This window comes from Kiloniella antarctica, from assembly GCF_042682825.1.
GTDB classification, from domain to species: domain Bacteria; phylum Pseudomonadota; class Alphaproteobacteria; order Kiloniellales; family Kiloniellaceae; genus Kiloniella; species Kiloniella antarctica.
The window spans coordinates 500,546-557,319 of the sequence record NZ_JBHUII010000001.1 but is presented as its reverse complement, the minus strand read 5'-3'; the positions used below and the strand labels follow the sequence as shown (position 1 = coordinate 557,319).

The 56,774-nt window shown below is 45.3% G+C and carries 56 protein-coding genes, 1 tRNA gene and 1 other RNA gene (2 of these 58 running past the window's edge); 29 read left to right on the top strand and 29 right to left on the bottom strand.

Translation table 11 applies throughout. The features are described from left to right. From ACFSKO_RS02680 to ACFSKO_RS02650, 7 genes are all read right to left on the bottom strand, one after another. Positions 1 to 833: the 5' portion of a 2-hydroxyacid dehydrogenase gene (locus tag ACFSKO_RS02680; protein ID WP_380248137.1), read on the bottom strand. Its footprint begins 97 nt before the window's first position; the window shows 833 of its 930 coding nt (coding positions 1–833); its start codon is at positions 831 to 833; its stop codon lies beyond the left edge, outside the window. 130 nt (positions 834 to 963) lie between these two features. Beyond that, complete coding sequence (locus ACFSKO_RS02675; RefSeq protein ID WP_380248135.1) at positions 964 to 2,625, bottom strand: ABC transporter ATP-binding protein; 1,662 nt, start codon at positions 2,623 to 2,625, stop codon at positions 964 to 966. Further along, the gene (locus tag ACFSKO_RS02670; protein WP_380248133.1) at positions 2,622 to 3,689 is read right to left on the bottom strand and encodes an ABC transporter permease; all 1,068 of its coding nucleotides are present in this window, start codon (positions 3,687 to 3,689) and stop codon (positions 2,622 to 2,624) included. The genes ACFSKO_RS02675 and ACFSKO_RS02670 overlap by 4 nt, the downstream gene beginning before the upstream one ends. 3 nt (positions 3,690 to 3,692) lie before the next feature. Next, complete coding sequence (locus ACFSKO_RS02665) at positions 3,693 to 4,790, bottom strand: microcin C ABC transporter permease YejB (RefSeq protein WP_380248131.1); 1,098 nt, start codon at positions 4,788 to 4,790, stop codon at positions 3,693 to 3,695. Continuing rightward, positions 4,790 to 6,907 carry an extracellular solute-binding protein gene (locus tag ACFSKO_RS02660; RefSeq protein WP_380248129.1) on the bottom strand — a complete coding sequence of 706 codons (2,118 nt, stop codon included), beginning with the start codon at positions 6,905 to 6,907 and terminating at the stop codon, positions 4,790 to 4,792. Before ACFSKO_RS02660 ends, ACFSKO_RS02665 begins: the two co-directional genes overlap by 1 nt. 187 nt (positions 6,908 to 7,094) lie before the next feature. After that, positions 7,095 to 7,892 carry a histidinol-phosphatase gene (hisN, locus tag ACFSKO_RS02655; RefSeq protein WP_380248127.1) on the bottom strand — a complete coding sequence of 266 codons (798 nt, stop codon included), beginning with the start codon at positions 7,890 to 7,892 and terminating at the stop codon, positions 7,095 to 7,097. Positions 7,893 to 7,988: 96 nt separating this feature from the next. After that, positions 7,989 to 8,531 carry a c-type cytochrome gene (locus tag ACFSKO_RS02650; protein WP_380248125.1) on the bottom strand — a complete coding sequence of 181 codons (543 nt, stop codon included), beginning with the start codon at positions 8,529 to 8,531 and terminating at the stop codon, positions 7,989 to 7,991. Positions 8,532 to 8,793: 262 nt separating this feature from the next. On the opposite strand from ACFSKO_RS02650, the gene ACFSKO_RS02645 reads away from it, so the two are divergent. Beyond that, positions 8,794 to 9,549, top strand: a complete 756-nt coding sequence (locus ACFSKO_RS02645) for a 3-deoxy-manno-octulosonate cytidylyltransferase (RefSeq protein ID WP_380248123.1) — start codon at positions 8,794 to 8,796, stop codon at positions 9,547 to 9,549. Between the two features lie 40 nt (positions 9,550 to 9,589). After that, on the top strand, positions 9,590 to 10,450 hold the full coding sequence (locus tag ACFSKO_RS02640; protein ID WP_380248121.1) for a prephenate dehydratase: 861 nt from the start codon (positions 9,590 to 9,592) through the stop codon (positions 10,448 to 10,450). Between the two features lie 92 nt (positions 10,451 to 10,542). Here the strand turns inward: ACFSKO_RS02640 and nudC are convergent, their stop codons facing one another. Beyond that, entirely contained in the window at positions 10,543 to 11,451 is a 909-nt protein-coding gene (nudC, locus tag ACFSKO_RS02635; protein ID WP_380248119.1) for an NAD(+) diphosphatase, read from the bottom strand. Positions 11,452 to 11,560: 109 nt separating this feature from the next. On the opposite strand from nudC, the gene ffs reads away from it, so the two are divergent. From ffs to ACFSKO_RS02605, 6 genes are all read left to right on the top strand, one after another. Further along, positions 11,561 to 11,658, top strand: an RNA gene (ffs, locus tag ACFSKO_RS02630) — signal recognition particle sRNA small type. A 153-nt stretch (positions 11,659 to 11,811) separates the two neighbouring features. Then, positions 11,812 to 13,728: a DNA polymerase III subunit gamma/tau gene (locus ACFSKO_RS02625; protein WP_380248117.1), complete on the top strand. Its 1,917-nt coding sequence runs from the start codon at positions 11,812 to 11,814 to the stop codon at positions 13,726 to 13,728. Further along, positions 13,728 to 14,051 (top strand): YbaB/EbfC family nucleoid-associated protein, encoded by a 324-nt coding sequence (locus ACFSKO_RS02620; protein ID WP_380248115.1) that lies wholly within the window; start codon positions 13,728 to 13,730, stop codon positions 14,049 to 14,051. Before ACFSKO_RS02625 ends, ACFSKO_RS02620 begins: the two co-directional genes overlap by 1 nt. A gap of 15 nt (positions 14,052 to 14,066) precedes the next feature. Further along, positions 14,067 to 14,663, top strand: a complete 597-nt coding sequence (recR, locus tag ACFSKO_RS02615) for a recombination mediator RecR (RefSeq protein WP_380248113.1) — start codon at positions 14,067 to 14,069, stop codon at positions 14,661 to 14,663. 116 nt (positions 14,664 to 14,779) lie between these two features. Continuing rightward, positions 14,780 to 15,343, top strand: coding sequence for a hypothetical protein (locus ACFSKO_RS02610; protein ID WP_380248111.1), 564 nt, complete (start codon positions 14,780 to 14,782; stop codon positions 15,341 to 15,343). Positions 15,344 to 15,429: 86 nt separating this feature from the next. Then, positions 15,430 to 16,869 carry a DUF4139 domain-containing protein gene (locus ACFSKO_RS02605; RefSeq protein ID WP_380248109.1) on the top strand — a complete coding sequence of 480 codons (1,440 nt, stop codon included), beginning with the start codon at positions 15,430 to 15,432 and terminating at the stop codon, positions 16,867 to 16,869. Between the two features lie 10 nt (positions 16,870 to 16,879). On the opposite strand, the gene ACFSKO_RS02600 is transcribed toward ACFSKO_RS02605, so the two are convergent. Further along, on the bottom strand, positions 16,880 to 18,379 hold the full coding sequence (locus ACFSKO_RS02600; RefSeq protein ID WP_380248107.1) for a DNA recombination protein RmuC: 1,500 nt from the start codon (positions 18,377 to 18,379) through the stop codon (positions 16,880 to 16,882). Between the two features lie 211 nt (positions 18,380 to 18,590). Between ACFSKO_RS02600 and def the strand changes: the two genes are divergently transcribed. The 3 genes from def to truA all read left to right on the top strand — a co-directional run bounded on the left by def (position 18,591) and on the right by truA (position 20,943). Continuing rightward, entirely contained in the window at positions 18,591 to 19,109 is a 519-nt protein-coding gene (gene def / locus ACFSKO_RS02595) for a peptide deformylase (protein ID WP_380248105.1), read from the top strand. Positions 19,110 to 19,189: 80 nt separating this feature from the next. Further along, complete coding sequence (fmt, locus tag ACFSKO_RS02590; protein ID WP_380248103.1) at positions 19,190 to 20,149, top strand: methionyl-tRNA formyltransferase; 960 nt, start codon at positions 19,190 to 19,192, stop codon at positions 20,147 to 20,149. Then, positions 20,146 to 20,943, top strand: coding sequence for a tRNA pseudouridine(38-40) synthase TruA (truA, locus tag ACFSKO_RS02585; protein ID WP_380248101.1), 798 nt, complete (start codon positions 20,146 to 20,148; stop codon positions 20,941 to 20,943). Before fmt ends, truA begins: the two co-directional genes overlap by 4 nt. A 21-nt stretch (positions 20,944 to 20,964) precedes the next feature. On the opposite strand, the gene ACFSKO_RS02580 is transcribed toward truA, so the two are convergent. Then, positions 20,965 to 21,108 carry a hypothetical protein gene (locus ACFSKO_RS02580; RefSeq protein ID WP_380248099.1) on the bottom strand — a complete coding sequence of 48 codons (144 nt, stop codon included), beginning with the start codon at positions 21,106 to 21,108 and terminating at the stop codon, positions 20,965 to 20,967. A gap of 84 nt (positions 21,109 to 21,192) precedes the next feature. Between ACFSKO_RS02580 and ACFSKO_RS02575 the strand changes: the two genes are divergently transcribed. After that, positions 21,193 to 21,507 carry a hypothetical protein gene (locus ACFSKO_RS02575; RefSeq protein ID WP_380248097.1) on the top strand — a complete coding sequence of 105 codons (315 nt, stop codon included), beginning with the start codon at positions 21,193 to 21,195 and terminating at the stop codon, positions 21,505 to 21,507. 29 nt (positions 21,508 to 21,536) lie between these two features. On the opposite strand, the gene dapE is transcribed toward ACFSKO_RS02575, so the two are convergent. The 3 genes from dapE to ACFSKO_RS02560 form a co-directional block, all read right to left on the bottom strand. Beyond that, complete coding sequence (dapE, locus tag ACFSKO_RS02570; protein WP_380248095.1) at positions 21,537 to 22,700, bottom strand: succinyl-diaminopimelate desuccinylase; 1,164 nt, start codon at positions 22,698 to 22,700, stop codon at positions 21,537 to 21,539. Positions 22,701 to 22,721: 21 nt separating this feature from the next. Continuing rightward, a complete protein-coding gene (gene dapD / locus ACFSKO_RS02565; protein WP_380248093.1) occupies positions 22,722 to 23,564 on the bottom strand; it encodes a 2,3,4,5-tetrahydropyridine-2,6-dicarboxylate N-succinyltransferase in 843 nt (280 codons plus the stop codon). Between the two features lie 139 nt (positions 23,565 to 23,703). Further along, a complete protein-coding gene (locus tag ACFSKO_RS02560) occupies positions 23,704 to 24,375 on the bottom strand; it encodes a pyrimidine 5'-nucleotidase (protein WP_380248091.1) in 672 nt (223 codons plus the stop codon). 181 nt (positions 24,376 to 24,556) lie between these two features. Between ACFSKO_RS02560 and ACFSKO_RS02555 the strand changes: the two genes are divergently transcribed. Then, positions 24,557 to 26,281, top strand: a complete 1,725-nt coding sequence (locus ACFSKO_RS02555; RefSeq protein ID WP_380248089.1) for a diguanylate cyclase — start codon at positions 24,557 to 24,559, stop codon at positions 26,279 to 26,281. Next, positions 26,281 to 27,618, top strand: a complete 1,338-nt coding sequence (locus ACFSKO_RS02550; RefSeq protein ID WP_380248087.1) for a DUF2336 domain-containing protein — start codon at positions 26,281 to 26,283, stop codon at positions 27,616 to 27,618. Before ACFSKO_RS02555 ends, ACFSKO_RS02550 begins: the two co-directional genes overlap by 1 nt. Before the next feature lie 51 nt (positions 27,619 to 27,669). On the opposite strand, the gene argB is transcribed toward ACFSKO_RS02550, so the two are convergent. From argB to rpmH, 6 genes are all read right to left on the bottom strand, one after another. Then, complete coding sequence (gene argB / locus ACFSKO_RS02545; protein WP_380248085.1) at positions 27,670 to 28,578, bottom strand: acetylglutamate kinase; 909 nt, start codon at positions 28,576 to 28,578, stop codon at positions 27,670 to 27,672. Positions 28,579 to 28,724: 146 nt separating this feature from the next. Then, the gene (gene yihA / locus ACFSKO_RS02540; RefSeq protein WP_380248082.1) at positions 28,725 to 29,420 is read right to left on the bottom strand and encodes a ribosome biogenesis GTP-binding protein YihA/YsxC; all 696 of its coding nucleotides are present in this window, start codon (positions 29,418 to 29,420) and stop codon (positions 28,725 to 28,727) included. 129 nt (positions 29,421 to 29,549) lie between these two features. Continuing rightward, positions 29,550 to 31,337 (bottom strand): membrane protein insertase YidC, encoded by a 1,788-nt coding sequence (gene yidC, locus ACFSKO_RS02535; protein ID WP_380248080.1) that lies wholly within the window; start codon positions 31,335 to 31,337, stop codon positions 29,550 to 29,552. Positions 31,338 to 31,348: 11 nt separating this feature from the next. Beyond that, positions 31,349 to 31,618 carry a membrane protein insertion efficiency factor YidD gene (yidD, locus tag ACFSKO_RS02530; RefSeq protein ID WP_380248078.1) on the bottom strand — a complete coding sequence of 90 codons (270 nt, stop codon included), beginning with the start codon at positions 31,616 to 31,618 and terminating at the stop codon, positions 31,349 to 31,351. Between the two features lie 26 nt (positions 31,619 to 31,644). After that, entirely contained in the window at positions 31,645 to 32,055 is a 411-nt protein-coding gene (rnpA, locus tag ACFSKO_RS02525) for a ribonuclease P protein component (protein WP_380248076.1), read from the bottom strand. A 4-nt stretch (positions 32,056 to 32,059) separates the two neighbouring features. Next, positions 32,060 to 32,194, bottom strand: coding sequence for a 50S ribosomal protein L34 (rpmH, locus tag ACFSKO_RS02520; protein ID WP_083921781.1), 135 nt, complete (start codon positions 32,192 to 32,194; stop codon positions 32,060 to 32,062). 368 nt (positions 32,195 to 32,562) lie between these two features. Here rpmH and ACFSKO_RS02515 point away from each other — a divergent pair, with 368 nt between their 5' ends. From ACFSKO_RS02515 to ACFSKO_RS02505, 3 genes are all read left to right on the top strand, one after another. Then, complete coding sequence (locus ACFSKO_RS02515) at positions 32,563 to 33,297, top strand: TVP38/TMEM64 family protein (RefSeq protein ID WP_380248073.1); 735 nt, start codon at positions 32,563 to 32,565, stop codon at positions 33,295 to 33,297. Between the two features lie 109 nt (positions 33,298 to 33,406). Next, entirely contained in the window at positions 33,407 to 34,822 is a 1,416-nt protein-coding gene (locus ACFSKO_RS02510) for a dihydrolipoyl dehydrogenase family protein (protein WP_380248071.1), read from the top strand. Between the two features lie 52 nt (positions 34,823 to 34,874). Then, positions 34,875 to 36,299, top strand: coding sequence for a sensor histidine kinase (locus ACFSKO_RS02505; protein ID WP_380248069.1), 1,425 nt, complete (start codon positions 34,875 to 34,877; stop codon positions 36,297 to 36,299). 2 nt (positions 36,300 to 36,301) lie between these two features. Here ACFSKO_RS02505 and ACFSKO_RS02500 read toward each other — a convergent pair whose 3' ends face one another. Continuing rightward, a complete protein-coding gene (locus ACFSKO_RS02500) occupies positions 36,302 to 36,769 on the bottom strand; it encodes a GNAT family N-acetyltransferase (RefSeq protein ID WP_380248067.1) in 468 nt (155 codons plus the stop codon). A gap of 5 nt (positions 36,770 to 36,774) precedes the next feature. Beyond that, positions 36,775 to 37,980, bottom strand: a complete 1,206-nt coding sequence (locus tag ACFSKO_RS02495; RefSeq protein WP_380248065.1) for a class I SAM-dependent rRNA methyltransferase — start codon at positions 37,978 to 37,980, stop codon at positions 36,775 to 36,777. 315 nt (positions 37,981 to 38,295) lie between these two features. On the opposite strand from ACFSKO_RS02495, the gene panC reads away from it, so the two are divergent. After that, entirely contained in the window at positions 38,296 to 39,153 is an 858-nt protein-coding gene (gene panC / locus ACFSKO_RS02490; RefSeq protein ID WP_380248063.1) for a pantoate--beta-alanine ligase, read from the top strand. A 22-nt stretch (positions 39,154 to 39,175) separates the two neighbouring features. Here the strand turns inward: panC and gpt are convergent, their stop codons facing one another. After that, complete coding sequence (gene gpt / locus ACFSKO_RS02485; protein WP_380248061.1) at positions 39,176 to 39,655, bottom strand: xanthine phosphoribosyltransferase; 480 nt, start codon at positions 39,653 to 39,655, stop codon at positions 39,176 to 39,178. A 108-nt stretch (positions 39,656 to 39,763) separates the two neighbouring features. Beyond that, complete coding sequence (locus ACFSKO_RS02480) at positions 39,764 to 40,519, bottom strand: TSUP family transporter (protein ID WP_380248059.1); 756 nt, start codon at positions 40,517 to 40,519, stop codon at positions 39,764 to 39,766. 218 nt (positions 40,520 to 40,737) lie between these two features. Here ACFSKO_RS02480 and ACFSKO_RS02475 point away from each other — a divergent pair, with 218 nt between their 5' ends. Further along, a complete protein-coding gene (locus ACFSKO_RS02475; protein ID WP_380248057.1) occupies positions 40,738 to 42,330 on the top strand; it encodes a gamma-glutamyltransferase family protein in 1,593 nt (530 codons plus the stop codon). A gap of 88 nt (positions 42,331 to 42,418) precedes the next feature. On the opposite strand, the gene ACFSKO_RS02470 is transcribed toward ACFSKO_RS02475, so the two are convergent. Next, entirely contained in the window at positions 42,419 to 43,579 is a 1,161-nt protein-coding gene (locus tag ACFSKO_RS02470; protein WP_380248055.1) for a hypothetical protein, read from the bottom strand. Between the two features lie 304 nt (positions 43,580 to 43,883). Between ACFSKO_RS02470 and ACFSKO_RS02465 the strand changes: the two genes are divergently transcribed. The 3 genes from ACFSKO_RS02465 to rfbB all read left to right on the top strand — a co-directional run bounded on the left by ACFSKO_RS02465 (position 43,884) and on the right by rfbB (position 45,912). Continuing rightward, a tRNA-Arg gene (locus ACFSKO_RS02465) sits at positions 43,884 to 43,960 on the top strand. Positions 43,961 to 44,315: 355 nt separating this feature from the next. Then, positions 44,316 to 44,765, top strand: coding sequence for a response regulator (locus ACFSKO_RS02460; RefSeq protein ID WP_380248053.1), 450 nt, complete (start codon positions 44,316 to 44,318; stop codon positions 44,763 to 44,765). 79 nt (positions 44,766 to 44,844) lie between these two features. Continuing rightward, positions 44,845 to 45,912 carry a dTDP-glucose 4,6-dehydratase gene (gene rfbB / locus ACFSKO_RS02455; protein ID WP_380248051.1) on the top strand — a complete coding sequence of 356 codons (1,068 nt, stop codon included), beginning with the start codon at positions 44,845 to 44,847 and terminating at the stop codon, positions 45,910 to 45,912. A gap of 64 nt (positions 45,913 to 45,976) precedes the next feature. Here the strand turns inward: rfbB and ACFSKO_RS02450 are convergent, their stop codons facing one another. After that, positions 45,977 to 46,363, bottom strand: a complete 387-nt coding sequence (locus tag ACFSKO_RS02450) for a helix-turn-helix domain-containing protein (RefSeq protein WP_380248049.1) — start codon at positions 46,361 to 46,363, stop codon at positions 45,977 to 45,979. Positions 46,364 to 46,847: 484 nt separating this feature from the next. On the opposite strand from ACFSKO_RS02450, the gene ACFSKO_RS02445 reads away from it, so the two are divergent. Beyond that, positions 46,848 to 48,596 (top strand): putative bifunctional diguanylate cyclase/phosphodiesterase, encoded by a 1,749-nt coding sequence (locus tag ACFSKO_RS02445; protein ID WP_380248047.1) that lies wholly within the window; start codon positions 46,848 to 46,850, stop codon positions 48,594 to 48,596. A gap of 80 nt (positions 48,597 to 48,676) precedes the next feature. Here ACFSKO_RS02445 and phaR read toward each other — a convergent pair whose 3' ends face one another. After that, positions 48,677 to 49,294, bottom strand: coding sequence for a polyhydroxyalkanoate synthesis repressor PhaR (phaR, locus tag ACFSKO_RS02440; protein ID WP_380248045.1), 618 nt, complete (start codon positions 49,292 to 49,294; stop codon positions 48,677 to 48,679). 213 nt (positions 49,295 to 49,507) lie between these two features. On the opposite strand from phaR, the gene ACFSKO_RS02435 reads away from it, so the two are divergent. From ACFSKO_RS02435 to ACFSKO_RS02415, 5 genes are all read left to right on the top strand, one after another. After that, positions 49,508 to 49,912: a hypothetical protein gene (locus ACFSKO_RS02435; protein WP_380248043.1), complete on the top strand. Its 405-nt coding sequence runs from the start codon at positions 49,508 to 49,510 to the stop codon at positions 49,910 to 49,912. After that, entirely contained in the window at positions 49,869 to 51,023 is a 1,155-nt protein-coding gene (locus tag ACFSKO_RS02430; protein WP_380248041.1) for an alpha/beta fold hydrolase, read from the top strand. Before ACFSKO_RS02435 ends, ACFSKO_RS02430 begins: the two co-directional genes overlap by 44 nt. 247 nt (positions 51,024 to 51,270) lie before the next feature. Then, positions 51,271 to 52,446 carry an acetyl-CoA C-acetyltransferase gene (locus ACFSKO_RS02425; RefSeq protein WP_380248039.1) on the top strand — a complete coding sequence of 392 codons (1,176 nt, stop codon included), beginning with the start codon at positions 51,271 to 51,273 and terminating at the stop codon, positions 52,444 to 52,446. A gap of 225 nt (positions 52,447 to 52,671) precedes the next feature. Next, the gene (gene phbB / locus ACFSKO_RS02420; protein WP_380248037.1) at positions 52,672 to 53,397 is read left to right on the top strand and encodes an acetoacetyl-CoA reductase; all 726 of its coding nucleotides are present in this window, start codon (positions 52,672 to 52,674) and stop codon (positions 53,395 to 53,397) included. Between the two features lie 150 nt (positions 53,398 to 53,547). Further along, positions 53,548 to 54,237, top strand: a complete 690-nt coding sequence (locus ACFSKO_RS02415) for an HAD family hydrolase (RefSeq protein WP_380248035.1) — start codon at positions 53,548 to 53,550, stop codon at positions 54,235 to 54,237. Here ACFSKO_RS02415 and ACFSKO_RS02410 read toward each other — a convergent pair. Genes ACFSKO_RS02410 through gloB form a run of 3 tightly spaced genes read right to left on the bottom strand, consistent with a single transcriptional unit; the run spans position 54,234 to position 56,148 of the window. Beyond that, positions 54,234 to 54,659, bottom strand: coding sequence for a cupin domain-containing protein (locus ACFSKO_RS02410; RefSeq protein ID WP_380248034.1), 426 nt, complete (start codon positions 54,657 to 54,659; stop codon positions 54,234 to 54,236). The genes ACFSKO_RS02415 and ACFSKO_RS02410 overlap by 4 nt on opposite strands. A gap of 45 nt (positions 54,660 to 54,704) precedes the next feature. Then, complete coding sequence (locus tag ACFSKO_RS02405; protein ID WP_380248032.1) at positions 54,705 to 55,328, bottom strand: glutathione S-transferase N-terminal domain-containing protein; 624 nt, start codon at positions 55,326 to 55,328, stop codon at positions 54,705 to 54,707. A 55-nt stretch (positions 55,329 to 55,383) separates the two neighbouring features. Continuing rightward, the gene (gene gloB / locus ACFSKO_RS02400) at positions 55,384 to 56,148 is read right to left on the bottom strand and encodes a hydroxyacylglutathione hydrolase (RefSeq protein ID WP_380248030.1); all 765 of its coding nucleotides are present in this window, start codon (positions 56,146 to 56,148) and stop codon (positions 55,384 to 55,386) included. Positions 56,149 to 56,317: 169 nt separating this feature from the next. Between gloB and ACFSKO_RS02395 the strand changes: the two genes are divergently transcribed. Next, positions 56,318 to 56,774, top strand: partial view of a class I SAM-dependent methyltransferase gene (locus tag ACFSKO_RS02395; RefSeq protein WP_380248028.1) — the 5' portion only. Its footprint extends 308 nt past the window's final position; 457 of the gene's 765 nt are visible here — the first part of the coding sequence; it begins with the start codon at positions 56,318 to 56,320; its stop codon lies beyond the right edge, outside the window.

Here is a 56,774-nt window from a genome sequence, read left to right as displayed (position 1 = left end):
TGCGTGAAACTTGCTGCATGCGGGGTGACTGTGATTTTGGGGTGGAGCCAAAAGGGATGGTTTTTATCCAAAGGCTCAGACTTAAAAACATCAAGAGTGGCTTCGGAAAGATGGCCGCTGTCCAGTGCCGTTAATAAATCTTCTTCTATAAGATGGCCGCCCCGGGCAGCATTAATGATACTGGCTCCTTTGGGGAGTTTGGCGAAGAGATCCGTGTTTAAAATATCGGTCGTTTCTTCGGTAAGAGGTAACAAGCAAACCAAAATTTCTGTTTGACTCAAGAAGTCATCAAGCTGTTCCGTTCCCGCGAAGGTTTTTATACCGGGACGCTCTCTATGGGTTCGGCTCCAACCCGCGACATCAAAGCCCAGATAACTTAGCTTTCCCGCAGCATCCGAGCCAAGGACACCCATACCCATAATGCCAACTCTGCGGTCCCAAGTGACAGGAGGGACGTGAGGCGCCCATTCTTTTTGGCTTTGCTGATCACGATAAAGGCGCATGCTTTTGTGGTGGTTAAGCACACTCATGACTACATACTCTGTCATGCCCGATGTCAGGGAGGGATCGACCATTCGGACGATTGGTACATCGTTGGGGAGTTCTGGATCAGAGGCCAGATGATCTATTCCAGCACCCAGGGAGAAGATAACCTTGAGGTTGGGCAGTGATCGCAAAAATCCCTTGGGTGGTTGCCAGACCAAGGCGTATTCGATGTCTTCTTTGTTTCCATAATCAGATAGCATGCGAAGATCAAGGTTGGGAATTTCATGCGCAAGTTGATCTCGCCATGCATCGACACGCGTTTGATCTGAAATGAAGAGTAGAGCCATCAAATTAACCTAAAGAAATAAAAGAGATAAGACAGTGTAAGTGATGCTGGAAAGATCTGGCAATCCAGCAACAAAAGTTTTTTATTTCAGGCGCTTCATCAGAGAAGCCTTCTCTCCCGAGAAGACTATCTTAAGCGCCTACGGTATCTTGGTTAATAACTTCGAGATCAAAGGCTGCCTTTATCAAAGCTTGTGTATATTCGCTTTGAGGATTTTCGAAAATTTGTTTCGCGGGGCCTGTTTCTACAGCTTTGCCATTGCGCATGACAATGACATCATCAGCGAGTGTTCTTACGACTTTGAGATCGTGACTGATAAAGAGATAAGTCAGGTTATGTTTGATTTGCAAGGCTCTTAAAAGATCGACAATTTGTGCTTGAACAGACATATCAAGCGCAGAGGTCGGTTCGTCCAGAATTAAGAACCTTGGTTTAAGGACCATGACGCGGGCAATGGCAATACGTTGGCGTTGCCCGCCTGAAAATTCGTGTGGATAGCGATGACGACTTTCGGGGTCGAGACCGACTTCCCTAAGGGCTTCAATAATCAAAATCTCGCGAGCCTTGGCGTTGCCACCTAACTCGTGAACTTTTAGACCTTCTTCGATGATCTCGTTAATTGAAAGCCTGGGACTCAGAGAGCCATAAGGATCCTGAAAGACAATTTGCATTTCCTGGCGCAAGGGTCTGAGTTTTCTCCCGCTGATGCCGTTGAGCAGCTTATTGTCATACTTAATATCTCCTGTGCTTGAAATAAGCCGTAACAAAGCCAAGCCGAGAGTGGTTTTTCCGGATCCTGATTCACCAACAATTCCAAGAGTATGGCCCTGCTTTATAGAAAGAGATACTCCATCAACAGCCTTAATGTGGTCCACGGTTCTACGCAAAACACCCCGCTTTACGGGAAAGTGAACTTTGATGTTATCGCCAGCCATAATTTCCGGAACATCCGGATTGGTCTCAACCGGGTTCCCTTTGGGCTCGGCTGCGAGAAGGGCTTGAGTATAGGGATGTTGAGGGTTTTCATAAACTTCTTTTGTTGGCCCCTTTTCGACGATCTGTCCCTTGCTCATCACACAGACACGATCGGCCATTTTTCGAACGATACCAAGATCATGAGTGATGAGAAGGATCGACATACCAAGTTTTTTTTGAAGCTCTTTCAATAACTCAAGAATCTGTGCCTGTATTGTGACATCTAAAGCGGTTGTCGGTTCATCGGCAATAAGCAGATCGGGTTCGTTTGCTAAAGCCATTGCGATCATAACTCGTTGGCGTTGCCCACCAGAGAGTTCGTGAGGATAAAACTTTAATCGGCTGGTGGGGTCTTTTAGGCCAACAAGTTTTAACAACTCGAGGGTCCGTTTGCGAGCATCAATCTTGTTGAGGCCTTTGTGCACGAGCAGAACTTCGTTGATTTGTTTTTCTATTGTATGCAGAGGATTCAATGACGTCATGGGTTCTTGAAAGATAATCGAAATCTTGTTGCCGCGAATTTTTCGCATGGTTGCTTCATCAGCACCGATAATTTCCTGCCCTCTATATTTAACGGAGCTCCCTTGTGGGTGTTGGGCTTGTGGGTAGGGTAGGAGCTGTAAGATGGAAAGAGCACTGACAGATTTACCTGATCCTGATTCTCCTACCAGAGCGACAGTTTGCCCTTCCATGATTTGATAGGTAATGCCGCCAACCGCATCAACCGTTTTATTCTCACTGTGGAATTGTACAGAAAGGCTGGTGATGTCGAGCAAAGGTTGTTCTTCTTCAACAGAGTGATCAACGAGCACATTCATGAGCGGTCTCCGTTAAAGAGTTTTCGCGGATCAAAGGCATCACGAACGGCTTCACCGATAAAGACCAGCATGCTGAGCATAATTGCCAGGGAGACAAAGGCCGTTGCGCTTAACCAAGGCGCTTGAAGGTTGGCTTTCCCTTGAGCCAGTAATTCTCCTAAAGATGCAGACCCTGGTGGAAGGCCAAGTCCCAAAAAATCCAGAGAAGTTAACTGTGTAATGGAGGCCGTCAAGGTAAAGGGTAGAAAGGTAAGGGTGGCAACCATGGCATTGGGCAGGATGTGTCGATACATAATGACAAAATCACTGACGCCGAGTGCCTTGGCAGACCTGATATAATCAAAATTTCGAACTTTGAGGAATTCAGCACGAACCACACCGACGAAACCGACCCAGCTAAAGAGCATTAAAATTCCGAGGATGGTCCAAAAGCTTGGCACCAGGACAGAGCTAATGATGATTAAAATGTAAAGACTTGGCAGTCCGCTCCAAATTTCAATAAATCGTTGAGCTATAAGATCTAACAGACCGCCAAAGTATCCCTGGATGGCTCCCGCTGCGACCCCTATCACAGCGCTTATCGCGGTTAAGATTAGCCCGAATATAATTGAAATTCTCATGCCGTAAATCAAACGCGCCATAACATCTCTGGCTTGATCATCTGTCCCTAACCAATGCTCGAAATCTGGAGGTGTAGGTGCAGGAGAAGGAAGATCAAAATCCACAGTTCTGTAATGATATTGAATCGGCGGCCATACCATCCAACCCTTTTCCGATATCAGATTTTGGACAAAAGGATCGTGGTAATCTGCTTCGGTTTTAAATTCACCACCAAAAGCTGTTTCTGGTAAGGCCTGAACAATTGGAAAATAGGACTGTTCATCGAAGATAATCAAAATGGGTTTATCATTGGCGATTACTTCAGCAAAGAGGCTGAGACCAAATAACAAAACAAAAATTCGAAGAGACCAGTATCCTCGACGATTTTTTTTGAAATTTTGCAAGCGGCGTTGGTTCATCGGGCCAAGCTTTATGCCAAAAAGGGTGCCTGTTTCTAGTGCCATGAGCTATCCCTCTCTGCTTTCAAAATCAATACGTGGATCAACGAGCATGTAGGTAATATCCCCGACGATGTTCATAAGAAGGCCAACGAGAGTAAAGAAATAGAGGGTTCCAAATATGATGGGATAGTCGCGATTAAATACAGCTTCGAAACCAAGGCGCCCTAGTCCATCGAGTGAAAAAATGACTTCAATCAAAACTGATCCTGTGAAGAGGACCCCGATAAAGCTTGCGGGAAAGGCGGCAATAACAATGAGCATGGCATTACGAAAGACGTGACCATAGAGAACCCTTTTCTCTGTTAACCCTTTTGCTTTGGCCGTGACGACATACTGTTGTCCGATTTGTTCGAGGAATGAATTTTTTGTCAGCATGGTAAGGCTGGCAAAGCCACCAATAACCATTGCCGTAACCGGAAGAATGATATGTTTTAGGTAATCTAGGGCTTTATCAATATCGGATAACTTGTCCCAGTTCTCTGAGGTTAAACCGCTCAATGGAAGAATTGTTAGATAACTTCCCCCTGCAAAAACAACGAGAAGGATGACGGCAAAGATAAAACTGGGAATCGCATAGCCCACGATAACAAGGCCGCTTGTCCAAACGTCAAAGGTTGATCCATCCTGGACGGCTTTTTTTATGCCCAGCGGAATGGAAATCAGATATACGAGAAGGGTTGTCCATAAACCGAGAGAAATAGACACAGGCATTTTGTCCAAAATTAGATCAACCACCTTTCGATCCCGAAAAAAACTCTCTCCGAAATCAAACGTTAGATAGTTTTTCATCATAATAAAAAACTGTTCATGCAGTGGCTTATCTAATCCAAACTGAACTTCAAGTTCTTTGATGAACTCTGGGTCTAGCCCTTGAGCACCTCTGTACTGGGCGTTGTTAGGGATAGAACTGTTTATGGATGGCGCGAGGTCATCTTTATTTTGGGTAATACGTTCTGTAATTTCAGTATCTTGACCGGATATTTTGGCGAGAACTTGTTCAATAGGGCCGCCTGGTGCTAGCTGAATAATTGCAAAGTTTAAAAGCATAACCCCGAGGAGGGTAGGTATCATAAGCAAGAGCCGACGTATGATATAAGCAAGCATTAGGCTTGATCTCCCTTTTTGCGTCGTCTCCGCAATATGAGCAAGACCAAGACAACTAAGGTGCTTCCCAAAGCATAGGGCCGCCAGTTATTTTTTTGGAAAAAAGCATGGGGGTCGGTAAAGAGTTGGAAAGTGAAAAAGTTTTTTATTTTTTGTGGTTGGATACCGAGTTTTTCAAAATTTTCCAAAAAGGTATCAATGATGGCCGGATCGTAAAATGGCTCACCATCGTCGTTGCTTAATGGTTCCGCGCTTGGTTCTGTCTCTGAAGTGACGGATAGAGATCTTTCATTCTTCGCCATTGAAGCAATAAGTTTTGCTTCTTTTTTCTTATCAAACCACCAGTAGGACGTACTTGAGCCTCGCCAAGGTGTAATTTCAGGGCGAGAGAATTTGTCCCAGTAGAGCGCACGATCATCTTTGGTATGAAATTGTGGGATAACGTAATAACCCCAAAGTAAAACTCGATCCAAAGCTCGAACAGTTGCAACGAGCTCTTCTCTGTTGTCCACTTTGATAAGGGATTCCACCAGTTCATCGACGACAGGATCACTGATTCCTGAAAAATTACCGCTACCTGTGAGGTTCGCCGTTTTGCTTGTCCATAATCCGCGTTGTTCGGTTCCGGGCGTGATGCTGGCTGAAAGCTTGATAATGGTTACATCAAAATCAAAATTTTGAACTCGATTGGAGTATTGCGCGGAATCAACCAGGCGGATTTTCGCGTCAATTCCGAGTTTATTGAGAGTGGAGGTGTAGGGTAAGACTGTTCTCTCCATGCCTTTCGATCGGATTAACACCTCAAATGACATTTGCTTACCGGTTTTTTCATTTACCAATTTGAGATCACGAACAACCCAGCCGGCTTCAGAAAATAACTCAAATGCTTTGCGATAATTATCTCTGGGCCATCCATTACCATCCGTTTTAGGGACGAGGAAAGGCTCTGTGAAAAGGCGATCAGGAACTTTACCCCGATATGGCTCTAATATTTCAAGCTCTCTGCCTGTTGGGACCCCAGTGGAGGAAAGTTCTGAATTACCAAAGTAATTTGTCGTACGAGTGAGAAGACCATAGGAGAGATTTTTATTTGTCCATTCAAAGTCATAGAGATAGCCGAGAGCTTCTCTTACCTTTGGATTTTTAAACAGATCGCGGCGGGTATTTAAAAAATATCCCTGTATTCCCTGGGGACGTTTGTGCGGAATAGACTCTTTTTTGAGCCAGCCTTTTTTGACAGCTGGAACGTTATAATCTTGTGCCCAGCCACTGGAAGATCTTTCCTCATTATAGTCAATATCTCCGGACTTAATCGCCAGCTTTATAATGTCGCCGTCTTGATAATAAGTGGTCCGAAGCACATCGAAATTGTCTTGTCCTTTATTGACGGGAAGATCTTTGCCCCAATAGTCCTTTACGCGCTCTTGAACGATGTAACGCCCGGCTTCAAAATCGGTGACTTTGTAAGGACCGCTGCCAAGTGGCGGTTCGAGGGTGCTTTTTGAGAAATCTCTCGTTTCCCAATAGTGCTTGGCAAAAATAGGGAGCGAGCCAGCACGGATTGGAAATTCCTTGTTTCCCGGTTCGGCAGAATAAAATTTCACCCTTCTCTCGTCGATTTTCTCGATCCGCTCAATAATGCCGTAAAAATTTTTGACATAAGGATCAGCGTCGCTACGGATGATATCCAGAGAGAACATAACGTCATCAACGGTGATTGCTTTGCCATCATGCCAACGCGCTTCGGGTCTTAATGTAAAAATTACCCAAGATCTGTCGTCCGGCCACTCAAGAGTCTCGGCAATAAGGCCATACTCACTGGAAGCTTCATCGGCACTTGAAACCAAAAGGCTTTCCGGAGAGAAGCCGGGGCCGGGTACGCCTTTGATAATGTAGGGATTGAAGCTATCGAAGGTACCTTCGCTGGCAACGCGAAGTTCGCCCCCTTTTGGCGCGTCTGGGTTTACATAATTAAAATGAGTGAAGTTTGCGGGGTATCCAGGTTCGCCATGGATGGCGATACCGTGGGACTTCGTTGTTGCGGCAGAAGCTGCCGTTACCGTTAATGGCGGTAAGAGGACGCCTAGGACAAAGCTGGCCAGAGTGAGTGCGCGCATCTTCTTGGCAATTCCCCCGTCATGTCGTTTTGGTTTTGAGGGGGAGTCCCCTCGTGATGACAGTTTGAGGGGTTTTAAAAATAGTATCAAGGCCTTGATACCCTCAAACACGTGGAAGAGAGAGTTTCGCAGCCTTTGGATGAAAAATGGTTAACGTCACAAAATTAATCTAAAAATAACCATAAAATTATTCATTAAAGAGGATTTGGACTTCCTGATGAACGCGTTTATCCCCCGCCGTAATAACTTTACCATCAGAATGCATGCCTAAGGTATTACCTTCCCAATCGGTCATAATGCCTCCCGCGCCCGTAACAATGGGTACCTGCGCGAGAAAATCATAAACCCCCATGCCGGCTTCTATGGTCAGGTCGATAAGGCCACTGCTAACCAGGCCATAATTATAACAGTCGCCGCCAAATAACGGCATATTGGCGGATTTTCTAACCCGGTCAAATTTGGGCAACTCGTCGTCCTTGAATAGAAGGGGAGAGGTTGTTGCTATAGTAGCTTGGGCAAGGCTGGCGCACTCACGGACTCTGGCTTCGTTTGTGCCGCGATAATCCTTAAATAGAGTTGAATGCCCCGTTGCACCAATCCAGCGCTCATTGATCACAGGCATGGCAAGAATCCCCATGATCGGTTCATTGTTCCTCAACAAAGCGACAAGGGTACCAAATATGGCGTGACCAGAGATAAAGCTGCGCGTTCCGTCGATGGGGTCGAGTGCCCATACAAATTCGGCATCGGTATTTTCTGCGCCATGTTCTTCACCGACAATACCGTGATCTGGGTAGTGTTTGTTGATCAGTTCCCGCATGGCGCTTTCAGCATTGCGATCCGCGATGGTTACGGGAGAGTCATCACTTTTGCCTTCGACCTCTAGCGGTTGACGAAAATGCTTAAGGATTATTGCCTGTGCAGCATCACACAGTTTTTCACCGAGTTGAATAAATTCGTTTGGGCATTGAAAATGAGTTTTCATACGGCGAGTCCTTAAGGGTATTGTACTGACTTTGTAGATAGTGTGCATAAAAAAGGCGACCTGAAAGGCCGCCTTTTTTTGTTCGTTTTGATCCAGTTACTCTGGAAGAGCTGCTGGACTGTCACTCTGTTGACGTAGATAAGCGATTAGGTCAGCACGCTGGTCAACTTTTTTGAGGCCCGCAAAACCCATCTTGGTTCCAGGCGCGTAGGCTTTTGGCTTGGCAAGAAATTCATTGAGAGCTTCATAATCCCAAGTCTCGCTGTTCATGCCATTTAGGACATCAGAATAAGAAAAGCCATCAACGGATGCGCGTGTGCGATCAACGACGCCCCAAAGAGCAGGGCCAATCTTATTCGCGCCACCACTTTCAATGCTGTGGCATGCAGAGCATTTTTTGAACCCTTTTTCACCAGCAGCAATGTCTGCACTTGCAAGTAGCGCGCTGATTGGCTCTATCACGGGACCAGCAGGTGCTGCCGCATCAACCTCTGCGCCACTGTCCGCGACTTCAATCTTAAATGCGTTCTCTTCCAGATCCTGTGGATGATAAAGCATTGTGGCAGCAAAACCGGATGCCAATAAGATGATGCCAGCAGTTAAGACTGAGGCAAAGGCCTTGTTGTTCTCTAGAGACATTCTTCCTGACCCTTTGGGCTTATTTTTAAAAATTCCGGCCGACAATAACTCTCTCGGGCCAAGCATTCAATAGTTTCTAACGGTTTTTGGTGGGTTCGGATAGTTTTTTTGACACTTTCTTTCGAAATAAGCCTTAATGGACTTTGTTTGATGCGATTACTTTAATTATGCTATGGCCGACCTGTGTTATTTCGCGATGTATTTTAATTGTTGGTAAACTGACCGTTTTGTCACTTTTCCAAATGAGTATTTTGAGGCTTGAATGTTCCTTCCAACAAACCCTGTTGTCCTGATTCCCGCTCGTATGGCTTCGTCGCGACTCCCGAATAAGCCCTTGGCGGATATTTGCGGGATACCAATGATCGCACAGTGTTATAATCGAGCAATAGAAGCTGGGCTTGGTCCTGTCGTTATTGCCTGTGCTGAGCCTGAAATTGCAGAAGCTGTGGAGAGAATTGGGGGTATAGCGGTTTTGACAGACCCTAATCACCCATCGGGATCAGATCGAATTCATGAAGCCCTGCAAATCTTTGATCCAACAGGTAAACACGATGCGATTATTAATGTTCAAGGGGATCTACCAACTGTCGAACCTCGTTTGATACGACGTACGTTTGAAGTATTGGCTGACCCTGATGTCGATATTGCAACCCTTGCTGTTGAAATTAGCGACCTTGAAGAACGCAGTAACCCAAATGTTGTTAAGGCTATCGCTGGTTTTGAAGAGGGGCAGTATATTGCGCGGGCGCTCTATTTTAGCCGCAGTACTGCACCTTGGGATGATGGGGATAATACAAAGCCGCTTTATCATCATATCGGCATGTATGCCTATCGTCGTTCTGCGTTGGAACGCTTTGTTTCTCTGCCTGCGTCTCCTCTGGAAAAACGTGAACGTCTGGAACAGCTTAGAGCTTTGGAAGCGGGTATGCGTATAGATGTCGCTCTCGTTGACACTATTCCTCTGGGGGTCGATACTCCCGCAGACCTTGAGAAAGCCAGAAAAATTCTTGAGGGCTAAAATACGTTATTAACTTATATTTTAACATAGGGCCTACCCAATGACTGATGTCGAAAACACTATCGCCTTTCAAGGTGTCAAAGGAGCAAACTCTGACATAGCCTGTCATGCTGTTTTTCCAGATATGGAAACGTTGGCTTGTTACTCTTTTGAAGACACCTTTGCGGCGGTACGTGAGGGGAAGGCCCGTTTAGCTATGATTCCAATTGAGAACTCCAGTGCGGGACGTGTGGCGGACAATCATCATTTGATGCCAGAATCAGGATTGCATATTATTGGAGAGCATTACCAAAAAATCGAACATCAACTATTGGCACCGAAAGGGGCTACTCTTGCCGGGTTACGACAAGTTCATTCACATGTTCAAGCTCTTGCGCAATGTCGGGAGTTCCTACGTGAACACAATATAGAGCCGATCGTTGCCGCGGACACTGCGGGGGCCGCAGAACAAGTCGCTTTGTGGGGCAATAAAGATGTGGGCGCAATTGCAACCTCTCTCGCAGGAGAGATCTATGGGTTGGATACGTTGGGTGTTGATGTTAACGATAACGCAGACAATACGACCAGATTTCTTGTGATGGCACGCGATCCTATCGATCCTGATCCAGTTGAATCTAAGGTAATGACAACGTTTGTTTTTAAAGTTCGTTCTGTACCTGCAGCGCTTTACAAAGCGCTGGGCGGTTTTGCGACCAACGGGGTTAACCTGACCAAACTTGAGAGTTATATTACAGATGGTAGTTTCTCTGTTGCCCAGTTCTATGCGGATGTTGAAGGTCACCCTTCTGAACGCCTTGTTCGCTTGGCGCTTGAAGAGTTAAGCTTCTTTTCTAAAGAAGTTCGGATTATGGGGGTTTACCCCGCAAACTCATTCCGTGAACGAGGTGTTGCTGCGGAGTAGAACACTCTTAACACCGTCGCATAACCCAAATAAAAAACCGGACTAATTTCAGTTCGGTTTTTTATTTGGGTCTTTTTATGTGCTTAAGCCATTTATTTTTCTTTAAGCCAATCATCGACGAGTACACGAGAGATTGAATCTTTACGGGGAAGGTTGAAAGTCTCGTCTTCAGGGGAGATTAGAAGCTCATCTCGATGGAACCATTGCGCAGATTCTATTTCTTGTTTGTCTAGGACGAGAGGATCATGGCGAGATCCTTCCGCGGTGAACCCAACCATAAGAGACGCCGGAAAAGGCCAAGGTTGTGAAGAGTGATATTTTACATTCTTCACAGTTATGCCGACTTCTTCTTTGACTTCTCTTATGACGGTTTGTTCCAAACTCTCACCAATCTCAAGGAAGCCAGCAAGTACGGAATGTCCCCCTGGTCTCCAGCCAGGATTTCTGGCAAGCAGGCACCAGTCTCCATCTGTAATCCGCATAATGACCGCGGGATCAGTTCTGGGGTAATGCAGGCGGCCACAGGTGTCTCCGGTACATTGAAGAACATGGCCGCCTTCGGTAGATCTCGTCGGATTCCCGCAGTTGCCGCAAAACCTGTGTTGTTTGTGCCAATGTACCAAGCCACGGGCATATGCCATTATTGCGGCGTCATCAACGTTGAGCAGACTCCAGTGATCTCTTAAGTCCAAAAATGTACCAACCGAGAGTTCTGGAGGTTCTTCCGAATGGGGTAACATCGCTGCTAAAACGGGACGATCGTCACGCATGCCAAGGAAAATAATTTCTTCGGCGTATTCAAAAATTTCTGTGGCTTCGCTGCCGGGTAAGAAAACCGGACATAAATCTTGTTCTGAGTTAAAAAGACCTTTGTGGCGCCAAACCGTCGTAACAAGGGTATCTGGCGAATGTTGATATCCTTGTAGCGTGTCAGGTAAGATTCGCAGATGTGCCGCGCGGTCTAGTTTGGATGTTGTGTAAATGTGTCGTCTGTCAGTCATGGCTTGAGGGTGTACCAGAGAAAGGGTTCTGTAAATATCAAGAGTAGGCAAATTTTAAAAGGTTTCAAAAAGACTTGCGTTAAGGGAAGAGAAGTCCGATATAGGGGGCGAGAGGTTGGCTACGGGCGTAGCGCTCGCCAACCCGGTCAGATCCGGAAGGAAGCAGCCGTAACGAGTTTGCCGCGGGTCGTGGTTCAGCCTCTCACCTTATTCATTGAATTATAAGTTATTATAAACACGAGCTTTTAGCTCGTTTTTTTATGCTCAAATTTCCCTTTTTAAAGAACTTTTTCGACTGTGATTGCCTTGCTGCTGCAATGGGGTAAAGTAGGTCAAAGTAGGAAATAGCTAGTAGTTGGCATGAGCGATAAATCAACAGAACAACAGGACTCCGATACCGAATCCGGGGCTGCCTATCAGGTGCTGGCCCGTAAGTATCGGCCGACTTCTTTTCGCGATCTTTATGGGCAAGATGCGCTGGTAAGAACTATTACCAACGCGATTGAGAGTGATCGCCTGGCACATGCCTTTATTTTAACGGGGGTACGCGGTGTTGGTAAAACTACATCAGCCAGGATCATCGCAAAAGCACTGAACTGTATCGGAACCGATGGAACAGGTGGCCCGACGGCAGATCCCTGTGGGGTCTGTGAAAGCTGTGTGTCTATTGCTCAAGATCGACACGTCGATGTTATGGAGATGGATGCAGCCAGTCGAACCGGTGTCGGCGATATTCGAGAGCTTATCGAAGGGGTGCGCTATAGGCCAGTATCCGCACGCAAGAAAGTCTATATCATTGATGAGGTTCATATGCTTTCCAACAGTGCTTTTAATGCGCTGTTGAAAACACTCGAAGAACCTCCCGAGCACGTCGTCTTTATTTTTGCGACCACTGAAATTCGTAAAGTCCCTGTGACGGTACTTTCCAGATGTCAGCGGTTTGATCTTCGACGCTTAGAGCATACCGAACTTGTTAAGTTATTTACTATGGTCTTAGGTAAAGAGCAGATCTCGTTCGAAGACGAAGCCCTTGGTCTTTTGGCCAAAGCGGCCGATGGTTCCGCGCGTGATGGTCTGTCTCTCCTTGATCAGGGAATCGCCTTGGGTGGGGGGAAGTCTATCGATAGTGATCCGATACGGCATATGCTCGGACTGGCAGACAGAACCCGGATTTTTGATCTTTTTGATGCTATCATGAAAGGTGATTGTCCAGAGGCGCTTCAGATTTTAAGCGACCTTTACAACGGCGGTGCAGAGCCTGTCGTTATTATAAAAGATATGCTGGAGTTAAGTCACCTTCTGACCCGAGCAAAACTTGTTCCTCAAACCTTGGAGTCTCCGGGTATTCCCGAAGCTGAGCGTGTTCGAGGCGGGGAGATGAGTAATAAGTTGTCCATGGCGATATTGGCCCGAACATGGCAAATGCTTCTAAAAGGCTTAAGTGAAATCCAAACCGCACCTCATCCTTTGCAGGCTGCAGAAATGGTGATTATTCGTCTGACCTATGCAAGTAACCTTCCTACACCGGGGGATCTTATAAAAAAGCTCCAGGACGCGCCAGCGGGTAACACCTCTGCTGGTCGCGTCCCAAATACATCTGGTGGTTCGAATTTAAATAACGGGTCTCATGCCGTTTCAAGTTCAAGAGGAAATCTGTCTGTTGCGACGCAAGTCTCAGCTGTTGCGTTCTCTTCCACTGATCAGGAAGTGACAACACTAAAGCCTGAGTTGGTTGTTGATAATACATCCCGGCACGTCGTAGAAAGCTTTGAAGAAGAGGAACTCGCCTCGCCGCAGACGTTTCGCGAGGTTATTGAATTAGCAAGGGATAAGGGGGATCGTATTCTATCTGCATACCTTGGAAATGACGTTCATCTCTTGAGGTTTGCACCGGGTGAAATAGAATATCGTCCTGCAGGGCATGCTCCTCGTGATCTATCGGCCAGAATTCAACGAAATCTTCGTGAATGGACTGGTAAAACTTGGAAAGTAACCGAGACCAGTAAGGAAGGTGTCGAGACGATCCGGGCTCAGGAAAAGCAGATCAATCAGGTGTTGGATGACAACGCCATGGAAGACCCGTTGGTTAAGACCGTGTTGAAACTTTTCCCAGGAACAAAATTAATCAGCCGAAAAGGCTTGCTGCCTGATAACTTTGTAGTAGAAGGCGTGGATGAAAAATCCTTGATTGAATCAATTAATGACCCAGATATGGACGATCGAGATTTGGATGACGCTGAATTGATGCAACGGCTTAATAATGGAGATGAAGTCTAATGAAGAACTTGGCCGGGCTAATGAAACAAGCTCAACAAATGCAGGGCAAAATGGCTGACATGCAAGAAGAACTTGCTGCTATGGAAGTTGAAGGTGCAGCAGGCGCTGGAATGGTTAAGGTTGTTATGACGGGCAAGTTTAGCTTGAGCTCTATTAAAATTGATCCAACACTTGTGAACTCTGATGATTTGGAAGTGCTTGAAGATCTGATCATGGCAGCAGTAAACGATGCCAGCTCAAAAGTCGAAACCGCAAAGCAGGAAAAAATGCAGGACGTTACTGGCGGTCTAAATCTTCCTGCTGGTATGAAGCTACCATTTTAAAGGCCGAGCGTATTTATGGCAACAAATGAACTCGACCGTTTGACGCAACTCCTCTCTCGCTTGCCGGGCTTGGGGCCTCGATCGGCGAGGCGGGCGGTTTTGTATTTGATGAAAAAGCGGGAGAGCCTGATGCTCCCGCTTGCTAAAGCCATGACAGCAGCGGCGTCTAGCATTACAAACTGTCGCGTGTGCGGTAACCTCGATACCGAAAATCCTTGCCATATTTGCCAAAGTCCGAAGAGGGATATCAGTAAAATTTGTGTTGTCGAAGAAGTCGGTGATCTTTGGGCCTTGGAACGCAGCGGTGCTTTTAAGGGACATTATCATGTTTTGGGCGGCACCTTATCGGCCTTGGATGGGCGGGGACCTGCCCAATTGCATGTAAATGGTTTGCTGGACCGTGCAGGAGAACCTCATGTTCAGGAAGTTATTCTGGCGCTAAGTGCGACGGTCGACGGTCAAACAACAGGGCATTATCTTAACGAATGTTTGGCGGGCTATGAAGTCGATGTCTCAAAGCTTGCACACGGCGTGCCTGTTGGGGGAAGCCTTGATTATCTTGATGATGGTACTTTGAGCGCTGCATTAAAAGCACGACGCTCTGCGAATTAAATTTTTTCAAAATTATTGGATTCTAATTATTTTTCAATTAATGATTGCGCGTTGATAATACTCTCCTTATGAGAGATTATAACCGAATTGTAATTGATTAATGTTTGTGGGGTTCTATGTCTAAAATCATTGTTTCTTTGTCCATAATTTTTGTATTCGCTCTTAGCGGGTGTCAGACAACCAATAATGGGTGGACTGACTGGGAGGGAATTCCAAAAGAAGAGGCAATTCTTGATTGGAACCAAACGAAACAAACCTCTCTCTATGCGAGAAAAGTAACGCATAGTGGTACTTATCAGGAAGAATGGGTTTGGGAAGATGGGAGCTTGTTTCTCACCAAAGCCGGGCATGCGCGTCATTATAGAATGAAAGTTGACGCAAAAGAATTTGGTAACCACCTTTCAGATTGGAATGTCTTTAAAGAAAGTGCCTCTGGTATTTCTGCAAAAATGGTTCAAACGACAACAAATAAATATGGGAAGTTTTATTACGCTGAAGTAAAGAATGATAAAAAGGAAGACTGTATGGCATTTATGCAGTCTGTTAGAGCGGCTACTCTTGCTGGTTATAACCATAATTCAAATCCGACCGGTATACTCATCGGATATGATTGTGGTGAAGCCCGTTATACAAAATCAGAAGTGCAACAATTTGCGAATAGTATTACCTATCGAAAATAGTAAAATTTTGCCCTTATAGAGACAAACTTTTGTCCTAATTGATAGACATGTTGCATTTAACTGTTTCTGATCTTGAAAGTGAGACTATGACAAAAATATCAAAACTCTTCCGTATTGGTTATGTTGTGGGAGCAGTTGCGTGTGCCAGTGGAGGTGTTTCAGTTGCGGGAGCTGAAGAAGTTTCTATTGGGGCTGAGGCTAACAAATCAACTGAATTGGTTTTTTATAGCGGTAACCTTGGTCAGGTAAGCCAGACTCGTAGAAGTAAACTTTCTCAAGGGGGGAGTACACTCGCCCTGGAAGACGTCAGTCCTCACCTCATCCTCGATAGTCTTTTCCTTGAGAGTAAGGGACTTGGTATTCGTGAGCAGCGACTAGATCAGGAAATTCTTTCTCCTCAGCGTCTACTTGCTGCTTCTTTAGGCAAAACCATTACCGTTATAAAAACCAACCCGCAAACAGGTGAAGAAACGAGTGTAAAAGCAGAAGTCCTCGCCGTTCGGGAAGGGCTTGTTCTTCGTATTGGCGATAAAATTGAAACATCTATACCCGGTCGATTGGTTTATGATGCTATTCCTGAGGGGTTGAGGTCAGGCCCAACTTTACTTGCTGTTGTTGAAAGTGAAAAAGCCGGAGAACAAGACCTTCAGCTGACGTACCTCACAGGTGGACTAGATTGGCGTGTGACTTATGTCGCAGAACTCGATCCAAGTGGAACAACGTTGGCTTTGAAGGGGATGGCAACCCTGACCAATCAAACAGGTGTAAACTTTGAACAGGCAAGTATCAGACTGGTTGCGGGCGAAGTCAACCGAGTACAGCAGGCCCCAGCCCCAAGAAATGTAATGATGGCGATGGAACAAGATGCGGGAGGGTACGCCAAGTCGTCGATGCCGCAACGTCAGTCAGTCGCTGACCGTGATGTCTATGTCCTTCCTGGAAAAGTTGATATTGGCGGAGTGGAAACAAAACAGGTAACACTCCTCGAAAACAATGCTGTTGTGGTTGAAAAACGTTTTCGGTTCCAACAGCTTATTCAGCCCTATGCTGGAAATGATGATACCGGAAGGCAGCAGGCTGAGATTGTTCTCAAATCAACAAATACGAAAGCAAAAGGTCTCGGCCAAGCCCTTCCAGAAGGAACCTTGCGGGTTTACCAAAAATCTGAGGGTGAGGCTTCTTCAATCTTCATGGGTGAAGATGCGATGCAAGCGGTTCCTGTTGGCGAAGAGATTGAATTGGTGATCGGTTCTGCCAACCAGGTGACGGGTCGGGGAACACAGACGTCTTATGAAAATCTTTCTCGCAACAGTTATCAACTTACCCAGGAAATCACTTTGAGCAACAGTGGTGATAAAAGTGTCAGTGTTGATGTTGTCGGACATTTGCCAGGAAACTGGAAAATTCTGGAAGAGAGCGCAAAACACGTTAAAGAATCTTCGCGAAAAGTTATCTGGACCGTTGATGTTCCTGCAAAAGGGAAAAGCACCTTTGATTACAAGTTACGGGTTTCTCACGAACAATAAGGCACTTGCTTTAAGTGTTTTTGTCAGAAATTAGAACCACGTCTTCTACTTTATCGTCGGGATCATCGTCATCCAAAAGCTCTGTCAGACTATCAGGCAGAGCTTTTGTGGTTTTAGCACCCATTTTTTGTAACTGATCTACCTGTCGGACGAGATTACCTCTACCGTTTGTGAGTTTTTTAAAGGCTTCGTCATGGCTGTTTTGTGCTTTGTCTAAGAAATCACCAACTTTGGCGAGATCATCCGCAAAACCAACAAATTTATCGTAGAGTTTGCCTGCCCGTTCGGCAATTTTTTGTGCGTTTTGGTTTTGGTCCTCATATCGCCAAATATTCTCGACGGTCCGTAAGGCAAGTAAGAGAGTAGAGGGCGTTACGATAACAACGTTCTTTTCCAAGGCTTGACCAACGAGATCAGGATGATGCTGTACAGCGGCACTAAAAGCCCCTTCGATTGGCATGAAAAGTAAAACGTAATCGAGTGAACGGATCGTTTCCAGATCTTGATACGATTTTTTGGACAGATCTCTTACATGACTTTGAATAGAGGTAACATGTTCAGAAAGGGCTGCTGCAATCTCTTTTTCCTCTTCTGATGAGTGATAACGCTCATAAGCAGTAAGGGATACTTTGGAATCAATAACGATATCTTTGCCGTTGGGGAGATGAACAATTACGTCTGGACGGTATCGTTTACCTTCTTCGTTATTGAGGGACTGCTGGACATCGTATTCACGACCTTTACTCAGGCCAGATTTTTCCAGAACCATTTCCAAAATCATTTCACCCCAGGCCCCCTGGGTTTGACTTTGTCCTTTGAGGGCTTTTGTCAGGTTATGCGTATCTTCGCTGACTTGTTTATTGAGGTCTGAGAGCCGTTGTACTTCTTTATGTAGAGAAAATCGTTCTTTGGATTCCTTGTCGTAAGTTTCTTCAACCTTCTTTTGAAAGTTCTGGATATTTTCCTTGAGCGGGTTAAGGAGAGTTTCAAGGCCTTGTTTGTTTTGCTCAGTAAATTTCTTTGTTTTCTCTTCGAGTATACGGTTCGCAAGGTTTTCAAACTGTTCAGTGAGTTTTGCGCGAGCTTCATCCAGGATTTGTAATTTTTCAGTATGGGACTCTCGTTCTTTTTCAAGGGTAGTTCTGCTTTCTGTCGCTTTGTTTTCAAGGTGAGCGTTCATATTACGAAACTCTAGGATCTCTTTTTCTAAAGCTTTTGTCTGGGCTAACAGCTCAGGAATTCTAGTTGCTTTTTGTTCCTCTATGGCTGCGCGGGTGGCTGTATCATTCAAAGCTTCGTGTAGCTCTTCACGGTCCGTAGATAGGTTTTGATATTCTAGACGCAGTTTATCTAACTCGAGCACAAGCTCATTTTTACGGCTCAATTGTGCTTGATAATTCGCATTAAGTTCGGAAAGCTGATTACGAACTTTCTGATGAATAAGCAGTCCAATGAACGACGCGATAGCAAGGCCAGAGAAGCCACCAATGAGAAGAGCCGTGAGATCCATTAGAAGTCCTGTATTTTTGTGAAATTTTGAATTGTACGATTCGAAATGTACTGTAACACGAGGCTATAGGAAACGTCAGTATTGAGGTTCTATATAAGGCTTTGCTTGACCTTAAGCTTCCAAGACAATACCAAAGAGAAAAGGGCTGTAGATCTCAGAAAAATAGGAAATTAGTCCATAAATTTAAACTGTAAGATAATAGCGAGTAATTATGGCTATTCTAGAAATAGTTATTGCACCGGATCCGGTGCTAAAAACCGTTTGCGAACCTGTAGCGGAAGTCGACGATAACATTCGGACGCTTGTTAGCGATATGCTGGAGACAATGTATAAAGCGCCAGGCATTGGTTTGGCGGCTTGTCAGGTTGGGGTAACCAAGAGAGTTATTGTGGTTGATGTTAGTGATGATAAGGAAGAAAACCAGCCTTATTGCATGATTAATCCAGAGATCACTTGGGAATCTGATGAATGGTCAGTTTATCAAGAGGGCTGCCTTTCTTTGCCCGAACAGTATGCAGATGTTGAACGTCCAGCCGCCATCAAGATGACCTATCTTGATGAGAATGGTAAAAAACAAGAACTTGAAGCGGATGATTTGCTGGCAACGTGTATTCAACATGAAATTGACCACTTGGATGGGCTGCTTTTTGTGGATCATATTTCCAAACTTAAACGGGGAATGATTATGAAAAAGCTCAAGAAGATTGTCGCAGCAAAAGCGGCTGATTAATATCGGGCATTAAGCCTTTGTATTGAGTTTTTTTAAGCGAGACCTATGCTGACATCGTATTTAAGACAAGGAAATTCTAAATGAATAAATTGAGGATTGCCTTTATGGGAACGCCCGATTTCTCTGTTCCTTGTTTAGAGGCTCTGGCAGAGGCCGGGCATGAAGTTGTGGCTGTGTATAGCCAACCACCACGCCCGGCAGGCAGAGGACAAAAAGCAAAGCTATCTCCTGTTCATGCCGTAGCCGTTGAAAATGGTTGGCCTGTCTATACGCCTAAAAGCTTTCGTAATAAAGATATTCAAGACGAATTTCGCAACCTTGAGGTCGATGTCGCTGTTGTTGTCGCTTATGGATTGATTTTACCGACAGAAGCCTTGGTTGCACCGAGAATGGGATGTGTAAATATCCATGCTTCTCTGTTACCAAGATGGCGCGGTGCAGCTCCGATACAACGTGCTATCGAAGCGGGTGATGCTGAGAGCGGAGTTGCAATTATGCAGATGGTGGAAGAACTCGATGCTGGGGATGTTATCCTTGAGGGGCGGGTTGCTATTACGGATCAGACGACAGCTTCCAGTTTACATGATGAACTCTCGAAAATTGGTAGCGAACTCATTGTAAAAGCTCTTGAGGGTATGAACGATGCTTCTTTGACGCCTATTCCGCAACAAGAGGACGGCGTGACTTATGCCAAGAAACTTACCCGTGAAGAGAGTGAGCTTGATTGGTCACTGCCTGCTGTGGAGATTGATCGAAAAATTCGAGCCTTAACTCCTTGGCCGGGTGTTCACTTTACTTATGAAGGGGACCGGATAAAGGTACAGGAAACGACTCTTGTTTCTTTTGATGATATGGCAACACAAGAAAATCATGAACCAGGCACATTGCTCGATGATTTATTGCTTGTTTCTTGTGGTAAGGATGCGCTTCGTATTGATCGGTTACAACGCCCGGGTAAAGGCAGTATGGATGCCAAAGCCTTTTTGAACGGGTATCCACTGAGTAAGGGTATAAAACTCGACGGACCAAAGAGCGGATGACACGCTATAAACTCACCATCGAATATGACGGGACTGATTTTTTTGGCTGGCAACGCCAAAAAGAACAGATCTCAGTACAAGAAGTTCTAGAAGACGCTATTTTCAAGTTCTGTGGAGAGCCCGTTCAGGTCTTTGCTTCTGGGAGGACGGACAGCGGCGTACACGCCTTTGGGCAAGTTGTGTCTATGGATCTGAAGCGAGAGTTTCCCGCTTTTAAAGTACGTGAGGCGATCAATTTTCATATACGCCCTGCCAAAGTTGCTGTCGTTGATGCTGAAATTGTGAATGATGACTTTCATGCGCGCTTTTCCGCGACAGAAAGAAGTTATCTTTATCGGATTGTGAACCGTCGAGCGCATTTGGTTCTCGATCACAAACGCGCTTGGTTTGTCCCGCAACAATTAAATGCCGACGCGATGCATGAAGCAGCTCAAGCCTTGGTCGGTGTTCATGATTTTTCATCCTTTCGGGCAAAGGATTGCCAGGCAAAATCCCCAATAAAATCAATAAATCAGATCTCGGTGGGCAGAGTTGGCGAAGAAATTCGTATTGAACTCTCGGCCCGTTCGTTTCTTTACCACCAAGTCCGAAACATCGCAGGATCTTTGAAAAAGGTAGGTATAGGGAAATGGACGAAAGAAGACATCAAACGTGTTCTGGAAGCAAAAGATCGCAGTCAAGCCGGAGAAATGGCACCTGCATGGGGGCTGTATTTTGTTGGGGTCAAGTTTGATCCTCAAGAGGAAGATGTCGGACATGACCTGTCGGCAGGCGAAAGTGCAACGGCTCAATAGCTCCGGAATGGCCCCTTAAGTTTAGCAGGCAATCAGTGCGGTATTGAGTTTGTACATACTCATCGCCAAAAGAATATTGAAGAAGACAAACGCTGAGGCCGAAAACCAGTTGGTTTCGATGGTGACCTTTGTCATATAAGCCTGAGTTCCCAGTATATACAACATCCCCAATAGCCCTAAGAAATCAATGATTGTTGGCGTGAGAAGGTCGCTATTTGTCAGGGTGTGCAAGCAAACTAAGAAGATGATTTGCCATACTTGCAACCAATTAAAACTGATGATGAAAAGCTTATAGTTGTCCCGTTTGTTATGGAGCACGAGCAGCGCATGCATAAAGACGGGATAAACCAACCAACTGACGAGGTAAAACAGCGTATCAATCAGAAGGACTGTAAAGGGATCCAGGGTGGTTGCTATTTCGGGTTCTTGCAGGGTGCTGATAAACTATGCGCCGGGATAACAAAGTACCGCGGCGAAGAAGGATTTCCAAAAAAGTTCATCACTGATTACAAGGTACCCAAGGCCACGTTTGTCAAAACGCATAAATGGAAGGGTGCCAAGTAAGTTCTGTTTTATCTCTGCGATAGAGGGGATCAAACTTTGAAATATCCTTTAAGCATGGATTCATAAATACGCGAAAGATCTTCCAACTCCTGAACAGAGCAATGTTCATCAACTTTATGAGCTGTATCGTTGAGCAGGCCGAATTCCGCTACGGTAGCATAATCTTTGATAAAACGAGCATCAGAAGTGCCACCTGAGGTACCAAGTTCTGCCTTGATACCTGTGATTTTTTCAATGGATTGGGAGATCAATCCACTAAGAGGACCGGGGGGACACAGGAAAGATTCCCCAGATACTCTTATTTGAAGATCATATTCAAAATCCGCACGGTGAAGGCGTTCGCGCACCCATGCTTCAACTTGTTCAGATGAGTAAAGATCACTAAAGCGAACATTGAAATGGGCTTTGGCATCTGCGGGAATGACGTTGGTTGTGGTATTGCCGACATCGATGGTTGTCAGTTGCAAACTCGAAGGGGGAAAGTGTTCTGTTCCACTATCTAAGGGTTCTTCGAGAAGGTTGTGTAACATGGTGACGAGAGGGTGTATCGGATTACTGGCCAGCTGCGGGTAGGCTGTATGCCCTTGAATGCCCCGTACTGACAGACTGAAATTCATACTGCCGCGCCGGCCAATTTTAACCATATCTCCAAGAACGTCATTACTGGTCGGTTCTCCGATCAAGCAGACATCCATGGTCTCCCCCTTATCAGCCATCCATTCGAGGACCTTTTTGGTCCCGTTCTGGCCAATACCTTCTTCATCGCCTGTGATAATCAGGCTGAGAGATCCATCAAAATTTTTATTTTGCGGTGCATTAAGGAAGCGGGTTAGTGCGGCAACATAAGCGCCAATAGAGCCTTTCATGTCGACTGCACCACGACCAATTAGCTTGCCGTCAACAACGGCACCGCCAAAGGGATCGACAGTCCATGCCTGTAGATCGCCCACAGGGACGACATCTGTATGGCCACCGTACCCAAATACGGGACCACTCGTTCCTCTGCGGGCATAGAGGTTATCAACGCCATAAGTATTCGCACAATCAAACGGCAGTCGTTGACACTCAAAGCCAAGAGGTTTGAGGAGAGTTTCCATGAGATCGAGTGCCCCGCCTTCCTCTGGTGTTACAGAGGGACAGCGAATTAACGCCTGGCTGACTTCCAGGGCTGACGCGGGGTTCTCGACACTCATTTTTAGACTCCGGTTTAAAATTTAATCGCGCAAGAGATCGTTAATGGATGTTTTTGAGCGGGTACGTTCATCAACGCGTTTTACGATTACGGCGCAATAGAGGTTCGGACCTGGTGTGCCATCTGCTAGTGGTTTGCCGGGAAGGGTGCCGGAAACAACGACAGAATAGGCTGGGACGCGTCCCATGAAGATCTCGCCGGTTTCGCGGTCAATAATTTTTGTAGAGGCGCCAATGTAAACGCCCATGGAAAGAACAGAGCCTTCTTCGACGATTACACCTTCGGCAACCTCGGCGCGGGCACCAATAAAGCAATTGTCTTCAATGATAACGGGGCCAGCTTGCAGAGGTTCTAAAACACCTCCAATACCTGTGCCGCCGGAAAGGTGTACATTCTTACCAATTTGGGCACAGGAACCAACTGTTGCCCAGGTATCAACCATCGTGCCGCTATCAACATAGGCACCAAGGTTGACGAAGCTTGGCATCAAAACAGCACCCGGCGCGATATAGGCAGACCGACGCACGATGCTGCCCGGTACAGCGCGAAAACCTGCAGAGGAAAATTGTTCACCAGACCAGCCTTCAAATTTTGAAGGTACTTTGTCCCACCAGTTGGTGTTTTCACCAGGGCCACCAGCAATAATTGACATGTCGTTGAGACGGAAAGAAAGCAAAACGGCTTTCTTAAGCCACTGATTAACTTTCCATCCATCGGGACCTTTTTCAGCTACTCGGCGTTTACCTGTATCCATTAACATTAGAGCTTCATCAACAGCCTGGCGGGTTTCCCCAGTGGTTGCCGCTGATATTTTTTCCCGGTTTTCCCAGGCGTTCTCAATGACATTTTGAATATCGGTATTCATGATGATCTATCCCATCGCTCTAAGTTATCCGCCAAGGCAGAGTAGGTCGTTTGAAGGGACAATGCGTTAGGCGAGACGATTTTGTCAACGCCTCCAGAGCCAATCTGTTGATGTTATACGATTCTAGAAAATTTGCGGGTTAAAGGGCATTGAGCCATTCTACAAGGTCATCCGTTTGGTGGTGAATGAAATCCACCGGACTTCCGTCTTCGTTTGTTGCTCCGATGGAAGCCCAGTCAGTGTCAGTTTTGACCCAAACAGTTGTCATGCCCATTTCTGCAGCGGGTTTGAGATTTTTGGCTGAATCCTCAAAGAATACAGTTTTTCTTGGGTCTATATTATGTTTTTTGACAAGATTGTCATATGGAAATTGAGCTGGCTTGGGGATGTAGTCAGCGTTGGCGATATCATAGATTTCTTCAAAATGGTGAGAAATTCCCAAGCGATCCATTACGTTGATTGCGTGTAAGCTTGATGCATTGGTGAAGATCAGTTTCCGCCCGGGCAGGTTTGTAAGGGCGTTTCCGAGAGCAACGTTCTGGGTGATCATGGAAAAATCCACGTCGTGAACGTAATCTAAAAAGAGATTTGGAGCGAGGTTATGATTAACCATAAGCCCTTTAAGAGTGGTACCATACCTTCTGAAATAATCTTTTTGTACGGAATAAGCTTTGGCAGGATCTAAATCCAGATATTCCTGAATAAAACTCCCCATACGTTTTTCAATTTGGCTAAACAGGTTGTTAGAAGCTGGATACAAAGTGTTATCCAAGTCAAACAACCAAACGTCTTTTCCATCCAGGCTTGTCATTATACCGCATCTCGCATTTGTATTTTCAGGCTTATTAGGTAAGCAATCCCTAGCAGATTTTAAGACGTTGCCAAGCTAGAAGTGATGTTGGATGTAAAATGGATTGATTTGCAAAGTTTAAGTACGTGTTAACTGGACTCCGATAAACTTGGCGTAAAGTTGTTACGAGGGGTAGCAATGTATGCTTCACCAAGAAAATAATAATATTATCAAGAGTGGTACTTTGCCCAATAAAAATGATAAGGATCACTGGGGGTTAGTCGTTCCAGGCGGGCCGTTTTCTGACTTTCCTGGTGCTGTTGTGCTGGTGGAAAGCAATGGGGCTGTTTCCAGTTCTAATGAACAGGCTGAATTGCTATGCAAGTTCATCAACCGAGGTGGATCTGATGAGTATCGGGAGGCCTTGAAATCAGCCTTGAATGGCAAAGCCGCTCAGGTAAATCCTTTACTCATCCGCGCGGAGAAGAAAGAAACAAGTAAAGTTCTTGCTGCTTTTGATCTCGCGCTGCTTCCTTGGGATGGAGGCCGTGCTGCTCTTCTCCTTGGCAGGAATATTTCGTTAGAAAGAAACCTACGTGCTGCTTTAATCGAATCCCGGCAACGTTACCGTGACCTTTTGGAAGCTTCTTGTGATTTTGCTTGGGAAACCGATATTGATGGTGTCATCACCTTTATCACGCCCGACGGAGGATTAGGTTACTCTGCTTCAGAGCTTGCAGGGTCAAAAATTACGCAACTTTTTGTAGATTTGTCTTCTGCAGTGACCAATCCTTTTTCCTGCAAGGTTCCTTGTTCTGAAGAGGAGGTTTGGGTCAAAGATAGTTATCGTGACGAACGCTGTCTTGTGATTACATCTATGCCGCTTTGGAGTGATGAGGAAATTTGGCATGGGAACAGAGGGTTTTGCCGGGATATAACAAGACTTCGCAAAGAAGAGATGCTACGCGCTGATGAAATTCACCGAGAACGTATTTATAATCGAATTCTTGAAATCGCTCGAAGTGAGATGGTTCCCGTTCGGATGCTTGCCTCCACGGCTTCTTGTCTAATACCTGCTTTGCCCGTAGATGCGGTAATGATCAGCCATTTTGATGGTGAAATTTGGCAAGCTGTTGCCGAAGAGGGTGAAGCTTTACAATTAGATGCGATAGCCAGGGTTCAGACAGCATTGGAGATGGGAGAAACTGTTTATCAAGAAACCAGTACTGATGGCGTGCTTGTCGCTATAAGTACGAAATTTAGAGATCAAGCCAATGGCGCTATCTGCCTGTGGCGTAAAGGTGAGAATGCCAATTGGTCCTCAGGGGAGGCCGAACTCCTTCAAAGAGTCCAGTCCCAAATAGGAATCTCTCTTCAACAATTTGGTCACCATCGAGAATTGCAAACACTATCGAGCACAGACCCGCTGACCGGACTGTTGAACAGGCGCCATTTTGAACACTTATTATCAGGGTTCTTGGAAGATAACGTGGGGGATGAGCGCACACATTTGTTGCTTTATCTTGATCTGGATAACTTTAAGTACGTGAACGATGCTTATGGGCATCAAGAAGGTGATAAGGTGCTAAAGGATTTTGCAGAAGTATTAAAACACAAAACGCGGCGCCATGATTGGCTGGCCAGACTTGGAGGCGATGAGTTTGCCATTTTCCTTCCTGTGGTTCGTGAAGAAGAAGCCGCGAGTAAAGCTCAAGACCTATTGGAGGCTTTGATCCCTGCATTTTCACGCGATGATGATCATGAATGGTCCCTCAGTGCTTCTGTGGGTGGTTACCTATTTAGGGCACGTGAAGGTCAAGAGCTCTCAGATTTGTTTTTACATTCAGATGAAGCAATGTACAGGGTGAAACGGTCTGGGAAAAACGGTGTTTATGTTGTTAAAGAGAAACTGGATGGGGTTGGTTGATGAGTGATCCAACTGATAATCTTGGTGATGATGTTGTGGATGGGTCAGAGGTTAGACCTATAGGTAGACCAGAGGATGGGAAGGTAATGCAAACAGCATTTGCATATGAAGACGCAAAAAAGATGGCCGAGAGCGATGATGGAGAGGTTCGCCTTTCTCTTGCGAAACAGACGAATATACGGCCTGAACTCCTTTATTTCCTTGCTGATGATAAGGTTCCTGCAGTTCGACAAGCGATCGCTTCAAATGTATCCACCCCCATACAGGCGGACTATGTTCTTGCGAAAGATAAAGATGCCAAGGTAAGGGAGGAGCTTGCGGATAAGATTGCGAACTTGGCACCAGAATTAGATCCCAAAACACAACGAAAAGCACATGAGTATGTCATAAAAACCTTGAAGGTTCTCATTAAAGACCAGGAGAGTAAGGTACGCACGATACTCTCGGGCGCGCTTAAAGATCTCGACACTATTCCTGTGGCTTTAGTCCGACAACTTGCCATGGATGAGAACGAAGCTGTTTCCTCACCTATATTGCAGTACTCTCCGATTCTCACCGACGATGACCTACTTAAATTAATCTGGGATGGTGTTCGCGGGGGACGGCTTAAAGCTATTTCCCGGCGAGCTAATATTGGTGAAAAAATAACAGATGCGATCGTTGAAACTGATGATCATGACGCGATCGCTTCTTTATTGGATAACCAAAGTGCACAAATCAGAGAAGAAACTCTTGATCGACTTGTTGAACAAGCACCTGGGGTGGAGATTTGGCATAAACCCTTGGTCAAAAGGCCTAAGTTATCTGCTCTATCGTTGAAGCGTTTGGCGGGTTTTGTGACTGAAACCCTTCTGGAAGGCCTTCTGGATCGACCGGGGCTTGATGCTGATGTTTCAACTGCGATTGGTCTGGAAGTTAGAAAACGTGTAGCCGCGGAAGATGTTCTTGATGAAAAAGATATTAATGATGTGGATGATCAAGCCATTCAAGATGAAGTAAGGAAACTAAATAAGTCAGGAAAATTAACGGAAGAACTAATTACCACCCGTCTTCATTGTGGTGATCGCGAGTTCGCAATACACGCTTTGGCACTGAAAGCTGATTTACCGGCCAAGATTGCACGACGAATGGTTCTGTCGCGAGCGGCTAAAACAGTGGTGGCACTCGTCTGGAAAGCTGGGTTTTCGATGGAACTTGCCAGTCTTGTACAGCTTCGATTGGCAGGGATTCCACCACAACAGTCGATTAAGGCTGATGAAGACGGAAATATTCCGATACCAGACAAGGAGCTGGATTGGCAGATCACGCTTTATCTCGACGATAGCGAGTTACCGTAATTGATCAAATATATGGTGGTTTTATTTATGATTAAAAAGGATTGAGTTTGCTCAATCCTTTTTAATCAGTGTACCGATACCACAATCTGTAAAAATCTCGAGCAACATGGAGTGAGCGACCCGTCCGTCAAGAATGACTGCCGCGTCAACCCCTCCGTTCACAGCATTAATACAAGTTTCAAGCTTCGGGATCATTCCGCCACTAATGGTCCCGTCTTTTCTCAACTCATGTGCCTTTGCGACGGTTATATCCGAAATGAGAGCACCTTCTTTGTCTAAGACACCTGCTACATCCGTCATTAGCAGTAAGCGGGATGCGCCCACCGCGGCAGCAATGGCTCCAGCAGCGGTATCTGCATTGATGTTGTAGGTTTCTCCATTCGGACCAAAACCAATTGGTGCGATGACAGGGATCATGCCTGACTTATTGAGTTCTTCAAGAAAGCTGGGATTGATTTCTTCTGGTTCGCCAACAAAGCCAAGATCTAAAACTTTTTCAATATTTGAATCTTCGTCTTTTACCGTTCTTTGCAGTTTCCGTGCTTTGATCAGGCTGCCATCTTTACCTGACACACCAACGGCAGTTCCGCCTGCTTTGTTAATTGCTGCGGTGATGCCTTTGTTGATTTTACCAGAGAGTACCATCTCAACAATTTCAACAGTTTCAGCGTCCGTAACTCGTAGGCCGTCGATAAACTCGCTATTTACGGCAAGACGTTTGAGCATCTCCCCTATTTGTGGGCCACCGCCATGAACCACGATGGGGCTTATACCGACTTGTTTAAGTAAAACGATGTCGTGGGCAAATTTATCAGCAAGCTCTGCATCTCCCATCGCATGACCACCGTATTTTATGACAACTTTACGCCCTGAATATCGGCGCATAAACGGTAAGGCCTCTGAAATCGTCTGTGCTGTCCGCAGCCACTTTCTTGGGTCCTTAGCGTGTTTTGTTGTCATAGTTGGCGACCTTTGTGTTGTTTTAACATATAGGATGAAAATTTTCGGTGTTTTGGATGTTGAAATTATCAGTCCTAGATGATTATCCTATTATTTCAAGCTTATAGCGAAATTTACATCGTGGGAAAACCGTGATGCCGCGAACGTTATGCTTCTGTAAGGGCAGCAATGCTCGCTCTAAGTTCTGGAATACCTGTAGATTTAACAGAAGATGTTTTAATTATTTGCGGGTGAGATGCAGGGTGTTTTGCTAATTCTGTAATGAGGTTTTTTTCAACCTTGTCTAAATCGGCAGGTTTTATTTTATCTGTTTTAGTCATAATGATTTGATAGGAAACGGCGCAAGTATCAAGTTCATCCATAATTTCTCTGTCACTGTCTTTTGCGCCGTGACGAGAATCAATAAGTAAAAATATGCGCTTTAATTCTGCTCTGCCACGCAAATAATTACGAGTCAAATTGGTCCAGTAGGCGATATCTGATTTCGAAGCTTGGGCATAGCCGTAACCAGGTAGGTCAACAAGCATGAGTTTTTGGCCAAGATCAAAAAAGTTGAGCTGACGTGTCCGACCTGGCGTGTTGGATGTTCTAGCTAGTGTTTTTCTGCCTGTTAGGGCATTGACAAGACTAGACTTTCCAACATTTGATCTGCCTGCAAAAGCAATTTCTGGGAGGCCGAAATTACCGATGTGCTCATCTTTGGTTGCGCCAAGGATAAAATCACATGATTGGGCAAAGAGTAGGCGACCGGATTCTACCAGTTGAGGATCATCTCCCGGATTGTCGAAAGTAATCCCTGAGGTCGGGGTGTCGTCAGTCACGTGTTTCTCCTGTCGTGCCATGGCCTGTGTGGCGTGGTGATCTTGTCTTTGGATATGAATAATCCTTGCGGCAACACACAGCAAGAAATAAAGGAAAAGGCCCCGATAGTCATCTATCGAGGCCTTTGTTCAGTAGGGTTGCTTTATGAACTAGCTTTTACTCGGTGCTGGTGTGCGCCCGAGGGATACGCCAGCCTTTTTCATAATTACAGCCTGTTGTAATAGTGAAAGCAAGTTGTTCCATGTCCAGTAAATGACCAGGCCAGCCGGGAAGGTTCCGAGCAGGAAGGTAAAGAACAATGGCATGAACAGGAATACTTTCGCTTGAATTGGATCGGCAGGCTGGGGGTTAAGCTGCTGTTGCAAGAACATAGAAATACCCATGAGTACTGGCCAGATACCAATGTTCAAGAAAGCAATCATTGTATCAGCTTCTGGGATACCCCATGGCATCAAACCAAAGACGTTAAACAAAGATGTTGGATCTGGAACAGAGAGATCATGAATCCAGCCATAGAACGGAGCCTGTCGCATCTCAAGCGTTACAAATAGGACTTTGTATAGAGAGAAGAAAATTGGAATTTGCACGACGATTGGCAAACACCCAGCCATCGGATTGACCTTCTCCTGCTTGTAGAGCGTCATCATTTCCTGATTAAGTTTCTGACGATCTTCGCCAAACTTCTCTTTCAACAACACAATTTTAGGCTGAAGCTTTCTCATCTTGGCCATGGAAACGTAGGATTTGTTTGCCAGTGGAAAGAGGATCATTTTGATGAAGACAGTCAGTGCCATAATTGACAGGCCGACATTGCCGATAATGCTGGTCAACCAATGAAGAGCATAGAAGAAAGGTTTGGTGATGTAGTAGAACCAGCCAAAATCAACTGCAAGATCGAGATCTTGTATACCTAGTTTTTCATTGTAGGCGTCGATGAGAGGAACTTCCTTAGCTCCAGCAAAAAGATTGCTGTCGAATTCTAGATTTTGACCGGGCTCAACAGTTTCGACATTGTAAAAATAGTCGGTTTGATATCTATCAGGGCCGTTCTTACCATTGTAAAAGAATCTGCTGTTGATCTCTTTATTTTGGTCAGGAATGAGAGCTGTCAGCCAATACTTGTCTGTAATTCCGATCCATCCACCTGTAGACGGAATTTTTATTTCCTTGTCTTCTTGAAGATCTGAATAATCAACTTCAGTCAGGCTGCCACCAAGGACTCCAATCGGTCCTTCGTGAAGGATGTAATAACCAAGAGTTTCGGGGGTGCCTGTCCGGGAAACGCGGCTGTAAGGCGTAATTTCAACGGGTTGCCCTGATGAGTTTTCAACATTTTGTTTAATGTTGATCATGTAGCCATCATCAATTTTGAGGGTTCGTTTGAAGGAGAGCCCCTGACCATTGTTCCAGGTTAGAGTAACCGGGGTGTCTGGTGTTAAGTTTGTATTTGTTGTTTCCCAAATGGTTTTGTTGTTTGGGAGAGACAAGCTCCGGTCATTCGAGAGCCATCCAAAATCGGCATAATAAGGATTTTGAGTTCCGGCTGGAGAGAGAAGAACGACATTGGGGCTGTCATCCTCAATGGTCTCTTGATAATTTTTTAAAACCAGATCATCAACACGTCCGCCAACCAGTGAGATACTGCCACTTACAGTTGGGGTGTCTATGGTAATGCGTTTGCTGTTCGCGAGGGCTTCATCTCTTGGTAAGCCTTGAATGCGATTTAGCAAATTGTCTGTGCCACCGGGTAAATCGGGAATGTTACCTTCAGAACCGACAGGCGTCTGGTTTTGTGCTTGTTGTTGAGCCGCTTCTCTTGCTGCAATTTGCTCTGGTGAAGGCGGGAAGAAGTATTCCTGCGCAAATGTCCACCCAAAGAGAATGACTGCTGACAGGACAACAGCAATAACAATGTTACGTTGATCTTCGTTTTGCATCTGTGATCGGCTCAACGGTTGTTCGTGGCTTCGCAATCATGGTGATGATCGCAGCCAGATGGTTCTGGTACAGGGTCAAAACCGTGGCCACCCCAAGGGTGGCAGCGGGAGAGACGTTTTAAAGCTAACCAGCCTCCCTGCAATGCGCCGTGCGTGACAATTGCCTCGCTTGCGTATTGGGAGCATGTAGGGTGGTATCGGCAGCTTGCGGGAGTATAGGGAGAGATTCCATATTGGTACAGCTTTACAAAACCAAGTAGGAGCGCACTTAATATTTTCAATATCGTGTTCTCCTTTACTATTGGTTTTATGCCTGAGGCTTTTGTTTGCCTGAAGCCTTTGTACGATCTGTTTTTACCCGCTGCAGGGAAAAAATAAGATCCTTTTTTAGGTCTTCATAAGTGCGAAAGATTGATGTCTTTCGTCCTATCAATACATAGTCGTGTCCAGCTTTCCCATATTCGGAAAGTAATTCGGCTGCAACGGCGCGTAATCTACGTTTAACCCGATTTCGTATGACGGCATTACCAACTTTTTTGGTTACCGTGAAACCAATGCAAATGGCGTCAGACCTAGAAAGATCTTCTGAGTTAGAAGTACTTTCAGGTTGACGCCGCATGGCTTGAAGAATCAAGCCGGGTGTGACCCATTTATTATGCGTCGCTGCTACCCGAAGAAATTCGGATCGCTTTTTGAGCTTTCCGATCTCGGGTATCATAGTCTTAAGCGGATAGACGCTTACGACCTCTTGCGCGACGGTTAGCTAATACACGGCGACCGCCGACTGTAGCTTTACGTGCGCGAAAGCCATGGCGGCGTTTACGTACCAATACGCTCGGCTGAAAAGTGCGCTTCACTGTAATTCTCCGTTATCCGGAAGGTTATCGAAAATAGTGGTGGGTGTATAAGCGGGCACCGGGCATCTGTCAACGCCTGTAACCTAGATTCCGTGGATTCCTTTGAAATCAGAGACTTTTTTCTCAAGAGTTCGGGAAAACCAAACAAAAGCGGATTCTTTATAGCCACCGTTGGACACTACTTAGCAATGTTCGCTATCAAGGGACAGCCCTAAATTATGATTTTTATCCTTAAAGAGATCATATTCGGCGTATTTAATACATATAAGTGCTCTCGGTCGATCACATCCCTGTGTGAAGTGCTTGATAGACTTGTTTTTTTAGTATTCCTACAAAACTATATATTCATGACAAATATAGATGACACGATGACCAGACCTGAAAATAAAGATAAAATGCCGGTTCTTATGATTAAACGTTTACTTCCTCTCCTTATATTGGTGGTAGGATTGTTGGTTGTTTATTCTTTTGGTTGGCATGAGTTTTTAAGTTTTAGTGCTCTGCAGGAAAATCGGGAAGTATTAGACGGATTCGTTCGTGAGCGGGGCTTAATTGCTGTTCTTGCTTTTATCGGGCTCTATACGGTTGTGGTTGCCTTCTCGATACCGGGTGGGTCGTTCTTGACGATCGCAGGCGGGTTTTTGTTCGGGTCTTTACTGGGAGGAAGCTATGCCATCATGGCGGCGACCCTTGGTTCTACACTTGTGTTTCTTGCTGCAAAGTCGGCTTTTCGAGATTTCTTCCACAAAAGGGCCAAAGGATATCTGCGGGCAATGGAGGCAGGTTTTCATGAGAATGAATTGAGTTATCTTCTCGTTTTACGTCTCGTACCGTTGTTTCCTTTTTGGTTGGTTAATCTTGTCCCTGCATTTGTAGGAGTGTCTCTTCGCAATTATGTAGTGGCGACGTTTATCGGAATTATTCCAGGTACTTTTGTCTATGCAAGTGTAGGCAATGGGCTGGATGCTTTATTCCGATCTGGCGGGACTCCCGACCTTGGCATTATTCTAAAGCCGGAAGTTCTTCTTCCTATCCTTGGGTTGGCCTTGTTGTCGCTTATCCCTGTTGTCTACAAAAAATTCTACAAAGAAAAACGAACGTAATCTCTTAATAAATTTGAGAATGTGAACGCAGGACATTAATGCCAGGGTATTAATTTATGGTAGTTAATGTCGTTATGCGATTGATGACGTGAATTGATAGAGGTTGAGAATGATTAAAACGGATATCTGCGTTATTGGAGCTGGATCAGCTGGATTATCTATCGCCGCAGGCGCTGTTCAAATGGGGGCTGATACGGTTCTCGTTGAATCTGGCAGAATGGGAGGGGATTGCTTAAACTATGGCTGTGTGCCTTCCAAAGCTCTTCTGACAGCAGGAAAAGCAGCGCGTCATTGGAAAAAGGCCAAAGATTTTGGCGTTGATTACCAGACGCCACAGATCGACTTTCAAGCCGTACATGATCATGTGAAAGGGGTGATTGCCGATATTGAGCCTCACGATTCTGTTGAAAGATTTGAAGAGCTTGGCGTAAGGGTTGTACAGGCAAAGGGAGAGTTTCTGGATCCTAAGACTCTTAAAGTAGGGGAGGAGACTGTTCAGGCGCGTCGTTTTATTATCTCAACGGGGTCACGGGCCATGGTGCCTCCGATCAAGGGAATTGATAGAGTCTCTTATCTTACAAATGAATCCGTTTTCGATCTTACAGATTTACCCAAAAAACTCATTGTTGTGGGTGGCGGCCCCATCGGATGTGAATTGGGACAGGCGTTCCATAATCTAGGAAGCCAAGTCACGATCGTTGAGATGGCGACGATCATGCCAAAGGATGATACTGATCTTGTTGAAGTTGTTAGAAGTCGTCTCCAGGCCGATGGTTTGGCAATTATGGAAAACACAAAAGTACTTTCTGCCAGTCAAAATACAAATGGGATTGTACTGAGAGTTGAAGAAGATGGTGTAGAAAAAGAACTTAAAGGAAGTCATCTTCTCTTGGCAGCAGGTCGAGCCCCGAATGTTGAAAACTTGAACCTCGAAGCTGCAGGCATTGACTATGAGCGTCAAGGTATAGTTGTTGATAAAAGGCTACGTACCTCCAACAAGAAAATTTATGCCGCCGGGGATGTGACCGGAGGTTACCAATTTACTCATATGGCGGCCTATGATGCCGGAATTATCATACGAAATGCTCTGTTTCGATTGCCTGCAAAAGTTTCGTACAACGCAGTCCCATGGGTAACCTATACTGATCCAGAATTGGCGCAGGTTGGTTTATCCGAGAATGATGCTACGAAGACAGGGCAAGAGTACCGTGTGCTGACCTGGGCTTATGCGGACAATGATCGGGCGCGGGCGGAAAGACGTACAGAGGGCAAAGTTAAAGTTATCGTTAGTAAAAAGGGCAAGATACTCGGGGCATCTATTGTGGGGTTGCAGGCTGGTGAGTTGATTTTGCCTTGGTGTTTGGCTCTTTCAAAAGGATTGAAAATTGGTGATGTGGCCAATGTTATTGCACCCTATCCAACTCTTTCGGAGGTAAGCAAAAGAGTGGCTGGGAGTTATTACACAGAGTCCCTTTTTAGCGATCGAGTGAAGATGATTGTTAGGTTCCTCTCAAAGTTCGGGTAGGGATTCGTGGCCAAGTTTTGAAACCTATACTTTTGTGAGATATAATTGATTCATGCCGCCTAAACTCCAATTACCACCTTTTATGACAAGCCTGTCAGCAAAGCTTTTGATTTTGACTGCGATGTTTGTACTGCTGGCGGAGATTTTGATTTTCGCGCCTTCTATTGGGCGCTTCAGGTTGGTTTATCTACAAGAGCATTTGGCTGATGCGCACCTGGCGATCCTGGCGCTTGATGCCACTGATGATATGATGGTTGGTGAGGACCTTGAAAAGGAACTCTTGAGTCACGTTAATGCCCTTTCGGTTGTTTTGAAAAGACCCGGTCAGGGTAAGTTGATGCTAATGAACGGTGCTGATGTTGAAGTCGATGCCACGTACGATCTACGTGAAGAAAGTTTCTTTGGCCTGATAAAGGATGCTTTTGTTGTATTGGCTCAATCACGCCATCGTATTCTGCGCGTCATTGGGCCTTCACCAAAGAATAAGGACGTTCTGGTCGAGGTGGTGATGAGTGAAGCGCCATTGCGTATGGACATGTTTGACTATTCCTGGCGTATTTTGGCCCTGTCTCTTGGAATTGCCTTGATGACGGCGGCTTTGGTCTTTCTCAGTCTTCACAGGCTTTTGGTTCAGCCTCTCAGGCGTATTACCCGCAATATGATTACTTTTAGGGAAGCTCCTGAGGATGTTACGGGGGTGATAAAACCTTCGAAACGTATGGACGAGATAGGGGTTGCTGAGAGAGAGTTATCTTCTATGCAAGGATCACTTCAAGAATCTCTTGGGCAGAAAACGCGACTGGCCGCAATTGGCACAGCCGCGGCAAAGATTAATCACGATTTACGAAACGGACTTGCCACAGCCAGACTGATTTCCGATCGTTTGAACCGGAGTGAAGATCCAGAAGTACGCGAAGTTGCCCCAGTTCTGCTTTCAGCTATAGATCGGGCCGTTCACATTTGTGGACAAATGTTAAATTTCTCCAAAGAAGGTAAGCCACAGCTTGATATCATGGAGTTTGATCTCCATGAACTTACGGGGGAAGTTGCGGATACAATAGATGTTGCCGAGAGTGTCGATTTAACGGTTTGTAACTATATCCCGCCTGGAACTTATGTGTCGGGGGATAGAGAGCAGCTTTACAGGGTGTTTGAGAACCTTGCACGAAATGCCGAGCAAGCTGGAGCCTCGACCGTGGATATTCGACTTCAAAAAGAGATCGATTGTTTCATCGTTTCAATTGCAGACGATGGTTCCGGAATTCCACCGGAAATTAGGAATAATCTCTTTAAACCCTTTAAGGGTTCGACGCGTAAGGATGGATCAGGTTTGGGGCTTGCGATTACACGGGATTTAATGCGTGCGCATGGCGGCGATATTTGGCTTGATACATCAGAACTTGGTGGTGCTTGTTTCTGTCTGGAACTCCCGATTAGACAGGGTGTCACCGATGAAAAGTTCGAATTGTTCGGTTGATCCTACAGTCTGGAGAGTTTGGTATTCATTAAAAATTTTTGAGAAGATTTTTCTCCAAAGGATTCTGTGACCTGCCACCCCATCCCCTTATATATATTGGGGGATGTTGTATAGAGGAATAAATGGTCTTCGCCGCGACTACGGGCAAAGTCTTCAACCATGGCGACAAGCTTTCTCGCAATACCCCGACATCGATACTCAGGGACAACATAGAGGGCGGCCAACCAGGGACGATACTGTTTGTAGTTCTCGTGATCATTCTCGATCAAAAGTACCGTCCCTATTGGCTTATTTCTTGAGAGAGCAACGAAAGCTTGTTCAATGTTTCCCTTGTTTGTCATACTTTTATAACCAGCAATAACACGCTCTCTCGTCCATCCGTAATTTTTCCCCCAAGTCATGTACTCCCAATTAGCACAGGTTTCTATGCAATCAGGATAGTTTCTGAGGAAATCTACTTTGATGGTCATGTTTATCAATCGAGAGTATAGAGTTGGAGTTTTAAGTACTCTGATTCAGGTAAAAAAGGATGGACAGGGTGGTCAGGACCTGCACCACGGGTAAAGAGCAGGCGTGATGTTCTCGTGGCATCGAGAAGGCCTTTACGCATTTGATCTGCGAAATTATCAATGTCCATGTGGTGGGAACAGGACGCGGCAACCAGATATCCACCGGGTTTGACGAGCTTGGCTGCCAGGCGAGCAAGTTTTCGATATCCTTTTGATCCCTGTTGAAGATCCTTTTTACTCTTAACAAAAGCGGGAGGATCTACGATGACGAGATCGAACGTGACCCCCTCATTTGCAAGTTTGGCGAGATAGTTAAACACCTCAGCTTTAACAAATGTGCACTTATCTGCGACGCCGTTTTCAGCGGCCGCCATTGCTGCAAGGTCGAGTGCAGTTTGGCTGCGATCAACCGTCATGACAGACTTTGCACCGGCAAGAGCTGATTGTACGGTGAAACCACCCGCGAATGAATAACAATCGAGAACGTCCGCATCTTTGGCAAAACTTGCTGCAAGTTTTCTGTTGTCCCGTTGATCAAAGAACCAACCAGTCTTTTGACCTTCTTGAAGCTCTGCGAAGAATGTTGCGTCGTGTTCAATGACTTTGATCGGGCCGTTTAGCTCTCCTTTGACCACTTTATCGTAACATTCCAAACCTTCGAGCAATCGTGAAGGTGTGTCGTTTCGTAATACGACTGTCTTTGGGTCGAGAACTTTATCTAAAGCCGCGAGGAGAGTTGGTAGAAGATTCTCAATACCTGCGGTGTTAACCTGGAGAACAAGTGTATCGCCATAGCGATCGATAATGGTTCCCGGGAGACCGTCGGCTTCGGCGTGGATGAGTCGGTAATAAGGGACGTTGAAGAGGGTGTCTCTAAGTGTCAAAGCACGCTTAAGAATGGCAACAAAGAAATCTTCATCAATTATTGCCTTGGCACTAGTGCTGAGCAATCGTGCGGAAATCAAAGGTTGGCGGTTGTATATTGCCGTACCCAAAGGTTGGCCATCGTTGGCTTCGATCCTAACGACCACACCAGGTTCCAACAGCTTGGTCTTTGCCGTTATTTCGATCTCGTTGGAAAAGACCCAGGGGTAACCGTTTAACAGGCGTTTTTGGGCTTTGGGTCTCAAGCGAATGGTCGGACGTTCTTGAAGATCGAGAGCGGGGCTCATGTGAGTACCTTTGTTATCGTCATTAGGTGTTTGGGCGCAGTCTAGCTATATAGGCGTCGGCTGCAAGCTTGACCTCTTATCCTACAGTAATGAAAGAGGTTTAGTCGTAAACGAGTGGTTTTGTCATGGTGCTAGAATGGAAAAGAGCGATTCGCATCTTTCACAATTAGGCGTATTATTGCGATGCAATATGGCCTTTGCTAATCTGCACAGATGAAGCAATTGTCTGTCGCGTAGGCATTGTCTATAAGGCTTGGGTCTATAAGGTCTGGCTCTACGGTGCGAGCTCAGAAATCGGCTCAAAAGGGGCAGTAAATGATTATCGTGAAATCAAAACGGGATTTAAAGTCCCTTATTGGCAGCTGGAAAGCAAAAGGCGAAGAGCACGGCGTTGTTATGACGATGGGAGCTCTTCATGAAGGCCATCTGGCTCTTGTTGATGCAGCAAACAAAGATAATGACCGGGTGATCGCGACGATCTTTATCAACCCGCGCCAGTTCGATAATAAGGCTGATCTGGAAACCTACCCTATCGACACAAATGAAGATCTTCGAAAACTCAAAGCTTCTGGTGTAGACGCGGTCTACTTACCTCAGGTGGGGGAAATTTATCCCGTAGGATACAGTACGACTGTCTCTGTTGCTGACATGCAGGATTGTCTTTGCGGTGCCACACGTCCGGGACACATGGATGGCGTGACAACTGTTGTGTCCAAGTTACTGATTCAAACCAACCCCGATCGTGCTTATTACGGTCAGAAAGATTTTCAACAGTTTCTTTTGATCCAACGTGTAGCTCGAGATCTTGATCTGATGGTCGATGTCATTGGTGTGCCGACGATTCGAGAAGAAGATAACCTTGCATTATCATCTCGAAACAGGCGTTTAAATACAGAGCAGCGAAAAATAGCCCCGACTCTTTTTAAAGTTGAGAGCGCGATAGCTGATCTTCTTATTCAAGGTGAAGCAGTGGACCACGTCCTCGAGTGGGGACGGAATTATATTTTAGAGGCTGGCTTTGAAAAAGTCGATTACCTCGAGTTAAGATCCGAAGAAAATCTTACTTTGATAACCGATAGCTCTTCCAAAGAAGAGAGATTAAGCAGCCGCGTATTTGTTGCGGCATGGATGGGCAATATCCGGCTGATTGATAATTTACCGATCAGCCGGTAGAGCCGGTATTCTCGAAAACAGCTTAGTCGTATTTGCCTTGGACGAGTGGCGGTACTGTCTGTAGAGCGAGATCCCATGGGAAGTAAATCCAAGTATCTTGGCTGACTTCCGTGATAAAGCTATCAACAATATCTTTGCCTGCGGGCTTTGCGTATAAAGTTGCAAAGTGTGCGTCGGGCATCATTTCTCGTACAGCACGGGCTGTTTTTCCTGTATCAACGAGGTCGTCAACAATAAGCCAGCCTTTGCTTTCTTTGGGTGCTTCTTTGAGGACCTTCAGTTCACCTTGCTTGTTTTCGCTTGAATAGCTGACGATGCAAACGGTGTCGATTAGGCGAATATCAAGCTCACGGGCAATGATGGCTGCTGGGACGAGGCCACCGCGCGTTACTGCAAGAATTCCTTTGAAGGGGCCTTGGCTCATAAGACGCCAGGAAAGGGCCTTGGCATCACGATGTAGTTGTTCCCAGGAAACAGGGAATGTTTTTGGTTGTTCAGACACGATACACGACTCCAATTTTGGATGATGCGGGAATAAAGCAGAACTGGCAGAGAATCTCAACCTTTAGAAATTGGTTTGTTATTCTATGGAATGACTAATACATACAATTTAATGTAAAAGGGGAGCGCCGATCGATGAAGCTGAACTCAAGGCCAGTATGAAAAAAGCAATGGTTCTTAGTCGTTCAGGAGAGAAGCTGTGACCTAATTTAACGCCTAGGTGTGAGCCTAAAGCAATGAGTGGTGAAAATGCTAGTCCATATAGCATCGGCGTAAGGATACTGTCTCCGAGTACATAATAGAGTACCACAACATTTATGGGGGCGCTCGCCAGGAAGCTGGCAAAAAGAAAACTACGTATTTGGGGATTGGACCATTTATGCGCCATAACCCAAAGGACAATGGGTGGACCGCCAACGGCTATTAGTCCTGCGCTATATCCACTCGCCGAAAAGGCGAGGAATGACCAGAATGGGTGAAGCTTTTCCTTCGGGGAAGGGCGAACAATGATCTGTACGGCGACAATAGCTAAAATCAATCCTCCGACCAATTGTTCAATTGTCGATTTTTCAATCGTACTGCTAATATATCCGAGAGTAATAATGCCAAGCGGTAGAGTGATATGTCGGATAATAGTCCCTTTTATTAGGGGTTCGGATTGAATATGCGTTCGTAATTTAAAGACACCGACGAGAAGTTGTGCAAGTCCGGCTGTTAACAGCAAGGGAACGGTGAACGTCAGGTCAATTCCGAGTAACATAAGGAAAGTAAGAGCAAAAAGGCCAAATGCGAATCCAACGGCACCTTGAATAAGGCTGGCTACAAAAAGAATTACGGCGACATAGGGCAAAAGTTCTGGCGACACAATTTTGCTTTCATTTTATTATTTTAAGAATAATTTTTCATTCGCAATCGAGGTTTGGTTCAGCTTTGATTGGTTGGACCAAAATGTATATAATGATTTTCCACCAAACACACGGTTCTGATCAGTCATAGGATTGCGATAGATGTGGTGCTCTGAAGCATTTTTTCTGTCGGGTCAACTAATCTCGACCGCAATGATAAAATGAACGGACAGGCTTTATGCTTAATTCTCCTCAAAGCTATCGAGGAATGGTTACTTCACCACACCACCTTGCGTCACAAACCGGCCTTTCCATTTTGCGTGAGGGCGGGAATGCCATAGAGGCCGCCGTAGCTATGGCGGCCACGGTTGCAGTCGTTTATCCTCATATGAACGGGATTGGTGGGGATGCTTTTTGGCTGATACATCAGCCGGGGGCCACCCCAATCGCAATTGAGGCTTGTGGGCGTTCTGGTACAAAGGCAGCGCCGGAATTTTTTCGTGAACGCGGTCATGAGCGCATGCCACAAGATGGTCCTCTTTCCGCAAATACTGTGGCAGGAACGGTTGGAGGCTGGCAATTAGCGTTATCAACGTCTGATAAGTGGGGAGGGAAGTTTTCTCTGGAACGCCTGCTGGAAGAATCGGTTTATTACGCTGAAAAGGGATTCGCACTTACTGCAGGTCATGAAGCATCTTTAATCAAACGCAAACCGATTGTTTCAGAGCAACCCGGCTTCGCGGATGTTTATTTAAATAAAGATGGAGGTGTTCCAAAAGCGGGCACGCGCCAGGTTCAGCCAGCGTTGGCTGAAACGTTAAAGAGATTAGGGCGGGTAGGGTTAAGTGATTATTACACAGGAAAAATAGCCAAAAGCATCTGTGCTGATCTTGCTAAGTTGGATTCTCCGGTGGTTCTCGGTGATTACAATGCATATAGGGCGAGAGAAGTGAAGCCGCTGAGTAGCCAGTTATCCTGCGGCACGGTCTATAATCTTCCGCCGCCAACGCAGGGGTTAACTACTTTGATGATTCTTTCCATGTTTGATCGCATGGGAGTTTCTGAGGCAGATGGATTCGAATATCTGCATGCAATGGTCGAGATCACAAAACAGGCACACATTATACGTGATCGTGAAATTGCGGCTCCGGAAAGAATGGCAGAAAATGCAGAACTCTATCTGAGTGACAAAGATCTCGTGGCACGACTCATGAATGTTGATAAAGCTAAGGCCTTGCCCTGGCCTCTTGATCGGCAAGAGGGGGACACGATCTGGCTAGGAGTGATGGACGCTCAAGGGCGTTCTGTCAGTCTTATTCAAAGTACCTACAAACCTTTTGGTTCAGGGGTCGTCTTGCCAGGTACGGGGATACTTCAGCAAAACAGAGGAAGCAGTTTTTCTCTTAATCCAGAGATGCCACGCGCTATAGCGCCTAATCGACTACCGTTTCATACCCTTAATCCTGCAATGGCTATCTTAAAAGATGGCAGAGTAATGACTTATGGGTGTATGGGGGGCGACGGACAGCCACAGACTTTAGCGGCATTGTTTAGCCGTTATGCGATGTTTGGCCAGGGCTTGCAAAGCTCGATCACTGCGCCGCGTTGGTTTATTGGCCGATGCGAGAAGGCTGACTTTGTTGACGTTCAGGTCGAAGGCCGATTTGCCGATAATGTTATAACTCAGATGCGTCAAGCGGGGCATAACATAAAGGTTCTTGATAATTTCTCAGAAGAAATGGGACACGCGGGAGCTATTGTCCGGCACACTGATGGTCGATTCGAAGGGGCAACCGATCCTCGCAGCGATGGTGCTGTTGTCGGCTTTTGATGGCAGATAGGTTTTTCAGCCCCGTTCTAAATTGACATAAAAAAAGCGGCGCATTGTGCGCCGCTTTTTTATTAGATCTTATGCCACATTACCGCTGGTAAACATGAACCTCGGGAACTTGAGCGCCGGGGTTACTTGTTGATGATAGCGAAACATGCGAGGCAGGGAGACCGAGCTTCGTCAGTGAGCGCATAACATCTTCACCATATTTACGGGATTTGCTGGTTGCGAGTGCAATTTGTGCAGAGTTACCGCGAGCAGGTGCAACTGTTACAAGGTCAAAGGCAGAGCTTGGACGCCGATCAAGTGCGCGACTGACGGCCGTAAAGAGAGCCTGCTCATAATTGACGTTTGGTTGATCGAAGCGAATGATTGCCAAAGGAGGCTGACGTCCGACAAGACCAGCTGGACCGCCAGGCGGGGGAGGTACAGGAACACCAAATGTCCGACTACCTAAGTTACCACCAATGAACTCGCCATTATCTACGGCAACTTGAAGAGCCGTTAGATTTGTACGTTCAGCAGAAAAGTAATTCTGTGTTCGAGCAATATCTTCAGTCAGCTCGTTCATAAGACGATCGAGTATCACAACTGTTTGGTTGGCCTCATCTTCTAGAACAGATAGCTGGTTGTGATCTTCATCAAGAGCACCGCGTAGCTCATAAGTTGAGCCGGCAGAATCAAGAACAAATGCTGCGAGAGCAGATGTTGCAGCTGATTCATTAGACAAACTGTTTAAATTTGTAATGCTTGCTCCAACTTGTTCTAGTTCTTCCTGCGCCTTATTCCAGCCGTTCACCATCTGGGGATTTCCCGGAGTAGTGCCAACCTGAAGACGCGTGTTCATCGCAGCGATGATAGAGTGATAGGTGCCCGCACTACTGCGCGCATTGTTACGCTGTGTTTGCAGATTGTTATTGTGATGGATCAAACGGGCTTGAAGACGAGAAAGATCGCCTCTCAGCTCTTCGATTTTTTTACCAACATGAGTACCTGTCGGTTGACCTGGTGTAACACCAGGTGCTTCGAAAATCGTTGATCCAAGTAACGGCAAGCCAGATAGGACTTCAGATGAAGTCGCAATTGAATCAGGGGCAACCGCTGCAGATGCAGCAGCCGTAGCCACTTCTTCAGGCGTGTCTTCTCCAACGATAGAAGGCCATAAGGCTTCTTCGGTGAAAGAGCAGCCGCTCAAGAACATGACCGTTGCTAAGATAGAAACGGTGTTACGCAAAACAGAGGATTTCATGGATCCCATAGAAAAGTCCGCACTGTTGATTGTGATCAGCCAAGAAAACCTTATAAAATATCTACTTAAAGATTGGGTAAAAACGCCCTATAAGATAGAAAAGTTGACCAACCCCCCAAAATACTAAGGGCAGATACTACTTGAACCGAGTCCGAGGGACAAGAGTTTTCCAACCATAGAATTGTGAGTTAGTGGTAAGAATAAAAAAAAATCAAAATATTCAATTTTATGCTTGCGTAGTTTCATAACCCGGAGTAACTTCCGCCTCGTTTTCAGGGGTTCAACTCTGAAGACATTTTGGAATGCACCCGTAGCTCAATTGGATAGAGCACTTGACTACGAATCAAGAGGTTTCAGGTTCGAGTCCTGACGGGTGCACCATTTTGAAAAAGCCCGGCCTAAAGCCGGGCTTTTTGATTCTTAAAAATCATACGCTCCAATTTTTCTTAATTATTATTGTAAAATACAGGTGTGATTTTGGGGGAGCATCTGTTGTGAAAAAAATAAATAAAAGAATTTCTCAGGTTTCTACAAAATTTTCCTTAATACATTCTTATCGTAAAGTGATGTTCTTGAGTTTGGTTCTGTACCGACGAGATATTTTAATGGTTTGTTGTTGGAAGAATGCTTTTACTCTTTTGGTTTTAATAGATCAGAGGTTATAAAGATGGTTAATGCGGGGTGAAACTTTTTAAGGCCTCGTTTTTGGAAGCTCTTTGTTTGTTGTGAGGAAGATTTGTCTGCTTACAATCTCTCGTCATTAAATATCATGGTTGTTGATGACAGTGTGCATATGTTGCGCATTGTGAAGACGATTTTCTTGGCCATGGGGGTTACGCGTGTTCGATATGTCAGTAGTGTAAAAGAAGCGAGAGCGGAACTTTTACATATGCGACCTGATATAATTATCACGGATTGGGAGATGAGACCTGTTGATGGCTTAAACTTCACGCGTGAATTGCGCAAAGAAGGTGGTTATTTTAGTCGAATTCCAATAATACTCCTTACTGGACATACTGAATATGAACGAGTGATGGAGGCGATACAATCGGGTGTTAGTGATGTACTGGCTAAACCTGTGTCTATCGAGATTCTCCATCGGCGACTTTGCCGAATCGTTGATCTTTCTTCCATGTCAGCCAACGAACCAATGTTGAGCGGTGAAGAGTTTCTGGAAATTGGATGAAAATGTGTGGCGTACAGCACGTAGATTTTGTCGGATACATCAGTATCAAGCTGATTTAATTTATTAAAGTTAGGGACTTATGACTGGATCTTCCTGTATATGGCACGGAAAGAGCGTCCTAATCACTGGTGGTGCAGGGTTTATTGGTTCTGAAATTGTTCGATCTCTTAAAAAATTCAACCCAGCAAAAATTACAGTTCTTGATAAAATGACTTACGCCGCTGATTTGCAGCGGATTGATAGTGGTAAGTCCATTGTTGTTGAAGAGGTTGCTCTTGAAGATGCTGAGGCTGTTCTTGCGACAGTCACAAATGCTAAACCTGACTACATAATCCACTGTGCTGCGGAAAGCCATGTTGATCGTTCTATAGATGGTCCAGACAGCTTTGTAATAAGTAATGTCGTGGGCACCCTTAATCTCCTCCAAGCGGCTTTGAAACATTGGTGCTTGCGGGGGAGCGATAGTGATTTTAGATTCCTTCATATCTCTACAGACGAAGTGTACGGATCTCTGGGGGGCGAAGGTGTGTTTTCTGAGCGAAGCCCTTACAATCCACGATCTCCTTATTCTGCAACCAAAGCTGCTTCGGATCATCTTGTTCAGGCGTGGTTTCATACCTATGGCCTGCCGATAATTATTACCAACTGTGGGAATAATTACGGTCCGTGGCAGTTTCCTGAAAAACTTATCCCCTTAATGATCCTCGCGGCATTAGATCAGAAGCCTCTACCTCTGTATGGAAATGGTGAACAGATTCGCGAATGGATACATGTACGCGACCATGTTCGTGGAATATATGCGGCTCTTGAAATGGGGCGTGTCGGGGAAACCTACCTTATTGGTTCGGGCGAAGAGAAAAGCAATAGGGCTGTCGTTGAGGAAATTTGTGGCTTGTTGGATCAACGATTCCCAGAGAGAGGGGGGCATAATCACTTGATCTCCCATGTGGAGGATCGTCCTGGGCACGATTTCAGATACGCGCTGGATACGGAGAAAATTCAGCGGGAAACTGGGTGGCATCCGCAAGTGTCTTTTAACGAGGGGCTGGCACAAACCCTTGATTGGTACCTTGATATGGAATCGTGGTGGCGTCCACTCTTGAACCAGAAGAATACTGGTGCTCGATTAGGGGTATTCAAACATTAAGTAACTAAGGCCCAGAAGGTTTAGGGCTTAATACACAACATAAATGGTTGTAAAGCAGGTGTGTTTAGGCGGGATCAGCTTCCGTTTCTGCCTTATCTGAGAGTACGCGACATAACATACTTAAAGCGTCTTGATATTTTTCGTTTTTTATCCTGGAAAAATTTCTCGCAATATCAAGGCACATTCGCTGCCTCTCAGTCATTTCATCTTTAACGCTGTCCAAGCCCTCATAGAAGTAACTTATCTCTATGCCAAGAACCTGGGATATTTCATACAGTCGCCCTGCAGAAACGCGATTAATGCCGCGTTCGTATTTGTGGGCTTGTTGATAAGTCACGCCAATAAGGTCTGCAAGCTGCTGCTGGGTTAATCCGAGCATTGTTCTGCGTTCGCGTATCTTTTGACCTACGTGGCTTTCAATACGATGTGTTTCTGATGTTGATTTACTCACTTTGCCACCAATAATCTTTGTTATACCGAGGAAGGATCGGTTTACATTCTTTTTTGTGTGAAATAACGGGTTTTCAAGATTAGTTCAATAGTGATTTAGGAAAATATTTGAATAATTCAATAAATATTTTAAATATTTTAAATTAACTTTTTATTTACTGATGATGCTCATAGTTAATATTTTGTTAATATTGTTTAACGTGATTGAGTTATTTACAGATACTTTCACCAAATAGGTTATTTTGGGGTCTTGATTTGTATTTAAATAGGTTTGGTATGGTGTTGATTTTGCGTAGACATTTTGGCCTTTGCTCGAAAGAGTACAGGTTGTAAATAGATACAGTAATTTAAAAAATAAGAAGTGAATATTGAAGATAGATTCAGTATTCGTTAATGAGTTAACCACTACTCTATCAATTGTATTTATTGTAAAGTCGTACTTTAATTTATTGTTGCCCAATCTTCAGGTAGGAGTTTGAAAGACCGTGCTTCGGTCCGCTCGAAATAATTTAGACCTTTCTCAGCTAGACCAGATGACAACCGCATTGGAAGCATCTGGGGATGTCATGTACGAATGGGACTTGGCAACCGATAGTCTAATGTGGCTAGGTCGGATATCCACGCTTTTTGGTTTGGAAGGTAAACTCGTGCCTACAACGGGTGAGACTTACCACAATAGAATTAACCCTGAAGACCTTCCTTCGCGGATGCGTAACCTCACTGATCATTTCGCAGGAGAAGCGTATTATGATTGTGAGTATCGGGTTCGTGATGGGGCCGGTAATTTTCAATGGGTGCACGATAGAGGAGCTGTTGAAGTTTCAACCAGCGGTTCGCCCACGCGTTTAACAGGGGTGCTCCGGCCAGTTACGATCCGTAAGCAAGCAGAGGCCAGGCTGGAATATCTCGCCAGTTATGATGAGCTTTCTGGACATTTTAATAAGTTACGCCTTCGCGAGTCTCTGGATTTCGCGCTTGAACAAGCAATTCGCTATGACAATGAAGGTGCATTTCTGGCCGTTGGTGTCGATCATCTTGGAATGATTAACACGGCTTACGGCTTTGAGGCTGGTGATGCTGTCCTTGTTGAAGTTGGTGAGCGGCTTGATAAAAGCATCAGAGGGGCTGATATTGTCGGTCGATTAGGTGGTGACCGCTTTGGTGTCATCATGAGTGTTGCAACTGTTGAGGAAGCAGATGCTATTGCTGATCGCGTGCTGCAAACAGTTCGTGAAACACCTTTTGAAATTAATGATGAACGAATTTATGTGACGGTATCTGTGGGCTTTGTTTTGTTCCCGGAACAAACAAAAACAAGCTTTGATGCTTTTGCAAAGGCTGAAAGTGCGTTGCTTGATGCTAAATCAAACGGCCGTGATTGTGTGAAGCCTTACAAGCTGACAACCGAGCAGTGTGAGAATTATCGCACTTCGATGGTTATTGGCGAAGAGGTGAAGTTGGCACTCAAAGAAGATCGAATTGCGCTGGCCTATCAACCGATTGTCGATTCACAGACGAATGAACTGGTCTTAGTTGAAGCATTGTTACGGATGTATGATCGTGATGGTAATGTGGTTCCTGCGGGCAAGTTTATTCCTGTGGTAGAGCAACTTGGCATGATACGGGTAATTGATCGCCGCGTGCTTGAACTCGCGCTGGAAGATCTTGTTCGGTATCCACACATTACGATGGCGGTGAATATTTCTGGTTTGACGGCTTCAGATAGAAGCTGGTTGCGGGCGCTGACTTCGAAAGTAAAATCTCGCCCTGATTTAGCCGAACGCTTGATTGTTGAGATAACTGAGACAGCCGCCCTGCATGATTTGGAAGAATCTGCGCGCTTTGTATCTGCCGTACGCCAATTAGGGTGTAAGGTCGCAATTGATGACTTTGGTGCGGGGTATACAACTTTCCGTCACCTCAAGACCTTAACAGTGGATATTATCAAAATTGATGGTTCATTCATTTCCGGTATTATTGAGAACGAAGAAAATCAAATATTTGTAAGGAATTTATTGGGGCTGGCTAAGGCCCTTAATCATACGACGATTGCTGAGTTTGTCGAAACTGCTGAAGAAGCAGAGTTTCTCGCAAATGAAGGTATCGATTTATTGCAGGGCTTCTATTTTGGGAAACCGGAAATTGATCCCGATTGGATTATTGAAAAAAATCTAGTCGACAACACCGTCTCTTTTCCGGGGCCAAAAACGATGGTAAATAAATGTAATAAATAAGCTGGCGGTGAGTTCAAGGATGAGTTCAAAAAAAGAGGCTTTCGTAAATTTGAAAGCCTCTTTTTTTGTTTAATTTTCAGTTATCCAGATTTTTTGCTGAGAGCGTCCAGTTGTTTTTGAAGTTGCTCTACTTGAGTCTTAAGGTCATTTAAACCGCCACCTTCAGAAGGGGATGATGCTTTTGAAGGTTGCTCTGGTGTTGGTTGTTGGGCTGAAGACGTGGTGTTGCCGTCCTGGAAAGGAGAAAGCATGCGCATGGTATTTTCAAACAGAGCAAGATTCTGTTTGTTCATTTCATCCAAGTTGCCGAACGGGAAGATACCGCCAAAAGTTTCCTGAACTGATTGTCGCATTTTATCTTGGTTTTCTGAAAAACCATCCATCATGTGCTCTAGGTATTTGGGGACAACCCATTGCATGGAATCTCCATAGAGACTGATCAGTTGCCGTAAAAAAGAAATTGGCAACAGGTTTTGCCCTTTTCCTTCTTCTTCTACGATGATTTGCGTGAGAACAGAACGGGTGATGTCATTGCCGGATTTTGCGTCATAGACAATAAAGTCAACGTCTTCCTTAACCATCTGACATAGGTGGTCGAGAGTGACATAACTACTCGTTGCCGTATTGTAGAGCCGTCTGTTCGCATATTTTTTTATGACGATGGCTTCGTCATTCGTTCCTGATTTTGAGGTCGCCAATTTCCTCGCCTCCAATGCTTATTATATATTGCCAGCTATTGTTGCTGACTGAGTGATGTTTGTGCACTGCTTCTTAAATATTGCTGCGCTGCGATGGGGTGTGTCAATGAAGAGTGCGTAAAACCCCTATAAAAAGGATATTTTTTGCCCAAATTAACCATTGCTTGTGCGAGTATAGCATTTGGCACTGCAAAATAGCCATGGGAGAAGGTGTTGAATCAAGATGAGAATATAAAAGCTTTGGCAGAAGGTTATCTGGAATTATGGGTTAAGTATGTGTCAGAGCAAAGTTTGATGCCTTGGGATATACCAGATAATAAGAGTCCAGAGCTTGAGGGGCTGTACAGGCAATGGGAAGCTTTTTATCATAAGACCCTTGATCCTAATCAGGCCTTTGAGGGATTCGTACCAACCACACACCAAAAAGGGACAGCAAGGAGTGATGATGACGAGGATCAATCGCAAAGCCAGCCCTGTTCCGCTCCCGTTTCACGTAATGTCAGCTCTGATGAGCTTGCAGAGCTCCAAGTTAGGCTTGGGCTTCTTGCTCAACAAATTTCCGAACTCGAAATCAATGCCCGAGATCCCGGAAGCGATGATGCAGGAAATAACGGCTAAGTTATGCGGAGAAGAGAGGTTAAAATTTACGATAGCTCTTGATCATGCAATTCAAAAGAAATTCCAATTATATCAGCAAGGTATAGAACGTTACCAGCAACACTCTTATCAACGAGAAGTCCCTGAAACTACTGTCTCCTGGTCTCTCGGATCGGCTTGTCTTAGAGAGATTAACCCTGAAGTGGCACGTAATAATAGTGCCTTGGGGTATCCCATATTTGTAATCCCGTCCTTGGTAAACCGGTATTATATTCTCGACCTTATAGAAAAGAATAGTTTTCTACGGTGGCTTGGTAAAGAAGGCTGGCGGCCATTCGTTATGGACTGGGGTGCACCCGGGGAAACGGAAAAAGAGTTTGGTCTTGAAAATTATATTTGTGAGTACTTGGTCCCGGCTCTGCGACACATTAAAAAGAAGACAGGACGCCCACCAATTGTTTTAGGGTACTGTATGGGGGGGACGCTTTCTGTAGCCTTAGCTGAACTATGCCAAGAAGACATTTGCTCAATGGTTCTTATGGCTAGTCCTTGGGATTTTCATAACGGCTCTGAAGCAGGGCAAGATTTGGCATCTGATCGTTTTGAAGAGATACGAGTACGGCAGCAGGGAGCATGGCTTTCTAGTTTGTTACCTATAATTGATGCTCAAGGCGAAATGCCACACCAAATACTACAAGCACTTTTTGCTTCGCTCGACTTAACTTTGTCGCTTCGTAAATTTTCCACCTTTACTCGGTTTAAGGAAAATTCAGATGAAGAAAGGCGTTTTGTCGCTTTAGAGGACTGGTTGAACGATGGTGTTTGCCTGACTGCTAAAGTATCGAAAGAGTGCTTTGAGGGATGGTATTCGGAAAATACGCCAGAAAAAGGGAATTGGCACATAGACGGAAAAAGGATAAATCCTGCGAATCTAAATATTCCCAACCTGTCTATCATCTCAAGTCGTGATCGTATAGTGCCATCAGCGTCGTCTTATGCTTTGGCTAAAAAGTTATCAAAAAGCTCTGTTCTGGATACACCGTTAGGGCATATCGGCATGGTCGTTAGCCGCGGTGCACAATCGAAAATATGGACTCCACTTTCTAGCTGGATGAAACAAAATGTGACATAAAATTGCAATATAATTTCAATTGTTGTAGTGGTTTGTAACTATATATGTCAAAAAAATGTAATATTCTCTTGATTTATTGTTTCTAAAGTCGTTATGGTTCTATGTAATTATTGCGGCGCAGCATTTGTTGTTTTGTTTGTCGCAGGTTTGAATCTCGTTTGGTTTGTTAACACATAAACAAATGCATGATCTTGTTTTTCTGATTGAATGAGTGATTGGGATACAGTTGTTTTGAAAGGTATCTATAATGTCTGGTGTCGTAATTGTAGGGGCTGCTAGAACGCCGGTTGGCGCTTTTGGAGGTGGTCTTTCGTCTGTACCTGCGGCTGAGCTTGGAGCGGTGGTCATTCGTGAAGCACTTACCCGGGCGGGGGTTGCTCCGGATGAGGTGGATGAAGTTATCCTTGGACAAATTTTATCTGCAGGGGAGGGGCAAAATCCAGCACGACAAGCTGCTCTTGGCGCTGGAGTTCCAAATGAAAAAACCGCTTATATTATTAATCAAATTTGTGGTTCAGGCTTACGCACAGTTGCCCTTGGGTATCAATCCATCACCCTTGGTGATGCTGATATCATTGTCGCTGGAGGTCAGGAAAATATGAGCTTGGCACCCCACGTTTCTCATTTGAGAAACGGTACGAAGATGGGGGATGTTAAATTTGTTGATACGATGATCAAAGATGGTCTGTGGTGTGCGATGAACGATTACCATATGGGAAAAACAGCAGAAAACGTTGCTGAAAAATTTGGTATTACACGTGAAGATCAAGATGCTTTCGCTGCATTTTCGCAACAAAAGGCTGCGACTGCACAAGAATCAGGATATTTTAAAGATGAAATTGTGCCTGTGACGGTTAAAAGCCGCCGCAGCGAAACTGTAGTTGGCGCCGATGAGCATCCCAAAGCGGGAACTACGGCAGAAGGTCTCTCTAAGCTCCGTGCTGCATTTGATCGCGAAGGAACTGTGACCGCCGGAAATGCTTCGGGTATTAACGATGGTGCGGCAGCTGTAGTGTTAATGTCTGAAGAAAAAGCCCAAGAAAAAGGTTTAAAACCGCTTGCAAAGATTGTCTCTTGGGCAACTGCAGGTGTGGACCCCGCGCTTATGGGAACCGGTCCTATTCCAGCTACTCGCAAGGCGTTAGAAAAAGCCGGTTGGGATATTGAAGATCTTGATTTAGTTGAAGCAAATGAAGCCTTTGCTGCACAAGCTATTGTAGTGAATCGTGAACTTGGTTGGAATCCTGAAATAGTGAACGTAAACGGTGGCGCGATTGCTTTAGGGCATCCAATTGGCGCTTCCGGGGCACGAGTATTGGTAACGCTGCTTTATGAAATGGCGCGCCGTGATGCGAAAAAAGGACTAGCCACTCTATGTATTGGTGGCGGACAAGGCATTGCTCTGTGTGTCGAGCGCGATTGAGAAAGTAAGGAGAGGGTCGATGAGAATAGTTAAAGCAATCATCATCGACTTGGATCTTTTGAACGTGGGTTGTCCTCGCCCGAGGGCGACCCTTTTTTGTGTAGGTGATTCTGTTCTTCGTCCCTGAGGTTCGTAAATCATGCCACGCATAACTGGGGGAAACTCCTGAAAAGTCAGATTGAAGAAGACAAAGTCAGAGACGACGAATAATGAAGGGAAAATATAATGTCTCGTATAGCTCTTGTGACTGGGGGTACCAGAGGAATTGGTGCGGCAATTTCTATTGCTTTGAAAGCAGCAGGGTACAAAGTAGCGGCAAGTTATGCTGGGAATGATTTAGCGGCACAAAGTTTTCGCGATGAAAATAAAATTGCAGTTTTCAAATGGGATGTTGCAGATTTTGACGAGTGTCAGGGTGGAATTAATCAGGTTGAAAAAGAACTCGGGCCGATTGATGTGTTGGTGAATAACGCGGGAATTACGCGGGATGCGACACTGCATAAAATGGATTTGCCTCAATGGAATGCCGTTATTAGTACAAATTTGAATTCTCTCTTTAATATGACACGCGGGGTCATTGAAGGGATGCGAGAACGTAAGTTTGGACGGATCGTGAGTATTTCCTCGATTAACGGTCAGAAGGGACAATTTGGTCAGGCAAATTATGCAGCGGCAAAAGCTGGTGTGATTGGCTTTACCAAATCAATAGCCCAAGAAAATGCCAGTAAAGGTATTACGGCGAACGTTGTCGCTCCAGGTTATATTGGAACCGAGATGGTACGCGCTGTGCCTGAAGAAATTCTCAACTCAAAAATTATATCTCAGATCCCTGTGGGTCGGTTGGGAGAGCCAGAAGAGGTTGCTGATTGCGTGGTGTTTCTTGCATCAGATAAGGCGGGATTTGTCACTGGGTCCACCCTTACGGCCAATGGTGGCCAATATATGGACTAGGGATGGTCTGCTTAAAAGTTTTGGTTAAATGCCCGCTGTTTCAGCCCTCTACTGAAACAGCGGGCATTTTTGTGTTCGAAGTCTTTATTGCGCCACAAACGAGGGATAGATAATCCATACTCTATATGGTTTATTTCTCTAGGAACGCAAATGCCTATGATTTCTTACCCGGATTTAATCATCTTTGATTGTGATGGTGTGCTGGTTGATAGCGAGGTCCTCGCATCCCGGGTGGTATCGGAAACACTCGGTGAATATGGTATCAATATAAGCGCTCAAGCCGTTGCTGAAAAATTTGCTGGTTTTACGGATGAAGCTATTCGCGATCACTTTCGTTTGGCAACCAGTGTCGAGTTACCTGAGGATTTTGCACAGATTGTTGAAGAAACCACAATTGCGTACATTCCTGATGAATTGAAGACGTTACCTTTTATCAAAGAAACGCTTTCCAGCCTTGGTTACAACTATTGTGTGGCTTCAAATAGCCGAACAGATCGTCTCAATAGCGCATTAGATTCAACCGGATTGATGGATTACTTTCCAAAGGAGAGACGATTTAGTTCGTCAATGGTCACGCACCCTAAACCCGCACCCGATCTTCATCTTCTTACCTGTTCAAAAATGGATGTCTCTCCTGAACAAGCGCTTGTGATCGAGGATACGCCAACGGGCGTGTCTGCGGCGGTTGGCGCAGGGATTTCTGTATTTGGCTTTATCGGTGCTGGGCATATCTCTGATCCGAAGGCACAGTCTTTGAAGTTGATAGAGGCTGGCGCAATCGCTGTCTTTGATGATATGCGCCAGCTCAATAACATGTTGCGGGACGGTTCAGCAGCTTAGCTCTTAGGACACCAGTCTGGTTTCGCAAGTTCAAAACCCTCGAACTCGAATGCAGGGGCAACGGTACAACCGACCAAAGTCCAACCCTCTTCAGCACTGGCGGCCTGCCAGTGCTGCTTGGGAATAACAAATTGTGGTGTTTGCCCAGCTAATACATCTGGCCCTAAAGTGACGACTTGTTCCTGTTTGCCGTCATGAGATCTCAGGGTCAGAGGGCTACCTGCATACCAATGCCAAATCTCTACAGCATCTATGCGATGCCAATGAGAGCTTTGACCTTTTTCCAAAAGAAAGAAAATAGCTGTTTGGTCACCTCGTTTCTCACTCTCAGTGGAATGACGGTAGGTTTCTTTGTACCATCCGCCTTCGGGATGAGGCTGGAGTTGAAGTTTATCTATAATGGCTTGCGCAGTTGATTTCATGGCGTTTCTTTTGTTGAGAGTGAGCCTTGGCTTATGAAGTTGTCTTTATGCCCCTGAAGGAGGTGACGTTTTCATAAAAGATGGACGTTTAGAAATTTCCTCAAACCATGTTGTTAGAGCGGGGCATTCTTTACGCCAGTTTTCGTCGGCGTAACGAAAATCCAGATAGGCGAGGGCGCAAGCCAGTGCGATCTCTCCGATGCCAAAGGTTTTCGCAAATTTACCAGCAGTCAGAGCCGTTTCAAAGTATTGTAGTGCTTTGTTTATCTTAATGTTTTGAATTTCATGCCACTCTTCCCATTTTTTATCTTCGGGGCGGAGGCGCTTTTCGACTGTGCGCTGGATACTGGCATCCATAATACCATCTGCGAGAGCGTGGAAGTTGCTAGCCTGCCAACGGCTTTCGCCCGAACGCGGTATTAGGGGGAGGGCTTCTGATAAAGTGTCGAGATATTCACAAATTAAGGGCGAATCACACAAAACCGTACCTTCTTGGGTCGAAAGGGCTGGAACTTTACCGAGAGGGTTTTTGTCCCAAATGTCAGATTCTGTGGTGAAAGTTGCCATAGGTGTGATGTTGATTTCATCTTGGAGGCCTTTTTCCATTGCGACCATCAGAACTTTTCGGGCGTACGGGGAGGTTGGGGAAAAACACAGTTGCATGGTCATTTGGGATAGCTCCGATTTTGAGGGGCAGGCGTGATTGAAACGAATGATGGTGTGCTTAAAAGTTATCCTTACGCAACCGAATTTCTTTAAAAACCTCTGCGTCAGTAGCGGATTCCATTTTAAGTTGTTTTCTTATTTCTTGATCGTTTGGACGAAGAAAAGGATTGGTTTCAAATTCTTCATTTAATGTACTTGGAACAGTTGGTTTATCTTGTGCGCGTAGAGCTCTGATTTCAACAACCCGTTGCCGCAGTGTCTCGTTTTCAGGATCAATTGTAAGAGCAAAATCGGCGTTTGATAAGGTGTATTCATGAGCACAATAAACCACGGTTTGTTTTGGTAAAGTAATGAACTGCTGTAACGATTGCCACATCATTTCTGGGGTGCCTTCAAACAATCGTCCACAACCAAGCGCAAAGAGGCTGTCGCCTGAGAACAGGATGTTTGACTTTTCAAACCAATAGGCGATATGACCAAGTGTATGGCCTGGAACATAAAATACCTTGGCAGTTTGGGAACCAAAAGTCAGGGTGTCCCCACCATCAACGGTGGCGTCTAGATGGTCGATCCGGTGGGTGTCTTTTGTCGGACCAGTTACTTTTGCACCGGTTTTGGATTTGATTTCTGCAACGCCATCAACATGATCGTTGTGATGATGTGTGAGAATAACATCTGTGATTTTCCAATTTAATTGATTAGCTTCGTTAAGTACGGGAAGGGCCTCTCCCGGATCAATAACTCCAACTGCTCCGGTTTGTTCATCCCGTAGAAGATAGCAATAATTGTCACTCAATACGGGAATCTGTCTGACGTCTATCATTGTCTCTGCCGCTCCTGTTAAAGGCTCTTATTTCTAGTTCATTTATTATTCTCTTGGGATTTTCATTTGTTTACGTGATATTAGCGCCCTATGTTTTAAAGAGCGACGGCCGTTTTTATTCTTTTCTATAAAAGAATATTTTTGGCTATAATTTGTGGCAGAGAGTAGAATGTGGACCGACGTTGGTAATCTTCAAGGATTTTACAACACCCGTTTAGGTGAAACTGCTGCGCATGTAATTCGTGGCAACATTCGAGACCATTGGAAGGATGTTCGAGGAAAATCTATCCTCGGTCTTGGTTATACTACGCCCTATCTGACACAATTTGAGGACGAAGCAGAACGGGTTCTTGCCTTCATGCCTGCCTCTCAAGGTGTTTGCCATTGGCCGCGTGGAGGCCCTGGAAAAGTTGCCCTGGTTGACGAAACGATACTTCCGTTGCCAGATTATTCTGTTGATCGGGTATTGTTGGTACACGGATTGGAAAGTAGCGAATATCTACGTGATATGCTGCGTGAAATTTGGCGTGTACTAACTAGTGATGGCAGGTTGTTAATTGTTACTCCGAACAGACGTGGAATATGGGCGCGTGTTGATAAAACACCTTTTGGTTGGGGGCACCCCT

Bases quoted from the DNA above. Each gene is read 5' to 3' on its own strand.
- nudC (WP_380248119.1), bottom strand. From the start codon at position 11,451: ATGACTGACAGACGACACATTTACACAACATCCAAACTAGACCGCGCG.
- ACFSKO_RS02600 (WP_380248107.1), bottom strand. From the start codon at position 18,379: ATGGATCTCACGGCTCTTCTCATTGGTGGCTTCTCTGGCCTTGCTATC.
- truA (WP_380248101.1), top strand. From the start codon at position 20,146: ATGACACGCTATAAACTCACCATCGAATATGACGGGACTGATTTTTTT.
- ACFSKO_RS02470 (WP_380248055.1), bottom strand. From the start codon at position 43,579: ATGAAATCCTCTGTTTTGCGTAACACCGTTTCTATCTTAGCAACGGTC.
- rfbB (WP_380248051.1), top strand. From the start codon at position 44,845: ATGACTGGATCTTCCTGTATATGGCACGGAAAGAGCGTCCTAATCACT.
- ACFSKO_RS02495 (WP_380248065.1), bottom strand. From the start codon at position 37,980: ATGAGCCCCGCTCTCGATCTTCAAGAACGTCCGACCATTCGCTTGAGA.
- ACFSKO_RS02410 (WP_380248034.1), bottom strand. From the start codon at position 54,659: ATGAAATCAACTGCGCAAGCCATTATAGATAAACTTCAACTCCAGCCT.
- ACFSKO_RS02660 (WP_380248129.1), bottom strand. From the start codon at position 6,907: ATGCGCGCACTCACTCTGGCCAGCTTTGTCCTAGGCGTCCTCTTACCG.
- ACFSKO_RS02665 (WP_380248131.1), bottom strand. From the start codon at position 4,790: ATGCTTGCTTATATCATACGTCGGCTCTTGCTTATGATACCTACCCTC.
- ACFSKO_RS02620 (WP_380248115.1), top strand. From the start codon at position 13,728: ATGAAGAACTTGGCCGGGCTAATGAAACAAGCTCAACAAATGCAGGGC.
- ACFSKO_RS02670 (WP_380248133.1), bottom strand. From the start codon at position 3,689: ATGGCACTAGAAACAGGCACCCTTTTTGGCATAAAGCTTGGCCCGATG.
- hisN (WP_380248127.1), bottom strand. From the start codon at position 7,892: ATGAAAACTCATTTTCAATGCCCAAACGAATTTATTCAACTCGGTGAA.
- rnpA (WP_380248076.1), bottom strand. From the start codon at position 32,055: ATGATACCCGAGATCGGAAAGCTCAAAAAGCGATCCGAATTTCTTCGG.
- dapE (WP_380248095.1), bottom strand. From the start codon at position 22,700: ATGAGTGTCGAGAACCCCGCGTCAGCCCTGGAAGTCAGCCAGGCGTTA.
- ACFSKO_RS02405 (WP_380248032.1), bottom strand. From the start codon at position 55,328: ATGACCATGCAACTGTGTTTTTCCCCAACCTCCCCGTACGCCCGAAAA.
- ACFSKO_RS02415 (WP_380248035.1), top strand. From the start codon at position 53,548: ATGCCTATGATTTCTTACCCGGATTTAATCATCTTTGATTGTGATGGT.
- phbB (WP_380248037.1), top strand. From the start codon at position 52,672: ATGTCTCGTATAGCTCTTGTGACTGGGGGTACCAGAGGAATTGGTGCG.
- ACFSKO_RS02625 (WP_380248117.1), top strand. From the start codon at position 11,812: ATGAGCGATAAATCAACAGAACAACAGGACTCCGATACCGAATCCGGG.
- ACFSKO_RS02650 (WP_380248125.1), bottom strand. From the start codon at position 8,531: ATGTCTCTAGAGAACAACAAGGCCTTTGCCTCAGTCTTAACTGCTGGC.
- ACFSKO_RS02675 (WP_380248135.1), bottom strand. From the start codon at position 2,625: ATGAATGTGCTCGTTGATCACTCTGTTGAAGAAGAACAACCTTTGCTC.
- ACFSKO_RS02430 (WP_380248041.1), top strand. From the start codon at position 49,869: ATGCCCGAGATCCCGGAAGCGATGATGCAGGAAATAACGGCTAAGTTA.
- dapD (WP_380248093.1), bottom strand. From the start codon at position 23,564: ATGAATACCGATATTCAAAATGTCATTGAGAACGCCTGGGAAAACCGG.
- fmt (WP_380248103.1), top strand. From the start codon at position 19,190: ATGAATAAATTGAGGATTGCCTTTATGGGAACGCCCGATTTCTCTGTT.
- argB (WP_380248085.1), bottom strand. From the start codon at position 28,578: ATGACAACAAAACACGCTAAGGACCCAAGAAAGTGGCTGCGGACAGCA.
- ACFSKO_RS02475 (WP_380248057.1), top strand. From the start codon at position 40,738: ATGCTTAATTCTCCTCAAAGCTATCGAGGAATGGTTACTTCACCACAC.
- ACFSKO_RS02500 (WP_380248067.1), bottom strand. From the start codon at position 36,769: ATGACCATCAAAGTAGATTTCCTCAGAAACTATCCTGATTGCATAGAA.
- gloB (WP_380248030.1), bottom strand. From the start codon at position 56,148: ATGATAGACGTCAGACAGATTCCCGTATTGAGTGACAATTATTGCTAT.
- ACFSKO_RS02515 (WP_380248073.1), top strand. From the start codon at position 32,563: ATGACCAGACCTGAAAATAAAGATAAAATGCCGGTTCTTATGATTAAA.
- ACFSKO_RS02610 (WP_380248111.1), top strand. From the start codon at position 14,780: ATGTCTAAAATCATTGTTTCTTTGTCCATAATTTTTGTATTCGCTCTT.
- yihA (WP_380248082.1), bottom strand. From the start codon at position 29,420: ATGGCACGACAGGAGAAACACGTGACTGACGACACCCCGACCTCAGGG.
- ACFSKO_RS02560 (WP_380248091.1), bottom strand. From the start codon at position 24,375: ATGACAAGCCTGGATGGAAAAGACGTTTGGTTGTTTGACTTGGATAAC.
- ACFSKO_RS02505 (WP_380248069.1), top strand. From the start codon at position 34,875: ATGCCGCCTAAACTCCAATTACCACCTTTTATGACAAGCCTGTCAGCA.
- ACFSKO_RS02640 (WP_380248121.1), top strand. From the start codon at position 9,590: ATGACTGATGTCGAAAACACTATCGCCTTTCAAGGTGTCAAAGGAGCA.
- panC (WP_380248063.1), top strand. From the start codon at position 38,296: ATGATTATCGTGAAATCAAAACGGGATTTAAAGTCCCTTATTGGCAGC.
- ACFSKO_RS02580 (WP_380248099.1), bottom strand. From the start codon at position 21,108: ATGTTGTATATACTGGGAACTCAGGCTTATATGACAAAGGTCACCATC.
- ACFSKO_RS02550 (WP_380248087.1), top strand. From the start codon at position 26,281: ATGAGTGATCCAACTGATAATCTTGGTGATGATGTTGTGGATGGGTCA.
- recR (WP_380248113.1), top strand. From the start codon at position 14,067: ATGGCAACAAATGAACTCGACCGTTTGACGCAACTCCTCTCTCGCTTG.
- ACFSKO_RS02645 (WP_380248123.1), top strand. From the start codon at position 8,794: ATGTTCCTTCCAACAAACCCTGTTGTCCTGATTCCCGCTCGTATGGCT.
- ACFSKO_RS02510 (WP_380248071.1), top strand. From the start codon at position 33,407: ATGATTAAAACGGATATCTGCGTTATTGGAGCTGGATCAGCTGGATTA.
- ACFSKO_RS02425 (WP_380248039.1), top strand. From the start codon at position 51,271: ATGTCTGGTGTCGTAATTGTAGGGGCTGCTAGAACGCCGGTTGGCGCT.
- ACFSKO_RS02605 (WP_380248109.1), top strand. From the start codon at position 15,430: ATGACAAAAATATCAAAACTCTTCCGTATTGGTTATGTTGTGGGAGCA.
- yidC (WP_380248080.1), bottom strand. From the start codon at position 31,337: ATGCAAAACGAAGATCAACGTAACATTGTTATTGCTGTTGTCCTGTCA.
- def (WP_380248105.1), top strand. From the start codon at position 18,591: ATGGCTATTCTAGAAATAGTTATTGCACCGGATCCGGTGCTAAAAACC.
- ACFSKO_RS02555 (WP_380248089.1), top strand. From the start codon at position 24,557: ATGCTTCACCAAGAAAATAATAATATTATCAAGAGTGGTACTTTGCCC.